Annotated in this window: 54 protein-coding genes and 1 riboswitch (2 of these 55 cut by a window edge); of the genes, 38 read left to right on the top strand and 16 right to left on the bottom strand. The window is 60.1% G+C overall.

Annotation, left to right across the window (positions count from 1 at the left end; translation table 11 throughout):
* The 10 genes from J1W56_RS13205 to J1W56_RS13160 form a co-directional block, all read left to right on the top strand.
* On the top strand, positions 1-433 hold the 3' portion of the coding sequence (locus J1W56_RS13205; RefSeq protein ID WP_223613740.1) for a 4-hydroxyproline epimerase. It extends 569 nt beyond the left edge of the window; only the last 433 of its 1,002 coding nucleotides appear in the window; its start codon lies beyond the left edge, outside the window; its stop codon occupies positions 431-433.
* A 269-nt stretch (positions 434-702) separates the two neighbouring features.
* Complete coding sequence (locus J1W56_RS13200) at positions 703-1,611, top strand: branched-chain amino acid ABC transporter permease (protein ID WP_105734358.1); 909 nt, start codon at positions 703-705, stop codon at positions 1,609-1,611.
* Between the two features lie 4 nt (positions 1,612-1,615).
* A complete protein-coding gene (gene livM / locus J1W56_RS13195; protein ID WP_223613739.1) occupies positions 1,616-3,040 on the top strand; it encodes a high-affinity branched-chain amino acid ABC transporter permease LivM in 1,425 nt (474 codons plus the stop codon).
* Positions 3,040-4,314, top strand: coding sequence for an ATP-binding cassette domain-containing protein (locus J1W56_RS13190; protein WP_223613738.1), 1,275 nt, complete (start codon positions 3,040-3,042; stop codon positions 4,312-4,314). Before livM ends, J1W56_RS13190 begins: the two co-directional genes overlap by 1 nt.
* Entirely contained in the window at positions 4,314-5,063 is a 750-nt protein-coding gene (locus J1W56_RS13185) for an ABC transporter ATP-binding protein (RefSeq protein WP_223613737.1), read from the top strand. Before J1W56_RS13190 ends, J1W56_RS13185 begins: the two co-directional genes overlap by 1 nt.
* 62 nt (positions 5,064-5,125) lie before the next feature.
* Positions 5,126-5,479, top strand: a complete 354-nt coding sequence (locus tag J1W56_RS13180) for a DUF6867 family protein (RefSeq protein WP_223613736.1) — start codon at positions 5,126-5,128, stop codon at positions 5,477-5,479.
* Between the two features lie 127 nt (positions 5,480-5,606).
* Positions 5,607-6,722 carry a branched-chain amino acid ABC transporter substrate-binding protein gene (locus J1W56_RS13175; RefSeq protein WP_223613735.1) on the top strand — a complete coding sequence of 372 codons (1,116 nt, stop codon included), beginning with the start codon at positions 5,607-5,609 and terminating at the stop codon, positions 6,720-6,722.
* A gap of 170 nt (positions 6,723-6,892) precedes the next feature.
* Positions 6,893-10,348 carry a pyruvate carboxylase gene (gene pyc, locus J1W56_RS13170; protein WP_223613734.1) on the top strand — a complete coding sequence of 1,152 codons (3,456 nt, stop codon included), beginning with the start codon at positions 6,893-6,895 and terminating at the stop codon, positions 10,346-10,348.
* 232 nt (positions 10,349-10,580) lie between these two features.
* On the top strand, positions 10,581-11,363 hold the full coding sequence (locus J1W56_RS13165; RefSeq protein ID WP_223613733.1) for a DeoR/GlpR family DNA-binding transcription regulator: 783 nt from the start codon (positions 10,581-10,583) through the stop codon (positions 11,361-11,363).
* Between the two features lie 38 nt (positions 11,364-11,401).
* Complete coding sequence (locus J1W56_RS13160) at positions 11,402-12,580, top strand: MFS transporter (RefSeq protein ID WP_223613732.1); 1,179 nt, start codon at positions 11,402-11,404, stop codon at positions 12,578-12,580.
* A 1-nt stretch (position 12,581) separates the two neighbouring features.
* Here the strand turns inward: J1W56_RS13160 and J1W56_RS13155 are convergent, their stop codons facing one another.
* Together J1W56_RS13155 and J1W56_RS13150 are read right to left on the bottom strand one after the other, a co-directional pair.
* Entirely contained in the window at positions 12,582-13,703 is a 1,122-nt protein-coding gene (locus J1W56_RS13155) for a patatin-like phospholipase family protein (protein ID WP_223613731.1), read from the bottom strand.
* Positions 13,703-14,482, bottom strand: coding sequence for a 3-hydroxybutyrate dehydrogenase (locus J1W56_RS13150; RefSeq protein ID WP_223613730.1), 780 nt, complete (start codon positions 14,480-14,482; stop codon positions 13,703-13,705). Before J1W56_RS13150 ends, J1W56_RS13155 begins: the two co-directional genes overlap by 1 nt.
* A 216-nt stretch (positions 14,483-14,698) precedes the next feature.
* Here J1W56_RS13150 and ispG point away from each other — a divergent pair, with 216 nt between their 5' ends.
* Positions 14,699-15,955: a flavodoxin-dependent (E)-4-hydroxy-3-methylbut-2-enyl-diphosphate synthase gene (gene ispG, locus J1W56_RS13145; protein WP_226904674.1), complete on the top strand. Its 1,257-nt coding sequence runs from the start codon at positions 14,699-14,701 to the stop codon at positions 15,953-15,955.
* Positions 15,956-15,957: 2 nt separating this feature from the next.
* Here ispG and J1W56_RS13140 read toward each other — a convergent pair whose 3' ends face one another.
* On the bottom strand, positions 15,958-16,875 hold the full coding sequence (locus J1W56_RS13140; protein ID WP_223613729.1) for a polyprenyl synthetase family protein: 918 nt from the start codon (positions 16,873-16,875) through the stop codon (positions 15,958-15,960).
* 170 nt (positions 16,876-17,045) lie between these two features.
* Between J1W56_RS13140 and mtgA the strand changes: the two genes are divergently transcribed.
* From mtgA to J1W56_RS13125, 3 genes are all read left to right on the top strand, one after another.
* Positions 17,046-17,783: a monofunctional biosynthetic peptidoglycan transglycosylase gene (gene mtgA, locus J1W56_RS13135; protein WP_223614126.1), complete on the top strand. Its 738-nt coding sequence runs from the start codon at positions 17,046-17,048 to the stop codon at positions 17,781-17,783.
* A 178-nt stretch (positions 17,784-17,961) separates the two neighbouring features.
* Positions 17,962-18,144, top strand: coding sequence for a 50S ribosomal protein L32 (gene rpmF, locus J1W56_RS13130; protein WP_008121851.1), 183 nt, complete (start codon positions 17,962-17,964; stop codon positions 18,142-18,144).
* 83 nt (positions 18,145-18,227) lie between these two features.
* On the top strand, positions 18,228-18,632 hold the full coding sequence (locus tag J1W56_RS13125; protein ID WP_105734368.1) for a hypothetical protein: 405 nt from the start codon (positions 18,228-18,230) through the stop codon (positions 18,630-18,632).
* 60 nt (positions 18,633-18,692) lie between these two features.
* Here the strand turns inward: J1W56_RS13125 and J1W56_RS13120 are convergent, their stop codons facing one another.
* Positions 18,693-20,153 carry an MFS transporter gene (locus tag J1W56_RS13120; protein ID WP_223613728.1) on the bottom strand — a complete coding sequence of 487 codons (1,461 nt, stop codon included), beginning with the start codon at positions 20,151-20,153 and terminating at the stop codon, positions 18,693-18,695.
* Between the two features lie 165 nt (positions 20,154-20,318).
* On the opposite strand from J1W56_RS13120, the gene J1W56_RS13115 reads away from it, so the two are divergent.
* The gene (locus J1W56_RS13115; RefSeq protein WP_223613727.1) at positions 20,319-21,218 is read left to right on the top strand and encodes a LysR family transcriptional regulator; all 900 of its coding nucleotides are present in this window, start codon (positions 20,319-20,321) and stop codon (positions 21,216-21,218) included.
* A gap of 33 nt (positions 21,219-21,251) precedes the next feature.
* Here J1W56_RS13115 and J1W56_RS13110 read toward each other — a convergent pair whose 3' ends face one another.
* A complete protein-coding gene (locus J1W56_RS13110) occupies positions 21,252-21,689 on the bottom strand; it encodes a GlcG/HbpS family heme-binding protein (RefSeq protein WP_223613726.1) in 438 nt (145 codons plus the stop codon).
* A gap of 90 nt (positions 21,690-21,779) precedes the next feature.
* Complete coding sequence (gene phaR / locus J1W56_RS13105; protein WP_105734372.1) at positions 21,780-22,391, bottom strand: polyhydroxyalkanoate synthesis repressor PhaR; 612 nt, start codon at positions 22,389-22,391, stop codon at positions 21,780-21,782.
* A 273-nt stretch (positions 22,392-22,664) separates the two neighbouring features.
* On the opposite strand from phaR, the gene J1W56_RS13100 reads away from it, so the two are divergent.
* From J1W56_RS13100 to J1W56_RS13075, 6 genes are all read left to right on the top strand, one after another.
* Positions 22,665-23,849 (top strand): acetyl-CoA C-acetyltransferase, encoded by a 1,185-nt coding sequence (locus J1W56_RS13100; protein ID WP_223613725.1) that lies wholly within the window; start codon positions 22,665-22,667, stop codon positions 23,847-23,849.
* A gap of 130 nt (positions 23,850-23,979) precedes the next feature.
* The gene (gene phbB / locus J1W56_RS13095; RefSeq protein WP_105734374.1) at positions 23,980-24,705 is read left to right on the top strand and encodes an acetoacetyl-CoA reductase; all 726 of its coding nucleotides are present in this window, start codon (positions 23,980-23,982) and stop codon (positions 24,703-24,705) included.
* Between the two features lie 682 nt (positions 24,706-25,387).
* Positions 25,388-28,444 (top strand): helicase-related protein, encoded by a 3,057-nt coding sequence (locus J1W56_RS13090; protein WP_223613724.1) that lies wholly within the window; start codon positions 25,388-25,390, stop codon positions 28,442-28,444.
* 14 nt (positions 28,445-28,458) lie between these two features.
* Positions 28,459-28,863: an RNA-binding S4 domain-containing protein gene (locus tag J1W56_RS13085; protein WP_223613723.1), complete on the top strand. Its 405-nt coding sequence runs from the start codon at positions 28,459-28,461 to the stop codon at positions 28,861-28,863.
* Between the two features lie 327 nt (positions 28,864-29,190).
* Positions 29,191-29,529: a ferredoxin FdxA gene (fdxA, locus tag J1W56_RS13080; protein ID WP_105734377.1), complete on the top strand. Its 339-nt coding sequence runs from the start codon at positions 29,191-29,193 to the stop codon at positions 29,527-29,529.
* A gap of 352 nt (positions 29,530-29,881) precedes the next feature.
* On the top strand, positions 29,882-30,490 hold the full coding sequence (locus J1W56_RS13075) for a CarD family transcriptional regulator (RefSeq protein ID WP_223613722.1): 609 nt from the start codon (positions 29,882-29,884) through the stop codon (positions 30,488-30,490).
* 50 nt (positions 30,491-30,540) lie between these two features.
* Here J1W56_RS13075 and J1W56_RS13070 read toward each other — a convergent pair whose 3' ends face one another.
* The 4 genes from J1W56_RS13070 to thiB form a co-directional block, all read right to left on the bottom strand.
* A complete protein-coding gene (locus tag J1W56_RS13070) occupies positions 30,541-31,968 on the bottom strand; it encodes a M48 family metalloprotease (protein ID WP_223614125.1) in 1,428 nt (475 codons plus the stop codon).
* A gap of 242 nt (positions 31,969-32,210) precedes the next feature.
* The gene (gene thiQ / locus J1W56_RS13065) at positions 32,211-32,963 is read right to left on the bottom strand and encodes a thiamine ABC transporter ATP-binding protein (RefSeq protein ID WP_223613721.1); all 753 of its coding nucleotides are present in this window, start codon (positions 32,961-32,963) and stop codon (positions 32,211-32,213) included.
* Positions 32,956-34,590 carry a thiamine/thiamine pyrophosphate ABC transporter permease gene (gene thiP, locus J1W56_RS13060; RefSeq protein WP_404928134.1) on the bottom strand — a complete coding sequence of 545 codons (1,635 nt, stop codon included), beginning with the start codon at positions 34,588-34,590 and terminating at the stop codon, positions 32,956-32,958. The genes thiQ and thiP overlap by 8 nt, the downstream gene beginning before the upstream one ends.
* A gap of 4 nt (positions 34,591-34,594) precedes the next feature.
* Positions 34,595-35,614 (bottom strand): thiamine ABC transporter substrate binding subunit, encoded by a 1,020-nt coding sequence (gene thiB / locus J1W56_RS13055; RefSeq protein WP_223613720.1) that lies wholly within the window; start codon positions 35,612-35,614, stop codon positions 34,595-34,597.
* 44 nt (positions 35,615-35,658) lie between these two features.
* A riboswitch (TPP riboswitch) is annotated at positions 35,659-35,775 on the bottom strand.
* A gap of 157 nt (positions 35,776-35,932) precedes the next feature.
* Between thiB and J1W56_RS13050 the strand changes: the two genes are divergently transcribed.
* The 5 genes from J1W56_RS13050 to J1W56_RS13030 all read left to right on the top strand — a co-directional run bounded on the left by J1W56_RS13050 (position 35,933) and on the right by J1W56_RS13030 (position 39,695).
* Entirely contained in the window at positions 35,933-36,130 is a 198-nt protein-coding gene (locus tag J1W56_RS13050) for a hypothetical protein (protein ID WP_223613719.1), read from the top strand.
* 54 nt (positions 36,131-36,184) lie between these two features.
* Positions 36,185-36,811, top strand: coding sequence for a thiamine diphosphokinase (locus tag J1W56_RS13045; protein WP_223613718.1), 627 nt, complete (start codon positions 36,185-36,187; stop codon positions 36,809-36,811).
* Positions 36,812-36,914: 103 nt separating this feature from the next.
* Complete coding sequence (locus J1W56_RS13040; protein WP_223613717.1) at positions 36,915-37,205, top strand: hypothetical protein; 291 nt, start codon at positions 36,915-36,917, stop codon at positions 37,203-37,205.
* Between the two features lie 144 nt (positions 37,206-37,349).
* The gene (locus J1W56_RS13035) at positions 37,350-37,721 is read left to right on the top strand and encodes a YMGG-like glycine zipper-containing protein (protein WP_223613716.1); all 372 of its coding nucleotides are present in this window, start codon (positions 37,350-37,352) and stop codon (positions 37,719-37,721) included.
* Between the two features lie 156 nt (positions 37,722-37,877).
* Positions 37,878-39,695: an ABC-F family ATP-binding cassette domain-containing protein gene (locus J1W56_RS13030; RefSeq protein ID WP_223613715.1), complete on the top strand. Its 1,818-nt coding sequence runs from the start codon at positions 37,878-37,880 to the stop codon at positions 39,693-39,695.
* Positions 39,696-39,725: 30 nt separating this feature from the next.
* On the opposite strand, the gene J1W56_RS13025 is transcribed toward J1W56_RS13030, so the two are convergent.
* Both J1W56_RS13025 and J1W56_RS13020 read right to left on the bottom strand, forming a co-directional pair.
* Entirely contained in the window at positions 39,726-40,091 is a 366-nt protein-coding gene (locus tag J1W56_RS13025; RefSeq protein WP_223613714.1) for a cell division protein ZapA, read from the bottom strand.
* A 27-nt stretch (positions 40,092-40,118) separates the two neighbouring features.
* Positions 40,119-40,391: a DUF4164 domain-containing protein gene (locus J1W56_RS13020; protein WP_223613713.1), complete on the bottom strand. Its 273-nt coding sequence runs from the start codon at positions 40,389-40,391 to the stop codon at positions 40,119-40,121.
* 296 nt (positions 40,392-40,687) lie between these two features.
* Between J1W56_RS13020 and tkt the strand changes: the two genes are divergently transcribed.
* The 5 genes from tkt (at position 40,688) to J1W56_RS12995 (ending at position 47,216) form a co-directional block, all read left to right on the top strand.
* Positions 40,688-42,673 carry a transketolase gene (gene tkt, locus J1W56_RS13015; protein WP_223613712.1) on the top strand — a complete coding sequence of 662 codons (1,986 nt, stop codon included), beginning with the start codon at positions 40,688-40,690 and terminating at the stop codon, positions 42,671-42,673.
* 67 nt (positions 42,674-42,740) lie between these two features.
* Entirely contained in the window at positions 42,741-43,748 is a 1,008-nt protein-coding gene (gene gap / locus J1W56_RS13010; protein ID WP_105734389.1) for a type I glyceraldehyde-3-phosphate dehydrogenase, read from the top strand.
* Positions 43,749-43,974: 226 nt separating this feature from the next.
* Positions 43,975-45,168, top strand: coding sequence for a phosphoglycerate kinase (locus tag J1W56_RS13005; RefSeq protein WP_223613711.1), 1,194 nt, complete (start codon positions 43,975-43,977; stop codon positions 45,166-45,168).
* Between the two features lie 178 nt (positions 45,169-45,346).
* A complete protein-coding gene (locus tag J1W56_RS13000; protein ID WP_223613710.1) occupies positions 45,347-46,372 on the top strand; it encodes a class I fructose-bisphosphate aldolase in 1,026 nt (341 codons plus the stop codon).
* A 79-nt stretch (positions 46,373-46,451) separates the two neighbouring features.
* Complete coding sequence (locus J1W56_RS12995; RefSeq protein WP_223613709.1) at positions 46,452-47,216, top strand: SGNH/GDSL hydrolase family protein; 765 nt, start codon at positions 46,452-46,454, stop codon at positions 47,214-47,216.
* Here J1W56_RS12995 and J1W56_RS12990 read toward each other — a convergent pair.
* A complete protein-coding gene (locus J1W56_RS12990) occupies positions 47,211-47,375 on the bottom strand; it encodes a hypothetical protein (RefSeq protein ID WP_223613708.1) in 165 nt (54 codons plus the stop codon). The two genes, J1W56_RS12995 and J1W56_RS12990, sit on opposite strands and share 6 nt — an antisense overlap.
* Positions 47,376-47,512: 137 nt before the next feature.
* Between J1W56_RS12990 and J1W56_RS12985 the strand changes: the two genes are divergently transcribed.
* From J1W56_RS12985 to J1W56_RS12970, 4 genes are all read left to right on the top strand, one after another.
* A complete protein-coding gene (locus tag J1W56_RS12985) occupies positions 47,513-49,423 on the top strand; it encodes a propionyl-CoA synthetase (RefSeq protein ID WP_223613707.1) in 1,911 nt (636 codons plus the stop codon).
* A 130-nt stretch (positions 49,424-49,553) separates the two neighbouring features.
* Complete coding sequence (locus J1W56_RS12980; protein ID WP_223613706.1) at positions 49,554-49,850, top strand: DUF1127 domain-containing protein; 297 nt, start codon at positions 49,554-49,556, stop codon at positions 49,848-49,850.
* 27 nt (positions 49,851-49,877) lie between these two features.
* Complete coding sequence (locus J1W56_RS12975) at positions 49,878-50,474, top strand: DJ-1/PfpI family protein (protein ID WP_223613705.1); 597 nt, start codon at positions 49,878-49,880, stop codon at positions 50,472-50,474.
* Positions 50,475-50,479: 5 nt separating this feature from the next.
* Complete coding sequence (locus J1W56_RS12970; RefSeq protein ID WP_223613704.1) at positions 50,480-51,187, top strand: helix-turn-helix transcriptional regulator; 708 nt, start codon at positions 50,480-50,482, stop codon at positions 51,185-51,187.
* Here the strand turns inward: J1W56_RS12970 and J1W56_RS12965 are convergent.
* Positions 51,184-51,720 (bottom strand): GNAT family N-acetyltransferase, encoded by a 537-nt coding sequence (locus J1W56_RS12965; RefSeq protein ID WP_223613703.1) that lies wholly within the window; start codon positions 51,718-51,720, stop codon positions 51,184-51,186. The two genes, J1W56_RS12970 and J1W56_RS12965, sit on opposite strands and share 4 nt — an antisense overlap.
* Before the next feature lie 86 nt (positions 51,721-51,806).
* Positions 51,807-52,502: a DUF1013 domain-containing protein gene (locus J1W56_RS12960; RefSeq protein WP_223613702.1), complete on the bottom strand. Its 696-nt coding sequence runs from the start codon at positions 52,500-52,502 to the stop codon at positions 51,807-51,809.
* A gap of 226 nt (positions 52,503-52,728) precedes the next feature.
* On the opposite strand from J1W56_RS12960, the gene J1W56_RS12955 reads away from it, so the two are divergent.
* The gene (locus J1W56_RS12955; RefSeq protein ID WP_223613701.1) at positions 52,729-54,930 is read left to right on the top strand and encodes an esterase-like activity of phytase family protein; all 2,202 of its coding nucleotides are present in this window, start codon (positions 52,729-52,731) and stop codon (positions 54,928-54,930) included.
* Positions 54,931-54,989: 59 nt separating this feature from the next.
* Here the strand turns inward: J1W56_RS12955 and J1W56_RS12950 are convergent, their stop codons facing one another.
* Complete coding sequence (locus tag J1W56_RS12950) at positions 54,990-55,994, bottom strand: NAD(P)H-quinone oxidoreductase (protein ID WP_223613700.1); 1,005 nt, start codon at positions 55,992-55,994, stop codon at positions 54,990-54,992.
* Positions 55,995-56,087: 93 nt separating this feature from the next.
* Between J1W56_RS12950 and J1W56_RS12945 the strand changes: the two genes are divergently transcribed.
* On the top strand, positions 56,088-56,273 hold the full coding sequence (locus J1W56_RS12945; protein WP_223613699.1) for a DUF1192 domain-containing protein: 186 nt from the start codon (positions 56,088-56,090) through the stop codon (positions 56,271-56,273).
* Between the two features lie 105 nt (positions 56,274-56,378).
* On the top strand, positions 56,379-56,885 hold the start of the coding sequence (locus J1W56_RS12940) for an MFS transporter (protein WP_223613698.1). The gene runs 735 nt beyond the window's last position; the window shows 507 of its 1,242 coding nt (coding positions 1-507); its start codon is at positions 56,379-56,381; the stop codon falls past the right edge of the window.

The following is a 56,885-nucleotide window of genomic DNA, read 5'->3' as shown; positions in this document are numbered from 1 at the left end:
GCTCGATCTTATCGGCTGGAGCCCGGTTTTGCGCGAGCGTCTGAACGAGCGATATACGTTCCAGCACCCGGAAAAGCCCGATATCAACACACTCAGCCACATCCTGTGGACCGGGGCGCCGACCAAGCCGGAAGCGCATGCGCGCAATGCCGTGTTCTACGGTGACAAGGCGATTGACCGCTCCCCCTGCGGCACGGGTACATCAGCCCGCATGGCGCAACTGACGGCAAAGGGAAAATTGAAGCCTGGAGACGACTTCGTGCATGAATCGATCATCGGCTCGCTGTTTCATGGCCGGGTGGAATCGGCCACCCATGTCGGCGATCGCGATGCAATAATACCCTCGGTCGCGGGGTGGGCGCGGATGACCGGTTACAGCACGATCTTTATCGATGATCGCGATCCCTTCGCTCACGGCTTTGTGGTCAAGTGAGCCTCACCAGGCTCGTTCCGACAATAAGGCGGGGATAGGTAATTCGGTTAAATCAGAGGCATTTGCTGTAAATTTCGTCAACAAATGACGAAAATTTGGTGAAAAATTTCGCACGGAGTATGCAAGCAAATGTGATGCCGCTGTTTGTGCTAAAAAAGCTGTTGCTTTCTTTAACGCAGACGTTACGTGTAAAGAGGTTGGGGTAAACGGGAACCGGATAAAAAAACCGGATAAGAAACTTCCCAATGAAAATGAGGGGTATCGTTGCGATGGAGTACTTCATCCAGCAATCGATCAACGGTCTGACACTCGGTTCAATCTACGGACTGATCGCAATCGGCTATACGATGGTCTACGGGATCATCGGCATGATCAACTTCGCCCATGGCGATGTTTTCATGCTTGGCGCGTTCATGGCGATGATCGTTTTTCTTGCTTTAACCACGTTTATCGGCGGTGTGCCTGTTGTGCTGGCGCTGCTCCTTATGATGCTTGTCGCCATGCTGCTGACAGGGTTGTGGAGCTGGACAATCGAGCGTCTTGCCTACCGGCCGCTACGCGGATCGTTCCGCCTCGCGCCGTTGATCACGGCGATCGGCATGTCGATCGCGCTGTCCAATTTCGTGCAGGTCACACAGGGCCCGCGCAACAAGCCGATCCCGCCGCTCGTCAATGGCGGTGTGACAATCTACGGCACGGGCATCACCATCGCCTACAAGCAGATGGTGATCGTTATCGTCACCGCGATCCTGCTTGCCGCATTCTGGTATCTGGTCAACCGGACCACGCTCGGGCGGGCCCAGCGTTCCTGCGAGCAGGACCGCAAGATGGCCGCACTCCTCGGTATCGACGTGGACAAGACGATTTCCATGACCTTCGTCATGGGCGCCATGCTCGCTGCGGTCGCCGGAACGCTCTACCTCATGTTCTACGGTGTCATCTCCTTCACCGATGGTTTCACACCCGGCGTCAAGGCGTTCACGGCCGCGGTGCTCGGCGGTATCGGCTCATTGCCCGGTGCGGTGGTCGGCGGCCTGCTGATCGGGCTGATCGAAGCGCTGTGGTCTGCCTATTTCTCCATCGATTACAAGGATGTGGCTGCATTTTCGATCCTCGCAATCGTCCTGATCTTCCTGCCCTCCGGCATTCTTGGTCGGCCCGAAGTCGAAAAGGTCTGAGCTTATGGCTGATATCCAATCTTCAGGACAGGATTCCGTCTACGTGAAAGCCGCCAGGGAAGCGGTGATTACCGGAATCATCGCGTTCGGCCTGTTCTTCCTTGTCATTGGTTTCCGCACCGACCAGAACATCAACAATGAACTGGTTCTCGCCCAGCGCTGGGGCTTGCTGGCGATCTTCGTGGCCGTGGCTGCCATTGGGCGCTTCATCTTCGCAGCGTTCATCACGCCCTCACGGGAGCAGGCGAAGCTGGCCAAAAGCAAGGTGCCAGCCGCTGCCAAGATCGACCGGCGGTCGCTGAAGGCAACGGTGTCGCGGTTTGGCCTTGCCCTGCTTTTCACCTACCCCTTCGTCGTCATCCTGATCCTGGCGCTGATCCAGTTCGCGGTGACCGGACAATGGTCGTTCCAGAGCGGCGTGCAGGGCTCGCTCAAATATGTCGACAATTTCGGTATCCAGATCCTGATCTACGTCATGCTGGCATGGGGTCTGAACATCGTCGTGGGTCTCGCTGGCCTGCTCGATCTTGGGTATGTCGCCTTCTATGCGGTTGGCGCCTACTCCTACGCCCTGCTCTCCGCGCATTTCGGCCTGTCCTTCTGGCTGCTCCTGCCGATGGCCGGTATCTTTGCCGCCACGTGGGGCATTGTGCTCGGCTTTCCGGTGCTGCGGCTGCGGGGTGACTATCTTGCCATCGTCACGCTGGCCTTTGGTGAGATCATCCGTCTTGTGCTGATCAACTGGACCGTTGTGACCAAGGGCACATTCGGTATCTCCGGCATTGCCAAGGCCACCCTGTTCGGCATTCCCTTCACGCCGGGCCCCACCGGTTTTGCTGCCATGTTCGGCCTGCCGAACTCCGGCGTCTACTACAAGATTTTCCTCTATTATCTCATTCTGTTCCTTGCTCTCCTGACCGCCTGGGTGACGATCCGCTTGCGCCGCATGCCGATTGGCCGTGCCTGGGAGGCGTTGCGCGAGGACGAGATCGCCTGCCGGTCCCTCGGCATCAACACGACGACCACCAAGCTGACGGCTTTTGCCACCGGCGCGATGTTCGGCGGGTTTGCCGGATCGTTCTTCGCTGCCCGCCAGGGGTTCGTCAGTCCTGAATCCTTCGTGTTCCTCGAATCGGCGATCATTCTTGCCATCGTCGTGCTCGGCGGCATGGGATCGCTCATCGGTATCGCCATCGCGGCGGCGGTGATGATCGGCGGCACGGAACTCCTGCGCGAACTGGAATTCCTCAAGCTGATCTTCGGCAACGATTTTACGCCGGAACTCTATCGTATGCTGCTGTTCGGTCTGGCCATGATTGTCGTCATGGTGTGGAAGCCGCGCGGATTTGTCGGTAACCGGGAACCGAGTGCCTTCCTGCACGAGCGCAAGATGATCTCCAGCGAGTTTACGAAAGAAGGGCACGGCTGATGGTTTCGGAAGTGCGTAACAATCCCAGCGCCGTGCTGCGCGTTGAACATCTCTCGATGAAGTTTGGCGGGCTTATCGCCATCAACGACCTGAACTTCGAAGCCAAGCGCGGGGACATCACCGCCCTGATCGGCCCGAACGGTGCAGGCAAGACCACGGTGTTCAATTGCATCACCGGATTTTACAAGCCGACCGAAGGCATGCTGACCATGACCCGGCAGAATGGCGAGGAATATCTTCTGGAGCGCATGGCCGACTTCGTCATCACCAAGAAGGCGAAAGTGGCACGCACGTTCCAGAACATCCGGCTGTTCTCGGGGCTGACCGTTCTGGAGAACCTGCTGGTCGCCCAGCATAATCCCCTGATGCTGTCGTCGGGTTATACGATCCTCGGTCTTCTCGGCTTTCCCACCTACAAGAAGGCTGCCGCCGACGCGATCGAGAAAGCCCGTTTCTGGCTGCAGAAGATCAACCTCATCGACCGCGCCGACGATCCGGCAGGCGATCTGCCCTATGGCGCGCAGCGGCGTCTCGAGATCGCCCGTGCCATGTGCACCGATCCGGAGCTTCTCTGCCTGGACGAACCCGCCGCTGGTCTCAACGCGCGTGAATCGGCGGAGCTGAACCAGCTGCTGCTCAGCATCCGCGATGAAACCGGGACCTCGATCATCCTGATCGAGCATGACATGTCCGTGGTGATGGAAATCTCGGATCACGTCGTTGTTCTGGAATACGGCACGAAGATTTCCGACGGAACGCCGGCGAGCGTGAAGAATGACCCGAAGGTCATTGCCGCCTATCTCGGTGTCGAGGACGAAGAGGTGGTCGAGCTGATCGAGCACGCAGCGGCGACCGGCGCTGATGATATCACGGCGGCCGTTGATCTCTTGTCCACGGAGGCCATCCAGGAAATCACGGAGACGCACCCGGAAGCGCCCGCTGCTGCAACCGCCGAAGCCGCGGCAAAGCCCGCCGGTCCGGCAATCAAGGCGGGAGCAACCGCCAATGCGCTCGCCGCACCGCGCGGCGGCACGCCCGACAATCTGACCCTGATCAAGGGGATTGGCCCGGTCAACGAGCGCAGGCTCAACGAACATGGCATTTTCCATTTCGACCAGATCGCGGCCTGGAAGAAGGCCGATGTGATCGCCGCCGAAGCCTATCTGGCGTTTGACGGGCGCATCGCGCGCGAAGACTGGATCGGCCAGGCCAAAAAGCTGGCGAAAGAGAGCCAGGGCAAGCCGGCTGCGAAGAAGACCGGAGGGGCTAAGTGATGTCGGAAACACAAACTCTTCCGAGGACAGGGGCCCTTCTCAGCGTCGAGAACGTTGAAACCTATTACGGCAATATCCGCGCGCTCAGCGGTGTCAGCGTCCATGCGGACGCCGGTGAAATCGTCACGCTGATCGGTGCCAACGGCGCCGGCAAGTCGACGCTGATGATGACCATTTTCGGCATGCCTCGGGCCCGCAAGGGCCGGGTGATGTTTGCCGGCCAGGACATCACGCAATTGCCGACCCATGAGATCGCGCGCCTGCGCATCGCCCAGTCGCCGGAAGGCCGCCGCATATTCCCGCGCATGACTGTGCAGGAAAACCTGCAGATGGGTGCCAGCCTCGACAATCTGGAGTTTTATGACGAGGACGTGCGCAAGGTTTTCGACCTGTTTCCGCGCCTGAAGGAACGCATCAACCAGCGCGGCGGTACCCTGTCGGGCGGTGAGCAGCAAATGCTGGCCATCGGCCGCGCATTGATGGCGCGTCCGCGCCTGCTGCTTCTGGACGAGCCGTCGCTGGGTCTTGCTCCGTTGATCATCAAGCACATTTTCGAGGCGATCAAGGAACTGAACAAGTCCACGGGCCTGACGGTGTTTCTGGTTGAACAGAATGCCTTTGGCGCGCTGAAACTGGCGGATCGCGGCTATGTGATGGTCAATGGTATCGTGACGATGAGCGGATCGAGCAAGGATCTTCTCGCCAATCCGGAAGTGCGCGCCGCCTATCTCGAGGGCGGGCGTCACTGACAAAAATAGGACCGGCTTTCCAGCGGGTCTGGAAAATCCGGTGCTGCAAGGGGAATACTGCCATGCAAGGCATTTTGTACGAAGAACCCTCATTCTGGCTGTTTGTGCTGGTAACCTGCGTCATGGGTGGCTGGGCCGCATGGATGGCGGGCCGCGCCTGCGCCAAGACATGGCGTTCCCATACAATCCTGATCTTCTACATGCTGCTTCTCGGCATCGGCGTCCGCTTCATCCACTTCGCCCTGTTTGAGGGAACGATGGTGACGCTGCACTACTACATCGTCGACACGATCGTGCTGATCATCATCGGTACATTGGGCTATCGCTACACCCGGACAAACCAGATGGTTCAGCAATATCACTGGCTCTATGAAAAAGTTTCCCCCTTCTCGTTCAAGGAAAGAAAAGGGGCCTAAGCAATCTCGCTGACGCGAAATGAATCAGCGTGACAACCGCCGGAAAATCGGCAAATGTGGTCTTCAAGCGATGGGAAGATTTCATCGTTAGGGGTTTCGTAAGTACCTAGAAAATGGGAGTTTTCAAATGAAGAAGTCACTGTTCTCGGGTGTTGCTGTTGCAGCAATGCTCGCTTTGGGCGGTCACGCCTATGCTGATCTTCTGGTCGGTATTGGTGCTCCGTTGACCGGCCCCAATGCCGCTTACGGCGCGCAGATCCAGAAGGGTGCCGAAGCGGCCGCAGAGGTGGTCAATGCGGCTGGCGGCGTGAATGGCGAAAAGATCAAATTCGTTCTGGGCGATGACGTTTCCGACGCCAAGCAGGGCGTTTCGGTTGCCAACAAGTTCGTTGCCGATGGCGTGAAGTTCGTTGTCGGTCACTTCAATTCCGGCGTATCCATTCCGGCATCCGAAGTCTATGCGGAAAACGGCATTGTTGAAGTAACACCAGCCGCGACAAACCCTGTGTTCACCGAACGCGGCCTGTGGAACACATTCCGCACATGCGGTCGCGATGACCAGCAGGGTGCCATTGCCGGTGCCTATATCGCCGAGCATTACAAGGATGCAAAGATCGCGGTCATCCATGACAAGACGCCTTATGGTCAGGGTCTTGCCGATGAAACCAAGAAGACGATCGAAGCAAAGGGCTTGAAGCCTGTTCTTTATGAAGGCGTCAACGTTGGCGACAAGGACTTCTCCGCACTGATCGCCAAGGCAAAGCAGGCCGGCGTTACCGTCCTTTATTGGGGTGGTCTGCATACCGAAGCTGGTCTGATCATCCGCCAGCTGGCTGATCAGGGCCTGAAGGTCAAGTTCATCTCCGGCGACGGCATCGTTACCAACGAGCTCGCAGCGATTGCCGGCGACGCCGTGGTCGGTACGCTCAACACGTTCGGTCCCGATCCGCGCAACAACCCGGCCAACAAGGAACTGGTCGAGAAGTTCCGCAAGGCCGGTTTTGAGCCGGAAGCCTACACCCTCTACGCCTATGCCGCCGTGCAGGCCATCGTCGAAGCAGCAACCGCTGCTAAGTCGAACGATCCTGAAACCGTTGCCAAGGCTCTGAAGGGAAAAGGCCCGTTCAAGTCGGTTCTCGGCGATATCTCCTTTGACGAAAAGGGCGATCCGAAGCTTCCAGGCTACGTCATGTACGAATGGAAGAAGGACAAGGACGGCAAGTACACCTACATCCAGCAGTAAGCCTTTCCGCTTGCTATCTCATGCGAAATGCCCGGCTCTCATGCCGGGCATTTTGCCGTTGGACATTTCACCGTCTTGTGATCAATATGCATTGTTTGCAGTGCAGCAATCACCCCGCCAATAGGGTTTTACCACTCATATTGCCTCTATGAGATTTCGGAGTTTTCGCCTTGCCTATCAAGAAGATCCTCGTCGCCAATCGATCAGAAATCGCCATCCGTGTTTTCCGCGCCGCCAACGAGCTTGGCATGAAAACCGTGGCGATATGGGCGGAGGAAGACAAGCTGGCGCTGCACCGTTTCAAGGCGGATGAGTCCTATCAGGTTGGGCGCGGGCCGCATCTGGCCAAAGACATGGGGCCGATCGAAAGCTATCTGTCGATCGAGGAAATCATCCGGGTGGCAAAGCTGTCGGGCGCTGACGCCATCCATCCGGGCTATGGCCTCTTGTCCGAAAGCCCGGAATTTGCCGAGGCCTGCGGTGAAGCCGGAATTATCTTCATCGGGCCGAAGCCGGAAACCATGCGCCGCCTCGGCAACAAGGTTGCTGCCCGCAATCTCGCCATTGAGATCGGCGTTCCGGTCGTGCCGGCAACCGACCCGCTGCCCGACGACATGGACGAGGTGAAGAAGCTCGCCGAGACGATCGGCTACCCCGTCATGCTGAAGGCATCCTGGGGTGGCGGCGGGCGCGGCATGCGCGCCATCTTCTCGCCGGATGATATTGCCCGTGAGGTCACCGAGGGCAAGCGCGAGGCCAAGGCCGCCTTCGGCAAGGATGAAGTCTACCTTGAAAAGCTGGTGCAGCGCGCGCGCCACGTCGAGGTGCAGATTCTTGGCGATACGCACGGCAATGCGGTGCATCTGTTCGAGCGCGATTGTTCGATCCAGCGCCGCAACCAGAAGGTTGTTGAGCGCGCGCCGGCACCTTACCTCAACGAGGCGCAGCGCAAGGAGATTGCCGATTACGGCCTGAAGATTGCCGCGAAAACAGCTTATATCGGTGCGGGCACCATCGAATTCCTGATGGATGCCGACACAAACCAGTTCTATTTCATCGAGGTCAATCCACGTATTCAGGTGGAACACACGGTGACCGAGGAAGTCACCGGCATCGATATCGTCAAGGCGCAGATCCGCATTCTGGAAGGCGCAACGATCGGAACGCCGGAATCCGGCGTTCCCGCGCAAAAGGACATCAGGCTGAACGGCCACGCGTTGCAGTGCCGCATCACCACGGAAGATCCCGAACAGAACTTCATTCCGGATTACGGCCGTATCACCGCCTATCGCGGCGCAACCGGTTTCGGCATCCGGCTGGACGGCGGTACCGCCTATTCGGGCGCTGTCATCACCCGCTATTACGATCCGCTTCTGGAAAAGATCACGGCGTGGTCGCCGACCGCCGACGAGACGATCCAGCGTATGCACCGCGCCTTGCGCGAGTTCCGCATCCGCGGTGTTGCCACCAACCTGACCTTCCTTGAAGCCATCATCACCCATCCGAAGTTCGCCGATAACAGCTACACGACGAAGTTCATCGACACGACGCCGGAGCTGTTCGCACAGGTGAAGCGCCAGGATCGCGCCACCAAGCTTCTGACCTATCTGGCCGATGTTACCGTCAATGGCCATCCGGAAACCAAGGGCCGTGCCACGCCACCGGCCGAAGCGGCGCTGCCGCGGGTGCCGTTCATTGAGACACCGATCCCGGATGGCACCAAGCAGCTGCTGGATCAGTTGGGGCCGAAGAAGTTTGCCGAATGGATGCGCAATGAAAAGCGCGCCCTGTTCACCGATACCACCATGCGCGACGGCCATCAGTCCCTGCTCGCAACGCGGATGCGCACCTTCGATATCGCCCGGGTCGCCGGTACCTATGCACGCGCCTTGCCGCAGCTGTTCTCGCTGGAGTGCTGGGGCGGCGCGACGTTCGACGTGGCCATGCGCTTCCTGACGGAAGATCCATGGGAGCGGCTTGCAGACGTGCGCGAAGCGGCACCGAACATCCTGTTGCAGATGCTGCTGCGCGGCGCCAACGGTGTGGGCTACAAGAGCTATCCTGACAATGTGGTCAAGTATTTCGTGCAGCAGGCCGCCCGCAACGGCGTCGATGTGTTCCGCGTGTTCGACAGTCTCAACTGGGTCGAGAACATGCGCGTCACCATGGATGCGGTGCTGGAGGAGGACAAGCTGTGTGAAGCCGCCATCTGCTACACCGGCGATATCCTGAATTCCGCCCGGCCGAAATACGACCTGAAATATTATGTCGATCTGGCGCAGGAAGTGGAAAAGGCCGGCGCGCATATCATCGCGGTCAAGGACATGGCCGGGCTGCTCAAGCCGGGCGCTGCCAAGGTGCTGTTCAAGGCACTGCGCGAGGCGACCGACCTGCCGCTGCATTTCCACACGCATGACACGTCGGGCATTTCAGCGGCAACCGTACTTGCCGCCGTGGATGCGGGAGTCGATGTGGTCGATGCCGCCATGGATGCCCTGTCCGGCAATACCTCGCAGCCCTGTCTCGGTTCGATCGTCGAAGCCCTCAAGGGCACGGAGCGCGATCCCGGGCTTGATCCGGAATGGATCCGCCGCATCTCGTTCTACTGGGAGGCGGTCCGCACCCAATATGCGGCATTCGAAAGCGATCTGAAGGGACCGGCATCGGAAGTCTATCTGCACGAAATGCCAGGCGGCCAGTTCACCAACCTGAAGGAACAGGCGCGCTCGCTCGGCCTTGAAACGCGCTGGCACGAAGTGGCGCAGGCCTATGCCGACGTCAACCAGATGTTCGGGGATATCGTCAAGGTCACCCCGTCATCCAAGGTCGTGGGCGATATGGCGCTGATGATGGTCAGTCAGGATTTGTCCGTCGCCGACGTGAAGAACCCGGACAAGGATATTTCCTTCCCGGATTCGGTGGTTTCGATGATGCGCGGCGATCTCGGCCAACCGCCGAAGGGCTGGCCCAAAGATATCCAGAAGAAGATCCTGAAAGCAGAAAAGCCATTCACCGAGCGGCCGGGCTCACTGCTGGCACCGGCCGATCTCGTGGCCGAGCGCAAGGACATTGAGGAAAAGCTGGAGCGCAAGGTCAGCGACCAGGAATTTGCGTCCTATCTGATGTATCCAAAAGTGTTCACCGATTTTGCCGTGACGCACGGCACTTACGGTCCGACCAGTGTCCTGCCGACGCATGTCTATTTCTACGGGCTGGCGCAGGAAGAGGAAGTCTTCCTCGATATCGAGCGTGGCAAAACCCTGGTTGTACGCAATCAGGCAGTGGGTGAACCGGATGAGAAGGGCATGGTCACCGTGTTCTTCGAAATGAACGGTCAGCCGCGCCGCGTGAAGGTGCCTGACCGCACCCGTGCGGGCAGCGTCGGCGTCCGCCGCAAGGCAGAGCTTGGCAATGACAAGCATGTCGGTGCGCCGATGCCGGGCATTGTGTCCACGGTCGGCGTCTCGGTTGGCCAGAAGGTCAATGCGGGTGACGTGCTCCTCTCCATCGAGGCGATGAAGATGGAAACGGCCCTGCGTGCCGAACGGGACGGGACGCTGGCTGAAATTCTGGTGCGCGCCGGTGACCAGATCGATGCCAAGGATCTGCTCGCCGTCTACGAGTAAGCGCCATCCGATCCGCATAGAGCCGGCCGCGTCGTGCCCCTGAGCTCAATCTTGGGGCACGACGAGATGGATGTGTGCTGCCGCCCATCACCCGATGTAACACATTTATGCCGATATGTGCGCATATCGGCATAAACAGGCATTGAATAGTGCGCATATGCGAAGTATGGTCGGGTCGTTGAGTTCCGCAGCCGATGCGGGATGTGAGCGCGCATGTGCAGGGTATTCCACAATGACCAAAGACCTGTCGCCGGAAGAGCGGAAGAGCATGATCCTCAAACGGGTCAATGAATCCGGCCGCGTCCTGGCGAATGCCGTTGCGACGGAATTCGGTGTTTCGGAAGATTCCATACGCCGGGATTTGCGCGAATTATCTGAAGCAGGGCTTGTCCAGCGCTTCCATGGCGGTGCAGCGCGCAGCAGTTCGAGCTTTCGCAGCTTTCAGCAGCGCGCCAAGGATGAAACGGCCGGGAAGAAGGCGGTTGCCGCAGTTGCCGCTGAACGAATTGCCCCGAATTCCACCATGCTTCTCGATTCGAGCACGACCGTGCTTGAGTTTGTGCGCGCCCTGCCGGTCAACATGCAGATGCGCATCATCACCAGCTCGCCGGATATTGCCTCGGCCGCTCTCGACCATCCCCTGTGCGAGGTTATCCTTCTTGGCGGCACGCTGAATCGTTTCACCCGCAGCGTCATCGGGCAGTCGCCGCTTGCCGAAGTGCAGCTCATGCATGTTGACTACTGTGTGCTCGGCGCCTGCGCTATCGACGAGAGCCTGACACTGCGCGCCGAGAACTACGAGGACGCGCATCTGAAACTGGCCATGAGCAAGGCGAGCAATGAAGTGATGCTGCTAGCCACGGCTGAAAAGCTGCTGAAGCAGGCGCCCTTTGCCATTGCGCCCATCTCGGCCATATCGACGCTGATTACTGACAGAACCGCCGACCCGTCGATTGTTGAGCGGATTCGCGGCGTGGGTGTCGAAGTCGTCATCGCCGACAGACGCGGTGCGTGATGTCCATCCTGTCCGAAATTCAAGCTGGTGATAAAACTATGGATGCCTCCCTCTACAGGAAGAAAGCCGTCTATGGCCGCTGGGCAGTTGCCAGCGCTTTCTTTTTCAATGGATTTCTGATCGGCAGCTGGGCGCCGCAGATCCCCGTCTTCATGACGCGCCTGCACATCAGCGAGTTCACGCTCGGCCTGATGATCCTGGTGTTTGGCCTTGGCGCCCTGGCGGCGATGCCGTGGTGCGGTTACCTCATCGGCCGGTACGGGTCGCGCGCGGTGGTCAAGGGCTTTGCCGTCTTCTGCAGCTTTTCCCTTTTGCTGGTGGCGCTGGCTCCGAATGTTTACATCGCGGCGCCCGCGCTTTTCCTCTTCGGTGCCGTCATCGGCGGCATGGATGTGGCCATGAACGCCAATGCCGTCGAGGTGGAGAAAAAACTGTCGCGCGCTGTCATGTCATCCTCACACGGGTTCTGGAGCCTTGGCGGCTTCGCCGGCGGCGCCCTTGGCGGCCTGCTGATCGAAGCACAGGGCCATCTGGTTCACGCGGCGGTGGTCACAGCCATTGCGGTTGTTCTGGGGCTGGCCGCGTTCCGCTACATGATCACTGAAGATGCGCCGGTGGTGCACGAGAAAAAGGGCAAGCTGGCTTTCCCGACCAACCCGCTGATTTACCTCATCGGCATCATGGCGCTTTTCTCCATGGTTCCGGAAGGGTCGGTTCTCGACTGGGCGGCTCTCTACCTCAAGCAGGAGCGCGGTGCCGATATTGCCACGGCCGGATTTGCCTTCGCCGCATTTTCGGGAACGATGTCCGTCATGCGCTTTCTCGGCGACGGCGTGCGCAACCGCTTCGGTGCGGTGAAGACATTGCGCATTTCCGCGCTCATTGGTGCATCGGGCATGCTGGTTGCAAGCCTTGCGCCAAGCCCCTGGATCGCCATTCTGGCCTTTGCGTTTGCGGGGCTGGGCATTGCCAATATGGTGCCCATCGCCTTCTCGGCTGCCGGCAACCAGAAGGGAACGTCTTCGGGCGTCGCCCTCAGCCTCGTCACGCTGATGGGCTATTCCGGCATTCTGGTCGCGCCATCGGCAATCGGCTTTGTCGGCGGGCGCACGGGGTTCGGCCCGGTCTATATGGTGCTGGCCTGCCTGCTCGTCGTGGTCTTCCTGATGGCCAATCTTGCAGCCAGCGCCGACCGCAACGAAAACCCGGGCACCTGATCTATGCCCGGCGGCTTGCCGCGACCGCCGGTTTCTTGCGCTGCAGCAGAAAGTCGGTCACCCTCCGTCCGGCCTTGTGGGCTTTCAATCCTACATTCATTTCGGGAGAAAGTTCACCGGAGAGATCGAGTGTCGCGTGCTCGCCCACCGCATCGAAATGCTCTTCCAGCCAGTCATCGGCTGCGGCCTGGCCGAGATCGCGCAGATATTCGAGAAAGGCCCATTCCGCGTTGATTTTTGACGAGGCCGCCAGGCCGGCCAGCGCCACATCGGCATCGATACGGTGCATGCGGATATGCTTGTATTCGCCGTGTTCGATCCGGCCTGCGTCGATCAGCGAATTGACGAAGGCAATCGAACGGAACTCACGCAGCAGCGCCGCATTGAAGGTGATCTCGTCGATACGGTCGGTGATTTCGCGGGCGGTCTTCGGCGCGCCGCGCCGTTCGATCGGGTTGATCTGGATAAGCAGCAGGTCTTCGCTCTTGGTCGAATAGAAGAAGGGATAGAGCGCCGGGTTGCCGCCATAGCCGCCATCCCAGTAGGGTTCACCTTCAATCTCCACCGCCTGGAAAATATAGGGCAGGCACGCGGATGCCATCACCACATCGGCATTGAGCTCCGACTGGGAAAAGACCCGCAGGCGGCCGCTTTCCACATTGGTTGCCGAGATGAACAGCTTGAGTGCCGAACAGGCTTTCACCCGGTCGAAATCAATCTCACGCTCGACCACATCCCGCAGGGGGTTAAGGTTGAACGGGTTGAACTCATAGGGCGAAAACATGCGCGAGAACTGCTCGAACAGATTGTACCCGACGCCGTTCTCGACGGACCAGTTGCCGAAAAAACGGTCCCAGGGCGTACGCTGAACCGGACTGAACTGCCCGGTGCGGCCCACCGCCCGCCAGAACTCATAGAGCTTTTCGCGGGCGCCATCGGGACCGTTGCGGCTCCAGCCATCAGCCAGCGCGACAGCATTCATGGCGCCGGCGCTGGTGCCGGATATGCCCTCGATGGTCAACCGGCCATCTTCCAGAATGCGGTCGAGAACACCCCAGGTGAAGGCGCCGTGCGAGCCGCCGCCCTGCAGCGCGATGTTGATGACTTTGGGTTTGTGGTTCATCACTGCGCCGTCCAGCCGCCATCGACGGAGATGGATGTACCGGTGATCTGCGCCGCCGCATCGCTGGCGAGAAACACCACCGTTGCGCCGATCTGGTCGACCGTGGCGAATTCCTTGGTTGCCTGCCTGTCCAGCATGACTTCGCGGATGACGGTTTCGCGGTCCATGTTGTGCGCTTTCATCTGGTCGGGGATCTGAGCCTCGACGAGCGGTGTCAGGACATAACCGGGGCAGATGGCGTTGCTGGTGATATGCTTTTCCGCCACTTCCAGCGCGACGGTTTTGGTCAGTCCGAGAATGCCGTGCTTGGCCGCCACATAGGCCGACTTGAACGGCGATGCGCGCAGGCCATGCGCCGAGGCGATATTGATGATGCGGCCCCATCCGGCCTTCTTCATATAGGGAAGCGCCGCAGCGGTGGTGTGGAACGCCGAGGTCAGGTTGATGGCGATGATCGCATCCCATTTTTCCGTCGGGAATTCATCGACAGGGGCGACAAACTGGATGCCGGCATTGTTAACCAGCACATCGACGCTGCCGAATGCGGCAGCAGCCTGGTCGATCAGGGCACGGCATTCGTCACCCTTGGACATGTCGGCCTTGATATAGGCGACGCCGGTGGAATGCTGTGCGGCGATCTCCTTGGCAAGATCGTGGTCTTCCGGGCGGTCCGTGAAGGAATTGATCACCACATTGTAACCCGCCGCTGCGAGGGCGTGGGCGGAACCCAGTCCGATGCCGGAGTTGGAACCTGTGACGACTGCGGTCTTCTTGGCCATGAGAAACTTCCTTTGGTTTAACAACCGTGTTGAAGGCGTCTGGAATATATTGCATTGCAGCAAAAATACCAGCTTTGGAACGTGAACACTTTGTCATACGGTTCACTGTGGCGTGATCGGGAAGGGCATTTGCTTTGAATTTGCCGCGTTCATGTCACATGGTGTTGACACAAGGCGTTCCCTGCGCCACGTGAAGGGAATATCTGGAGTTTGACAATGTCTGACTATTATTCGCAGCCCTTTGCCCGCCGCGCCTCCGTTGGCGTCGATGTGGGCGGGGTCATGGTTGGCGGAGGCGCACCCGTCGTCGTGCAGTCGATGACCAATACGGATACAGCCGATGTGGACGGCACCGTTGCACAGGTGGCAGCCCTTTCCCGCGCGGGATCGCAGATCGTCCGTATCACCGTTGACCGGGATGAATCCGCTGCCGCTGTGCCGAAAATCCGCGAAAGGCTGGACCGGCTTGGACTGAACGTGCCGCTGGTCGGTGATTTTCATTATATCGGTCACAAACTGCTGGCGGACCATCCGGCCTGCGCCGAAGCGCTGGCGAAATACCGCATCAATCCGGGCAATGTCGGCTTCAAGGACAAGAAGGATGCGCAGTTCGGCGCCATCATCGAAATGGCGATCCGCTATGACAAGCCGGTGCGCATCGGCGTCAACTGGGGTTCGCTCGATCAGGAACTGCTGACGGCACTGATGGACCAGAACCATGCGGCCGGCGCGCCCCTGACGGCGGAACAGGTCACTCGGGAAGCCATTGTCCAGTCGGCGCTGATTTCCGCGCAGCTGGCCGAAGAAATCGGCCTGCCGCGCTCCAGGATCATTCTTTCCGCCAAGGTCAGCCTGGTGCAGGACCTGATCGCGGTTTATGCGGAGCTGGCGCGGCGCTGCGATCATGCGCTGCATCTCGGCCTTACCGAAGCCGGCATGGGCTCCAAGGGCATTGTCGCTTCCTCTGCAGCCCTTGGCATTCTTTTGCAGCAGGGTATCGGCGACACGATCCGCATATCGCTCACACCGGAGCCGAACGGTGACCGGACACGTGAAGTGCAGGTGGCGCAGGAATTGCTGCAGACCATGGGCTTTCGCCAGTTCATCCCGATTGTCGCGGCCTGTCCCGGTTGCGGGCGGACCACATCCACCGTGTTTCAGGAACTGGCGCAATCGATCCAGAGCGATATTCGCGACAATATGCCGGTCTGGCGCGAGAAATATCCCGGTGTCGAAGCGCTCAATGTCGCGGTGATGGGCTGCATCGTCAACGGGCCGGGCGAATCCAAGATGGCGGATATCGGCATTTCACTGCCGGGAACCGGCGAAACGCCGACGGCCCCGGTCTTTGTTGACGGCAAGAAAGTGGCGACCCTGCGCGGTGCGGGTATCGCCAAGGAATTCCAGAAGATGGTTGCCGACTATATCGAAAACCGCTTCGGCCAGGGCGCAGGCTCGCACGCGGCCGAATAGATTCAGCTCTGCCGCTCGGCGATGAACCGTGCGGCCTGCTTGAGCAGGGCAGCCTTTTCGCCGAAGGGCGCAAGCAATTCCTCGGCCTGTGCCACCAGCCCGCTCAACTGGCGCTTGGTCCAGTCGATCCCGTGCAGTGAAACCAGCGTAGCCTTGCCCGCTGCCGCATCCTTGCCGGTGGCTTTGCCCATATGGGCAGCATCGGCGGTGACGTCGAGCAGGTCGTCGGCCAGCTGAAAGGCAAGGCCAATGGCCGAGCCGTATTCCGCCAGCCGTTCGCGATCCCGGGAATTGGCATTGCCGATCATGGCACCGGCCTCGCAGGCGAAACGGATCAGCGCGCCGGTCTTCATGGCCTGCAGGCGGATGATGCCTGCCTCGTCAGGTTTGACCTTTTCCGCCTCCAGATCGAGCGCCTGGCCGCCGGTCATGCCGCCGATGCCGGCCGCGCGTGCCAGAGCCGTCACCAATGCAACCTTGGCGCCGGGATCAAGTTCAGTCGCCTCGGCTGCGATCAGTTCGAACGCGTAGGTCAGGAGGCTGTCCCCTGCGAGGATTGCCGCTGCCTCGTCGAATTTGCGATGCACCGTCGGCTGGCCGCGGCGCATATCGTCATTGTCCATGGCCGGTAGATCGTCATGCACGAGCGAATAGCTATGGATGCATTCCAGCGCCGCCGCTACCCGCAAAGCCGCGGGGGTGTCGGCACCGAAGAGAGCGGCGCTTTCCAGAACGAGGAAGGGGCGCAGACGCTTGCCGCCGTTGAGAACGCCGTGCCGCATCGCTGCCATGAGGCGGGGCGGACGGCTGATCTCGCCGTCTTGCGGCTGATCCGAGAGCAGGTCGGCCAGCAGCGTTTCCACCGAGGCGGCGCGATGCAGCAATGTCATCTGAAACAGGGAAGTGTCTTGATCTGTCATCATGATCTGGCAATGAGCGAAAAATCGGCGCCCGGTCAATGATTAGATGCGCTGCTTTTGCATTTTTGCCTTGTTGTCATTGTGAACATGACTGGAATGGCATGGAAATGGTTCCCTTTGGCGGATGGTTGCTCTATGTCCATGGTGGGCTTTCAACGCAGGCGGCGGGTGTGACACGGGTTCTGGTCAGAAACAAAAGAGGCGGAGGCTATCTGGTCAGTCCGGGCGGCTCGCCTTTGGGGTGCATCGTGCGCTACCTGATTCTGGCGGGTATCCTCCTGATGATGATCCCCATCATCCTGCTCAGCCTGTACCGGCTGCCGTTCGTGCATCCGGTTTCCACCTTGATGGTGAAGGACCTCGTGACTTTTTCCGGTTATGACCGGCGCTGGGCGTCACTGGACGAGATTTCCCCGGTGCTGGTGCATTCCGTCATGATGTCGGAGGATGCGCGGTTCTGCTTTCATTCCGGCGTCGACTGGGATGCGATGAATCTGGTTGTGTCCGATGCCATGGATGGTGAGCAGACGCGCGGTGCGTCGACGATCACGATGCAGACCGCCAAGAACCTGTTCCTGTGGAACAGCCGGTCTTTCATCCGCAAGGGCCTGGAAATGCCGCTGGCGATGATGACCGATCTGATCCTGACCAAACGGCGGGTGATGGAAATCTACCTGAATATTGCCGAATGGGGCCCGGGCATCTATGGCATCGAGGCGGCGGCGCAGCATCATTTCAAGGTGAGTGCGGCAAGGCTGACACCGCGGCAGGCGGCCTTTCTCGCGGTGACCCTGCCCAACCCGATCGCGCGCAATCCGGCGCGGCCGGGGCAGGGGTTGCAAACGCTGGCAAGGCTCAATGAACGGCGTGCGCGGGGCGCCGGTGCGTATATTGGTTGTGTCAAATAGACCCTCTATCGGCGCAAATCCCGGCATATCGGCATTTGCGACAAAAAATATGCGACTCATGCTGGTCAAAAGCTCTCAAGCCGTGTATAGCCCCAGCCGAACTTTCCGGAATTTTGTCCATTGTGACAGGCTCGATCGGGCCAGCGCCGGATTTTGACTGATTACTGGAGCAGGAACAATGGCTGTACCTAAAAGAAAAACTTCTCCGTCGAAGCGCGGCATGCGCCGTTCCGCCGACGCGTTGAAGGCCCCGACTTACGTCGAAGACAAGAATTCAGGCGAACTGCGCCGTCCGCACCATGTCGATCTGAAGACCGGCATGTATCGCGGCCGTCAGGTTCTGACGCCGAAAGAAGGCTGATCCCTTCCTGGATTTCGTGATAAAGAGGACCGGCCTTGTGCCGGTCCTTTTTGTTTATGACATGCTGATGGGAGACAGATGCCGTGATTTCCAATATTCCATTGATGATCGTGCCGCTTGTTGTGTTCAATCTGGTGGTTGCCGGATTGACGGGTATTGGCGGCGCCGATCCGTGGGCGACGCAGCTCTATTCCATGCAGATGCTGTCGGGCGGCGTATGGCGGATGACACTGGGCGACCTGATGATCGTGCTGTCGCTGGCGTTGCTGTTCTTCGAGATCATGAAGTCAACGCGCACGAGCAATGCCTCGGTGGTTGACCATCTCCTGTCGACCTTCGTGTTCGTGGCATTTCTGGTGGAATTCCTGCTGGTTCCCAGCGCCTCGCATTCGCTGTTCTTCATTCTGATGGCGATGGCTTTTTTCGATATTCTGGCGGGATTCACCGTTTCGCTGCGCTCCGCCGGGCGCGACGTCAACTTCCGCTGACATCATGCAAAAACCCCGGCAGAGGAGACCATCTGCCGGGGCTTGATATCGCTGGGCCGGTCAGGCGGCGATGACTGCCTTGTCCGGTATGCGCATGACGATGAAGATGGCGAGTGCCGTCACAAGGGTGATCTCCGCCAGAATCTGCAGGAGCTGGCCGAAGGCTTCGCCATAGGTCTGCAGTACCGCTTGCGGGCTGACCGGACCCAATAGGCCCATGGCTGAGGCGATATTGCCGGTTGCCAGCTTCTGGGCCGCCTGCGCGGCATCAGGACCCGTACCCAATTTCCAGTTGAGAAGCGCGGTAAGCAGGGCGCTGACAATGGCAAGGGCAATGCCTTCACCGGCAATGCGCGTGGTGCTGAAAATACCCGTTGCCATGCCGGCCCGCTCCTTTGGGACGACGCTGACGGCGAGGCCATCCATCAATCCCCAGGGCAGACTGATGCCAAAGCCGATCAGGACCAATGCCGGGAGTGTCAGTTCCACCGGCTGGCCCGGCATGCACCGGCTGAGCCAGAACAGTCCGCCTGCCGAGAGGAGAAGACCGGCACTGCACAGGATCGCGGCGGAGAACCAGCGCGTGAGCAGTGCTGCCAGAAACGGCACGATGAGCAGCGGGCCCGACAGGGCAATCATCATCTGCCCGGTCTGAACCTCGCTGAAGCCCTCCACGCCGATATAGCGGATGGGCAGGAGAATCAGCAGGACGACAAAGGAATAGGCGGGAGCCGCGGCGAGGATCTGCACGCCGACAAAACGCGGATAACGAAACAGGCTGAGGTCCAGCATCGGCCGTGCCGCGCGCTGTTCGACGATTACGAAGAAGCCGAACACGAGCAGCGCGGCGGCGAGCATGCTGATGACGAGCGGGTGCCCCCAGCCGATATCCGGTGCCTGCAATATGCCGCACGTGAGCAGCGTCAGCGCCAGAGTGAAGCTGATAGCGCCCGGCCAGTCGATGCCCCTTGCGTCGGGGTCGCGCGATTCCCGCAGCCGGAAAACACCAAGGCTAAACGCGACAAGGGTGATCGGCAGGGTGACGAGGATTGCTGCCTGCCAGCCGAAATGACTGATCAGCGTTCCCGAAAGAATCGGCCCGAAAGACAGGCCAATGCCGAATGTGATGCCGATCATGCTGAAGGCGCGCGTGCGTTCCTGCCCGTCGAATTCCTGGGCGAGTGCGGCCATGCCGCCGGAAAAGGCGAGGGCACTCGAAAGGCCCTGTGCCGCGCGCATGATGTCAAACCAGACAAGGCTGGTGACAAGCGACAGTGCCAGCGAGAAAACGGCAAAAAGCACAAGGCCTGTCAGGAAGACGCGTTTGCGCCCGTAATTGTCGGCGAGCGCGCCCGCCGCCATCAGGCTGCTGCCGAAGGCCAGCATGAAGCCATTGGTAACCCAGTTGAGTTCGACCGGGCTGCCGCCAAGGGCGCGGGCAATGGCAGGAAGTGCGACGGCAGGGCCGGTAAAGCTGACGGGCATGGCGAGGGCCGCCAGGCAGACAGCGGTCAGAATCATCAGCTTCTCCGCTGTATTGTGCGGATGTGTTTGGGCAGTCATTTTTCACCTGCAGTATCAAAATGTGGAAGGGAATAGTTGTATTCATGATACACAGGCTTTAATCGTTGAAAATTACGGCATACATCCCGACATAGCGGACAATATTTCTCTAATAGAGTGGCCATGGATAATCTGAATGGTTTGTTTGCTTTCGTGCGGTCCGCGGAAACGCTGAGTTTCGTTGCGGCTGGCCGGTCGCTGGGTATTTCCGCTTCGGCGGTTGGAAAAACGATTGCCCGGCTGGAGCAGAACCTGGATGTGCGCCTGTTCCAGCGCAGCACGCGCCGCATCAGCCTCACCGAGGAGGGGCAGCTGTTTTATGAGCGCTGCCGCCGCATCATTGATGATCTCAATGATGCGGAATCCATGCTGTCGCGCACCAAGGAAGCCCCGCGCGGGCGCTTGCGTGTGAGCCTGCCGACGATCGGCTATCGTTTCCTGCTGCCGCACCTGCCCGAATTCGAACAGCTCTATCCGGAAATCGAGCTTGATCTCGATTTCAACGACCAGATCGTCAATGTGATCGAAGAAGGGTTCGACGCCGTCATTCGCAGTGGAGATTTGCCGGATTCGTCGCTGATGGCGCGCCGGCTTGGTCCGTTCCGGCAGGTGCTTGCCGCGTCGTCAGCCTATCTGCAGAGGCGCGGCAGACCGAGGGAATTGCGCGACCTGCAGCATCACGCCTGTCTGCGCTACCGCTTTCCCACAAGCGGCAAGCTGCAGGACTGGGTGATGGGAGGAGCAGCTTCGGACATTGACCTGCATCTGCCCTCGGCGCTGGTGTGCAACAATATGGAAGCGCTCTATGGCGCGACGGTCCGCGGCCTCGGCATTGCCTATATGCCGGACTTCCTGGTGGCCGATGCGGTGAAGGCGGGCGAACTGCACACGCTGCTTGACGAATGTCTGGTTCAGACAGGCCAGTTCTGGGTGCTCTGGCCTTCAAACCGGCATCTGTCGCCGAAGCTGCGGGTGTTCGTCGATTTCATTGCGCCCCGGCTGTTCGCCGGGACACGCCTGTAGCGCCGCTGCCCTGTTCCAGAACAGGGCCGGTGATCAGCTCTGGCCGCCGTCGGCGATGAAACCGGCCGCCTGAATACCGGCGATGGCAGCAATCTCGTCATTGTCGGAGGTGTCGCCGGTGATGCCTACCGCGCCGAGAAGCTCCCCCTTGGCATTCTTGATGAGAACGCCGCCCGCCACCGGGATGACGCGCCCGCCGGACGCTGCCACCAGCCCCTCGACGAAGTGCGGGCGTTCCTTGGCGAATTTTTCAACGGTGCGCGAGCCCGTGCCGATGGTCAGGCCGCCGAACGCCTTGCCGAAGGCGATCTCGAAGCGCAGCAGGGAAGCGCCGTCCTGCTTCTGGAAGGCCTTGAGGTGGCCGCCGGCATCGAGCACGGCGACGGAGAGCGGCCGCATGCCAGCCTCGGTGCCCTTGGCAAGCGCTGCCTTGATGATGGTGTTGGCTTTGGAAAGTGAGAGTTGGGCCATGGTGTCCTCTTGAGTTCGTATGGTCATGGAATGCAAAAGCCGATCCGCCGCGCGAGCCGGATATTCAGTCAAAAACGGATGTGACCTGGATTATTTGTCGAGGGAGTCCAGCTTGCGCTGCATGGCGGCGATCTGTTCTTTCAGTTCGTCCAGCCCGGTATCCTTCTTGGCGGTTTCGGCGGCGGGTGTTTCGTCGGCCTCGGCCGCTCCGGCCGTCTTGTTGAGCGGGAATGGCGTGAACATGCGCATGGCGTGCTGCAGCATCTCCGTGTTGCGGCGAACCTGCTCCTCGACGAGCTTGACCGGCGCACTGATGTTCATCATGTCGATCGGCGATTTGCCGAAGGCGGCCGAAAGCTGCTCGCGCATGCGCTCCTGTTCCTTGGCAAAGGCACTCATGGACTGTTCGAGGAATGTTGGCAGCACCACCTGCATCTGGTCGCCGTAATAGGCGATGAGCTGGCGCAGGAACGGAATCGGCAGCATGTTCTGCCCATCCTTGTTTTCCAGTTCGAAGATGATCTGGGTCAGGACGGAATGGGTGATGTCTTCTCCGGTCTTGGCGTCCTGAACGGTGAAATCCTCATTGCGCTTCACCATCTCGGCGAGATCTTCCAGCGTCACATAGGTGCTTGTGCCGGTATTGTAGAGGCGCCGGTTGGCATATTTTTTAATGACGACGTCGCCGGTTTTTGCTGCCATCAGAGAACTCCCCAACTCATGTCATCAGACTCAAATGGTCTGAATTTGCGTGCCCGCTTACTGATATATCCACGAGGATAGGGGGAAAGCGGCACAAATCAAAGTGATTTGTGCGCCGCATCCATCGCGCAGATCATTCTCGCCTTTCTCTGGCTTGCAGGCGATAAATTTGGCTTCGCGGCGAATGCCCCTTGTCAAACTGCCGCAGGGAGGGAATTCTGTTCGGGAAGCCAAGCTGAATGAATTCAGCATCTCAATGATAAGGAGACGTCTATGACCCAATCCATCGTTATCGCCAGTGCAGCGCGAACCCCCGTGGGGTCTTTCAACGGTGCTTTTGCCAACGTCCCGGCCCACGAACTCGGCGCTGCGGTGATCAAGGAAGTGCTGAGCCGCGCTGGTGTCGATGGTGCCGATGTCGATGAAGTGATCATGGGCCAGGTGCTCAGCGCCGGCGAAGGGCAGAACCCGGCCCGCCAGGCCGCCATGGAGGCAGGCATTCCGCAGGAGGCGACAGCCTGGGGGCTCAACCAGCTCTGCGGCTCCGGCCTGCGCGCCGTGGCCCTCGGCATGCAGCAGATCGCAACCGGCGATGCCGATATCATCGTGGCGGGCGGACAGGAATCCATGTCGATGGCGCCGCATTGCGCGCATCTGCGCAGCGGCGTGAAGATGGGCGATTTCAAGATGATCGATACGATGATCAAGGATGGCCTGACCGACGCTTTCCATGGCTACCACATGGGCAATACCGCCGAGAACATCGCCCGCAAGTGGCAGTTCACCCGCGAAGATCAGGACAAGTTCGCCCTTGGCTCCCAGAACAAGGCGGAAGCCGCGCAGAAGGCGGGCAAGTTCAAGGATGAAATCGTGCCGTTCACGGTCAAGACCCGCAAGGGCGACGTGATCGTTGCGGATGACGAGTATATCCGTCACGGCGCGACACTCGCCTCCCTTGCCAAGCTGAAGCCCGCTTTCGACAAGGAAGGCACCGTTACCGCAGGCAATGCCTCCGGCCTCAATGATGGTGCGGCTGCCGTGGTGCTCATGAGCGAGGACGAGGCCAAGCGCCGCAACGTCAAGCCGCTGGCCCGCATCGTTTCCTGGGCAACGGCCGGTGTCGACCCTGCCATCATGGGCACAGGTCCAATCCCTGCGTCACGCAAGGCCCTGGAGCGGGCCGGATGGAAGGTGGAGGACCTTGATCTGGTCGAAGCCAACGAAGCCTTCGCGGCGCAGGCGCTTTCCGTCAACAAGGATCTCGGGCTCAATCCCGACATCGTCAATGTCAATGGCGGTGCCATTGCCATCGGTCATCCCATCGGCGCATCCGGTGCCCGGGTGCTCAACACGCTGCTTTATGAATTGAAGCGCCGCAACGGCACAAAGGGCCTTGCCACGCTGTGCATTGGCGGCGGCATGGGCATTGCCCTGTGCGTTGAGCGCGTCAAGGACTGATCTGCAAGAATGAGCACGGGTTCGGCCTTTGTCGAACCCGTGTTCCGGCAGCACTAAATTTCCAGGCTGCTGCCACGTCTCTTTTTCAACAACACTAACTTTGATCCAACATGAATTAGGGAGGGGAAATATGACCAAAACGGCAATCGTTACGGGCGGAACACGTGGTATCGGCGCAGCCATATCCGTGGCCCTGAAAGCGGCAGGGTACAAGGTCGCGGCAAATTACGCCGGCAATGACGACGCGGCGAAGAAATTCACGGAAAAGACCGGTATTGCCACCTACAAGTGGGATGTTTCCAACTATGAAGAATGCGCTGCAGGTATTGCCAGGATCGAGGCCGATCACGGCCCCGTCGCCGTGCTGGTCAACAATGCGGGCATCACCCGTGACGCCATGTTCCACAAGATGACCCCTGGCCAATGGGGCGAAGTGATCAACACCAATCTGACCGGCCTGTTCAACATGACCCATCCGGTATGGACGGGCATGCGTGACCGCAAATTCGGCCGCGTGATCAATATTTCCTCGATCAACGGACAAAAGGGCCAGGCCGGGCAAGCCAATTATTCCGCGGCCAAGGCCGGGGATATCGGCTTTACCAAGGCGCTGGCGCAGGAGGGCGCGCGCGCCGGCATTACGGTCAATGCCATCTGTCCGGGTTATATCGGCACGGAAATGGTTCGGGCCATCGACGAGAAGGTGCTCAACGAGCGCATCATTCCGCAAATCCCGGTCGGACGTCTGGGCGAGCCGGAAGAAATCGCGCGCTGCGTGGTGTTCCTTGCCTCTGACGATGCCGGCTTCATCACCGGCTCGACGCTGACAGCCAATGGCGGGCAGTATTTCAGCTGATCGGAAGCAAAACAAAAGACGCCGCGGACTGGAAACGGTCGGCGGCGTTTTCGTTTTGTGCGGCGGCGATTCCCGATATTCGCGGCCAAAGGTTAACGGCGTTTCCTGAATCTTGTCCTATTTCCTTCCCGTGCGTTCGGGGATTGGTGCGACTCCCGCGCCTTCGGCACAAGATGTAGCCGTGAACAAAACAGGAAAATGGACAAGGCGCTGATTCGTCGCTGATTCGTTCTTCCTTTGATCGGAGTGTTAATGAAACGGGGCACCCGGGCCTTGGATTCCTTAACTAACTATAAGGAAATATTGCGATTTTCTTAACAGACCAAAAAATCGTTGACGGCGGACCGCCCGCTTTTGCGCGGAAAAGCCAAAGGTTAACGGCGGTGGACCGATTCGTTGAAATCCTGTTCCCGCTGATTCAGCATCTTGTGCGACTCGCACCCGGGAAAGCTAGATGTGGCCGTGAACAAAGCAGGAATCTGATCCTATAGCTGATTCGTCGCTGATTCGTTCTGCTCGCGTTCTGTTTCTTAATGGAACACTCCGTGAATCGGTTCGCAATTGTTTATCTTGAGGTCGCCGCATACTTTCTGTCTGATGCCGATAATGCTATCGGATAGTGCATGCCCGGCATGCCTTGCTGGTTCTGGTAAGGCCGTCGTGCCGGTGTTGGATATTTTTGATGAACCTTATGCCTACTCCCGAACTTCCCTTGATCCTGAGCGGTCGTGACGTCACCGCCGTTCTGGGGCCGACGAACACGGGGAAGACTCACCTCGCCATTGAGCGGATGCTGGCGCACCAGACGGGCATGATCGGCCTGCCGCTGCGCCTGCTGGCGCGCGAAGTCTACAACCGTGTTGCCGAACGGGTGGGGCTTGCCAATGTCGCGCTGATCACCGGTGAGGAAAAGATCATGCCGCCCGGCGCGCGCTATGCGGTGTGTACCGTCGAAGCGATGCCGCGCCAGACGGATATGGATTTCGTTGCCATCGACGAGGTCCAGCTTGCCAACGATCTGGAGCGTGGCCACATCTTTACTGACCGCATCCTGCATCTGCGGGGCCGTCAGGAAACCTTGCTGCTTGGTGCGGCCACCATGCGCGGCATACTGGAAAAGCTGCTGCGCGGCATCTCCGTCGTCACGCGTCCGCGCCTGTCCAATCTGACCTATGCCGGCTCGAAGAAGATCACGCGCCTGCCGCCGCGCACCGCCATCGTGGCCTTTGCCGCGGACGAGGTCTATTCCATCGCCGAACTGATCCGCCGCCAGAATGGCGGTGCCGCCGTGGTCATGGGGGCCTTGAGCCCGCGCACCCGCAATGCCCAGGTGGATCTCTATCAGTCGGGCGATGTGGATTATCTGGTCGCCACAGATGCCATCGGCATGGGGCTCAACCTCGATGTCGATCACGTGGCTTTTGCGCAGGACCGCAAGTTTGACGGCTATCAGTTCCGCGATCTGTCGCCGGGCGAAATCGGCCAGATCGCCGGGCGCGCCGGGCGGCACCTGCGCGACGGCACGTTTGGCGTTACAGGGCAGGTTTCCGGTTTTTCAGAAGAACTGGTGCAGCGCGTGGAATCGCATGCCTTCGATTCCGTCAAGATTTTGCAATGGCGCACCGCCCGGTTTGATTTTTCCAGCCTTGATGCGTTGAAACGGTCGATCGACACACCCGCACCGGTGGAGGGATTGACCCGGGCGCTGCCTGCGGTGGATCAGCAGGCGCTCGAATATCTGTCGAAAGATCCGGATATCGCGCCGCTGGCCAACACGCCGGAACGGGTGGCCCTCCTGTGGGATGCCTGCGCGTTGCCGGACTACCGCAAAATTGCGCCGGCGCAGCATGCGGATATTATTGCATCGATCTATACAGATCTCGTCGAACATGGTCATGTTAACGAAACATACATGGGCGAACAGGTGCACCGGGCTGATACGACCGACGGCGATATCGATGCTTTGTCGCGGCGGATTGCCCAGATCAGAACTTGGACTTTTGTGTCGCATCGGCCGGGATGGCTGGCAGATCAGGCACATTGGCAAGAAAAGACGCGTGAAATTGAGGACAGATTATCAGATGCACTGCATGAACGGTTGACGAAACGCTTCGTAGACCGCAGGACAAGCGTGCTTATGAGGCGCCTGAGAGAGAATACAATGCTAGAAGCCGAAATTAGCCCTGCCGGGGACGTTGTTGTCGAAGGGCACCATGTTGGACGTTTGGATGGATTCCGTTTCACCACGGACAGCCAGATCGATGGAACCGATGCAAAAGCCGTGAAGGCCGCTGCACAAAAAGCCTTGGCGACAGAGTTCGACAATCGCGCCGAGCGCTTTGCCGCTTCCGCGAACGGCGACTTTGCCCTGGGATCGGACGGGACGCTGCGCTGGATTGGCGCTCCGGTCGCCTCGGTCGTCTCGGGCGAGCAGCCATTGAAGCCTCGCGCGGTGCTGCTGGCCGACGAGCAGCTGACGGGACCGGCACGCGACAAGGTCGCCGCGCGGGTTGACCGTTTCCTCGCCCATCATGTGGATACGGTGCTCAAGCCGCTGGTTGATCTTGCCAACGCGGATGCGCTGGTCGGGATCACGCGGGGACTGGCGTTCCAGCTCGTCGAAAATTTTGGCGTGCTGCAGCGCCGCGATGTGGCTGAAGATGTCCGCGGCCTTGATCAGGATTCGCGCGCGGCCCTGCGCCGTCTGGGCGTGCGCTTCGGCGCCTACCACGTCTTCCTGCCTGCATTGCTCAAACCAGCGCCTGCGGGTCTGCTGACACTGCTGTGGGCACTCAAGGAAGATGCCAAGGATCGTCCCGGCTATGGCGATGTGGTGCAGGTGCTGTCCGCAGGCCGCACGTCGGTTGTCACCGATCCCGCCTTCGATCCGGCCTTCTACCGCCTCGCGGGCTACCGGCTGCTCGGACGCCGTGCCGTGCGCATCGATATTCTCGAGCGTCTGGCCGATCTCATCCGTCCGGCACTGGCATGGAAGCCGGGAAGCGGAACGCGGCCCGACGGTGCCTATGACGGCACGCGTTTCGTCGTCACCCCGGCCATGATGTCCATTCTCGGCGCAACAGCCGACGATATGGAAGAAATCCTGAAGAATCTCGGCTACCGCTCGGAAGCAACCGATGCAGCCGTTGTGTCGGCCAAGGTTGCCGAACTCGATGCGGTTGCCCAGTCGCCTGCCCCGCAGGAAACGGCTGCCGTTGCGCCGGAAGCCACCAAATCCGTGCCTGCCGCCGAACCGGTTGGTGATCCCATCGTCAAACCGGTTGTCGAGGCTGTGGCAGCCGCTGTGGTTGCAGAAGAAGCGCCTGCGGCTGTTGCAGAAACCGCAACCGCTCCAGCGGCGGAAGAAGCACCCAAGCCGGTGCTGCTCTGGCGCCAGGCTCCCCGCTTCGAAGGCCGCAACAACAACCGCCGTCCACAGGGCGGACGCGAGAATCAGCGTGAACCGCAGGCCCGCAATGGCAACAGCCAGGGCGAGGAGCGTCAAAGCCGTCCGAACCGCAGTGCCGGTCCGCAGGGCGAGCGCGGTGAGCGCAAGGATTTCCGCGGCAAGGGCGGCAAGCCTGGCGGCGGCGACCGCGCCCGGCAGGAAGGCGGCAAGCCCTCCGGCAAGCCGCAGAATCACGGCAAGCGTCCGGAGCGGGAAGAACGCCCGGTCAAGATCGACATGGACTCCCCCTTCGCCAAGTTGCTGGCGTTGAAGGAGCAGATGAAGAAGTGAGGGTTTGACCCTAAATGACGGGAACCGACAGGCAGCGCATCGACAAGTGGCTGTTTTTCGCGCGGGTGGTCAAATCCCGTTCCCTCGCTGCAAAGCTGGCATCGGGCGGCAATGTCCGGGTCAACAAGGACAAGATCGACCAGCCATCACACGGGGTCAAACCCGGTGATGTGCTGACGATCACGCTGGACCGGCGCATTCTCATTTACAAAGTCCTGTCCGGCGGTACCCGGCGCGGACCCGCCGAGGAGGCGCGGACGCTGTACGAGGACATTTCTCCGCCGCCACCGCCGAAGGATGCCATGAGCCGCTTCGACATGCTGCCCAGACGCGATGCGGGCAGCGGTCGTCCCACCAAGCGCGAACGGCGGGACGTCGACCGGCTGATGAAGGGCCGGGACAACGGCTCCGATGATTGACGCATCCGCGTTGTGGGTTGCGGGGCAAAACGCGGAAACATCGAAATTATCTCCAAATTCGTCGGTGGGACTAAAATATTATTTCCGCAACGCCTATATTAGAGGACAATGGTTGCTTGTCGGCAGGTCATCGCGATGCGATGAATGGCACGCTGCGGACTTGGACAATGGCTCGGTCCTGATGTGATGAAGACAATCCTTTTGCACGTCGAGATTTTTCGGGCCGCGTTCTGGTGCCGCAGTCCGTTTTCCCCTCTTGTCAGGCCGGTGCCAAATCGTTACCTCAACCGCTGACACGCTGACTATGGTGTCTTCAGGAGCCAGTAAATGACATATGTTGTGACCGACAATTGCATCCGCTGCAAATATATGGATTGCGTTGAGGTCTGTCCGGTCGATTGTTTTTACGAAGGTGAGAACATGCTCGTCATCCACCCGGATGAGTGCATCGATTGCGGCGTGTGCGAACCGGAATGCCCTGCGGAGGCCATCAAGCCGGACACCGAGCCGGGCCTCGACAGCTGGCTGCAGCTGAATTCGGAATATGCGGAAAAATGGCCGAATATTTCGGCGAAGAAAGATGCGCCCAGCGATGCCAAGGAAATGGACGGCGTCACCGGTAAACTCGAGAAATACTTCTCCCCGGAACCGGGCGAAGGCGACTAAGCTTATTCGGGGTACCGCAGTTGCCCGCAAGACTGATTTGCCCTGAAAATCAAGTCTTGCAATGCGTTTAGTTTGCGCTTGTGCAGCAAAAAGTTGATTCTGATCACTTTTCGTGTTATGGTGCTGCGATATGTTGATCATTGGACGTCAATTTCGTGGCGCTAAAGCATAAATCACCAATCGGCTAGATTTTTTCCGGACTTAACAGTTCAGGTTGAGGTTCTTTGATTGTGACCCGTCCTGCTGTTTGGTCCGGATTGCTTTGCGTGAAAATATTGGCGGCCGACAAACCGGGTTCCGGTTTCCAGTGATTGGTTTAACCGGTGCGTTTTGCCGGGCGCAGCAGGGAGTAATGAAGCGCATGACAGCAGTTCCGCAGAAAAAGACCGCCCAGCGTATCGGATTCAAGACGGGTGAGTTTATTGTATATCCGGCTCACGGCGTAGGCCAGATCGTCAATATCGAAGAACAGGAAGTTGCGGGCCACAAGCTCGAACTTTTCGTGATTGACTTTCAGAAGGACAAGATGCGCTTGAAGGTACCGGTTGCAAAGGCAACCGCCATTGGTATGCGCAAACTCTCAGAAACAGATTATGTCGACCGTGCGCTGAAGGTAGTTCAGGGACGGGCCCGTATCAAGCGCACCATGTGGTCCCGCCGGGCGCAGGAATATGATGCGAAGATCAACTCGGGCGATCTGATTTCCATTTCGGAAGTTGTCCGCGATCTTTTCCGTGCCGACAATCAGCCGGAACAGTCCTATTCCGAACGCCAGCTCTATGAAGCAGCGCTCGACCGCATGGCCCGTGAAATTTCCGCCGTCAACAAGATGTCGGAAACCGAAGCCGTCCGTCTGATCGAAGTCAATCTCGCCAAAGGTCCCAAGCGCGGCGCGAAGACTGAAGAAACCGAAGCTGATGCGGACATTTCCGTTGAAGACGAACAGGAAGAAGCCGCGTAACAGCGGGTACATCCCTTTCAACAAACGGCCCGGTTTTACCGGGCTTTTTGTTATTCGCTGATGATCTTCATCTTGTCGCCGACGGAAACCGTGCCGCCGGGCGGCAGGGCGTTGATCAGCCGGAAGAGATCCAGCTTGCGGTCCGTGCCCATGATCTGGCTGGAGAGGCTGGCAAGCGTATCGCCCGACTTGACCGTGACAACACGGATCCGCAGCGGCTTTATGTTGGCCTTTTCCTGCGCCGTCAGCAAATGGAAGCTCTGCGTCACCGTTTGTGCTGCCGGCATCAATGCCGTGCTGCCCGTGGGCGCTGCCGTCAGGAAGCGATAGATGCGGTCGCCGGAATTCACGACGAAAATATCGAATTCCCAGCGGTCCGCCTTGGCTTTTGCCGTGGCGGCGGGCATGCCGTTGAATGTCGTCGCCTTGACGCTGGCATTGTCCAGGCCGGTTACCCAGCCGCTGCGCATGTAGTCGACCATCGATGTTTTGCCGGAAACCTGGGTTCCATCAAAGCGGATCGCGACTTCGCCGGGTCCGGTTGCCATGACGGCGGCTGCGGAATTGTCGATGACAAAGCCGTCCGGCACGGTGAAGCTGACGCCGAGCAGCGGGTGCACGAAGGTGCGGCCGCGGACATAGCCTTCTTCCGGCGTGTCGCCATAGAGCAGCCCGTCGATCCCTTGCAGGAAGGAATCGCGATCCGTCGTGCCGACACCGGGCGCACCGATCTTGCGGGCATGGCCGCGCGCCAGCTCGATGCGCTGCGGTGCGGAGGGGTGGCTGGCAAGGAAGTCGAGGCTGGCATCGGTGGCGCCGGAGACGTTGCGGAAGTCCGCATAGGCGGCCATCGACTGCAGGAAGCGCGCAGCCGCAAAGGGATCATACCCGGCTTCGCCGATCATCTTGATGCCGATGGCATCCGCCTGCAATTCCTGATTGCGCGAGAACTGCGCCATGCGCAGCTTGCCGCGAATGAGCGCCTCGCGGCCCGCCTGGTCGTCCTGCAGCACTTCCGACACAACGCGGCCGGCGATGACGGCTTCCGCTTCGCGCTGCTGGCGTTCGATGCCGTGATTGGCGATCACATGGCCCATTTCATGGGCAATCACGGCGGCAAGTTCCGCGCTGTCATTGGCCAGCGCAAGCAGGCCGCGGGTCACATAGAGATAACCGCCCGGCAGTGCGAAGGCATTGATGTTGGGCGAATTGAGGATGGTGATGCGATAGGTATGGGTCGGATTGTCCGATACGGTGGTCAGATTGCCGACGACCTTGGCAACCATGCGTTCGAGCTTCGCGTCCTTGTACTCGCCGCCATAGGTGGCCAGGATGCGGGGATGCTGTTCGGCGCTCAGTTTGGCCAGCCGGTCATTCTTCGAGACATTGTCGACGATGACAGGGCTCGATGACGGGCCGAGCGCATCTTCCTTGGTGACGTTGAGCACCTGACAGCCCGACAGGAAGGCGAGCAGCAGCGTTGTCGAAACCACGGTCGTGCTTCGTACTGCCGGATGGAACCGTCGATTGCCGATGGGGAGAATGTGCGAGCCCAGAATCATGTCCTCATGTCGTGCGGCGCCAGTGCAAACGCTAAAGCCAAGTTCTCACTCGTCTTTTGCCTGCGGAATCGGTGTGCTTACTTTCTAGCTAGCCCGTTGAGCAGGCTGGGGCAAGAATTACATTGATTTCTTATGAGACCCATTGAGTACAAAATATGTCAAAGTGATAACTCTTGCGAGCCGAGATATTTTCGCAACAGGGAGGGGCCTTTGGCCGAGAGCAATTCGCCCGCGGGCCCCGATGCTGCCACATGGCCATTTTCGAGAAAGAACAGCGTTGATGGTAAACGCAAAGCATCGTCTGGATGGTGGGTGACCATCACCACAGTCATTCCAGTATCTTTTTGCAGTTGTCCGACCAGATCAAGCATTTCATGGCGCAATGCTGGACCAAGTGAAGCAAAGGCTTCATCGAGCAACAGTACAGGCCGGTTGCGCACCAGCGCCCGGGCGATGGCAACGCGCTGGCGTTCCCCGCCCGACAGTGCCGCCGGTTTGCGCGTCTCCTTGCCCGCAAGCCCGACCTTGGCGATGGCGTCGTGGACCGCCTGCCGATCCGCCGCGTCGAGGCGCAGGCCCGGCCTGCGGCCAAGGCCGACATTGGCGGCAACGTCGAGATGGGCAAAAAGATTGTTGTCCTGAAACACCATGGAAACCGGGCGCCGGGATGGTTCGACATGCGTGACATCGGCATCGCCGATCAGCACGCGGCCGGAGAGCGGTGCCTCGAAACCGGCAATCAGATTGAGAACCGTGGATTTGCCCGCGCCGCTCGGCCCGATGATGGCGGCAATGGACGACGCTGCGATGGCAAGGTCGAAACGCATGGCCATGTCGCCGTAATCGAAGCGAACGGCATCAAGCCGGATCGCGGCGCCGCCGGTTGTGATTTTTTCCGTTTGTTCAGCCATCTCTTGCATTGTCCTGTCGGGCGAGGCTGGCCGCACCGCGGTCGGCTGCGAACATCAAGAGCAGGCACAGGACCCCAAGGATCAGCGCCAGTCCCGCTGCATCCTGTGTGCGATAACTTCCCATGCGCTGCAAGAGCAGGAAAGGCAGGGTCTGGATGGAATCATTGCCGAACAGCGCGATGGTTCCAAGATCGCCCAGCGACAGGGCCATGGCAAAGGCGAAGGCAACACCCATGGGCAGGCGCAAAGCCGGCCAGTCGATCAGGCGCAGCCGGTCCCAGCCGGTGATGCCGAGCTGGAGGCAAAGCCGGTTGTGGCGGCTTGCGGCCGTATCCCAGGCCGGGCGCAGGATGCGGAAGGCGAAGGGCACGGCCATGGCGGCATTGACGCCGATGACCATGACGGGTGCAAGGCTGAACGGGTTGATGGCATGGCGCGAGAGGATGAACCAGCCGGCCCCGATGACAATGGGCGGCACCACCATGATCAGGCTCGCCCCCAGATCCAGTGACCGTTCGAACAGACCCGGCGAAACCGTTCGCCGCCGGCTCTGCTGATACTCCCGGGCGATGACAAGCGACAGCGACAGCGCGAGGGAGAGCAGGGCTGCAGCCGCGCCAAGCACGATGCTTGTGGCAATGGCGCGCCAGACGATGGATTCGCTCATCAGGCGCGCCAGGTCGGCGCCAAGCCCGGAGACAACGGTTCCGCCCATGGGCAGGCCGACAAAGAGCAGTCCGAGGAGAATGATCGCTGTATTGACGCATTGCGCTGCACGGCCCGGCCGCTCGAAGCGCCGCGTGGTCGTCTGGAGACTGAAGCCTTCGTCCGCCGGTTTGCCCGTCAGGCCGAGCAGCAGCAGCACGGCGATGGTCAGGCCCAGTTGCAGCAGTGTGAGCGAGACGGCGCGGGCAATATCGAAATCGAAATGCAGGGACTGGTAGATCGCCACTTCCAGCGTGGTGGCGCGCGGTCCGCCGCCCAGGGTCAGGACGATCGTGAACGAGGTTATGCAGAGCATGAAGATCAGCCCGGCAATACCGGACAGATTGCGGCGGATGACCGGCCATTCGATCAGGCTGAAGCGTGCCCAGCCGCCCATGCCGAGCTGCGCGGCGAGTTTCCAGTAATCCGAAGGAATGGAATCAAGGCTTGCAAGCACCAGCCGGGTCGCCAGCGGCAGGTTGAAAAAGACGTGGGCGAGAAGGATGCCGGGAAGCCCGTAAATATTGGGTATGGTGTCCATGCCGAGGCTGCTGAAAGCAAAGGCCAGCAGGCCGTTGCGGCCATAGATGCTGGTGATGCCCAGCACCGCAACAAGTGCGGGTAAGGCCAGAGGCAGGGCAAACAGGCGCAGAATCAGCGCGCGGCCGGGAAAGGCGGGATGTTCATGCAAGGCGCGCGCGAGCGGAATGGCAAAGGCAACCGCAAGCAGCATGGACAGGAGCGCCTGCACCAGCGTGAACCGCGCTACCCGCCACAGATAGCTGTCGAATGCGGCAAAACCTTCCGTGCCGCCGCGCAGCGCTTCGGATGCGAGACTGAGAAGTGCGCCACCCGCAAGTGCCGCCAGAAAGGCGAGGGCGCATGCCCCCACCCAAGGTCTGAAACTGCGGATGGCAATCACAATGCTACAGGCTCATGGCCGCGAGCCATTCATCGATCCAGGCTTTACGGTTCTTGGCGACTTCCTCGGACGGGAAGATCAAAGTTTTGACCGGCTGTACAAGCGTTTCAAAGGCCGGATTCAGCGCGTCGGTGGTTTTCGCAGCCGGATACATCCAGTTGTTTTCAGGGATCGCATCCTGAAACGCCGGGCTGGTCATGAAGGCAAGAAACTGCGCCGATAGCGGGTTTTTCGCCCCGTTGACGGTCTGGGCAGCGACTTCGACCTGCAGGTAATGGCCTTCGCTGAACGAAATGGCCTTGTAGCGGTCCACGCGCTCGGCGATCAGGTGATAGGCAGGCGATGTGGTGTAGGACAGCACCAGCGGTGCTTCGCCCTTGGTGAAGAGACCATAGGCTTCCGACCAGCCGGGCGTGACGGTCAACACCCGGTCTTTCAGCTTCGCCCAGGCTTCTCCCGCCTTGTCGCCATAGACCGACTTGACCCAGAGCAGCAGGCCGAGACCCGGCGTCGAGGTGCGGGGGTCTTCGATGACGATCTTCTGCTTCGGGTCGCCTTCGACCAGTTCCTTAAGGCTTTCCGGCGGGGTCTTCAGCTTCTCGGAATCATAGATGACGGCGAAATAGCCGTAATCGTAGGGAACGAAGGTATCATCCTTATAGCCGCCCGGGATGCTCACGGCTGTCGTGTCGATGCCATGGGGGGCAAACAGGCCGGTTTGCCTGGCCTCATAGGTCAGGTTGGTGTCGAGGCCGAGCACCACATCCGCCTTGGTTGACTCGCCTTCCAGCTTGACCCGGTTGAGCAAGGCAACGCCATCGGCAACCGCCACGAATTCGACCGTGCAGGCACATTGCTTTTCGAAGGCTTGCTTGACCTTCGGGCCGGGGCCCCATTCGGCGGTGAAGCTTTCATAGGTATAGACGGTGAGTTTGCCTTCGGCATGCGCGGTGCCAAGGGGAATGACGGCGAACAGAGCGGTCACAATGGCCGCTGTTTTTACAATAGTCTCGAATGGCCGCATCGGCGCCTCCTATCAGCAGTGTTCAAAAGGATTGGTGCGCCGGCAAATCTGCCGCGTCTAATCCCTCCGCCGGTACAAACCGGATCAGGTTCCGCGGGTTGGCAGGGTCTCCCCGTGCGCCTCTCAGCCGGTCCATGCGACCGGCACCCCGTTAGAGCGTGATAAGGATAGAGGTTCGGCCGGAGCCGTGCAAGCGGTCGATGCTTATGAAATCTTTATGTTTTGCCGGTTCTGCCAAATCGAAAGCTGATACTGGCGCGCCTATTGTCCCCAGCGAAAACATCCCGTGCGGCTGTTTTCCGATGGAAAGGGTCAATCATGTTTCGTGGTCACGGTTTTTATCATTCCCATGTCAGGGTGCAGCAGAACCCGGCTTCCCAAAACGCCCGCCGCAAGGCGATCCTCCTGCGTCCGCGCCGGCAGAAATTCATCCCGGAGCTTTATCCGAGCCTGTTTCTGGCCATCGGCGTGGCGATTGCCGGCATGGCCGCGATTGCGCTGGGGCGCTTCGTTTAAACGAGAATCACGGATGCCCTGTGCGACCGGCTTGTGCCATGCTATGGCCGGTGCATGAGCAAATTCGTCCTTCTTCTTGGTGGAACCGTTCACGTCACCGACCGTCTCCGGCATCTCATTGCCGGGGCGCGCGTTCTTGCCGCCGATGGTGGCATTGCCCATGCGCAGGCGCTGGGCGTTGAACCCGAGTTGTGGCTGGGTGATTTCGATTCGACATCGCCTGAACTTGCCGAACGCTATGCGCATGTGCCGCGTTCGGTTTTTCCAGCCGCCAAGGACATGACCGACGGCGAATTGGCACTCAACGAGGCCTTCCGGCTGGGCGCCACCGAAGTGATCCTGTGCGGCGCCTTTGGCGGTGAACGCACCGACCATACCCTGCTGCACCTGACCATGGCCACCCGCCATGCGGCGGAAGGCCGGAAGATCATTCTCTCCAGCGGAAGCGAGGAAGCGCATCCCCTGGTTGCAGGAGAATATGCGTTCGATTTTGCCGATGGAACGGTATTCAGCATTGTGGCCTTTACGTCCCTGCGCGGATTATTTATCCATGGTGCGCGATGGCCGCTGGAAAATATGGAACTTTCTTTCGGTTCATCGCTTACAGTGTCGAATGCCGTGTGTGGAAATCTCCACGTATCGCTTCGTTCAGGCAATGCAGTCCTGATTGCTGCGCCGTAAAATTGCGAAACGCTTGTAAAACAACGCGGAAAGTGCAATTCTTGCGGCACAGCATTGGGGACGCAAGCTGGTTATTTTAGTTTTGAAACGGGAGAGGTCTTCCATGTTGAAAAGTTTGTCGACAGTAGCAGTTGCCGCACTTCTGGCATTTTCGGTAGCCGGTTGCACAACAAGTGAGCAGCGCACGGCGGGTTATGGCGTTGGCGGTGCAGCACTTGGTGCTTTGGCTGGTGGTGCAATCGGTGGTGGCCGTGGCGCACTGGCTGGTGCTGCCATCGGTGGTGTTGGTGGTGTGGCTGTTGGTGCCGCAACGGCCAACAATGATGGCCGCCGTTACTGCACATATGAAAACCGTTACGGCGAGCGTTATCGCGCGCCTTGCCGCGGTTACTAATCCTTCCCCATCAGGGAAAGCGGAACAGGCCGGGAAACCGGCCTGTTTTTGTTTGAGGCTGCCGGGGTGCATGGGCTGATCTTTGTTCTGCCGCATTAAGCCCGCACGATATGGCCGCTATATTCATGTTGAGAGGATTGACTAATGAGTTTTCGTTTGACCGCCATTGCGGTTTCCGCGCTTCTGGCCATGTCATTGGCCGGTTGTGAAACGAGCGAACAGAACCAGCGGGCCGGGACGGGCGCGTTGATCGGCGGCGGTGTCGGCGCACTCGCCGGACAGGCACTCGGGCACAATACCAAAAGCACCGTGATCGGTGCGGCCGGCGGCGCGCTTCTCGGTGCTGCTGTCGGTACGGCAACGACGCCAAGCGGTGGCGGCAACGGCAATCAGAATCTTTGCCGTTATCAGCGGCCCGATGGCAGCATCTACAATGCCCCCTGCGAAGGCAATGGCGGCCGCGGCGCTGCCTATGGCGGATACAACAACAACGGTTACAACAACGGCGGCTACTGAGCGGCGCGTTGCTGAACGGATTCAGACAGGCCGGTTTTCCGGCCTGTTCTGTTTTATGCCATAAAGATATTTGACAGCGGCGCCAATCTCGCCGACAAGCGCCCGTCGGCACTGATGTCCGGCAATTGCGCTCCTTTTCCAGAACTGAAAAACGCCATGGCTCCACCCCTTCTTCGTCTTGACCGGATTGCATTGACGTTTGGCGGTACGCCGCTCCTCAGCGATGCGGCGATTTCCGTCAGCGAGGGCGATCGCATTGCCCTTGTCGGCCGCAACGGGTCCGGCAAGTCGACGCTGCTCAAGATCGCGGCGGGCTTCATCACGCCGACCGACGGTGAAGTGTTCCGCCATCCCGGTGTCACCGTCCGCTATCTCGCCCAGGCGCCCGATATGGAAGGTTTTGCCAATGTCCGCGACTACGTCGAGGCGGGTCTGGGACCGGCGGATGATCTCTACCGCGTCAGCTACATTCTTGAACATCTCGGCCTGACCGGCGAGGAAAAGCCGGACAATCTGTCGGGCGGCGAGGCGCGGCGTGCGGCGCTGGCCAAGGTTCTCGCCCCCCAGCCCGATATCCTGCTTCTCGACGAGCCGACCAACCATCTCGACCTGACGACGATCGAATGGCTCGAAGGTGAATTGCGGCAGATCCGCTCCAGCATCGTGGTCATCTCCCATGACCGGCGGTTTCTGGAAAACATCAGCCGCTCGACGGTCTGGCTTGACCGCGGCGTTACGAAACGGCTCGACCAGGGCTTTGGCGCCTTCGAGGAATGGCGCGACAAGGTGCTGGAGGAGGAAGAGCGCGATCTGCACAAGCTCGGCCGCCAGATCGTGCGCGAGGAACATTGGTTACGCTACGGCGTTACGGCACGGCGCAAACGCAACATGCGGCGTCTCGGCGAACTCCAGTCTATGCGCGGGGAATTCCGCAATCATCGCCGTGCGCAGGGAACCGCCGTCCTGAAGGCCAGCGATGCCAGGGAATCCGGCAAGCTGGTGATCGAGGCCGAGCATCTGGTCAAGGCCTATGGCGAGCGCCTGCTGGTCAAGGATTTCTCCACGCGCATCCAGCGCGGCAACTGCGTCGGCTTTGTCGGTCCGAACGGTGTCGGCAAGACCACGCTTCTCTCCATGCTGACGGGCCTGCTCGCACCGGACAGCGGTTTCGTGCGCCTTGGCACCAATCTTGAAATCGCCGTGCTGGACCAGAAGCGCGACAGTCTCAACCTTGACCAGACCCTGTCCGATTACCTGACCGACGGGCGCGGCGAGAATGTCATCGTCAACGGCGAACAGCGCCATGTGGCGTCCTACATGAAGGACTTCCTGTTCCAGCCGGAGCAGTTGCGCACGCCGATCCGTGAACTGTCGGGCGGCGAGCGGGCGCGGCTCATGCTGGCGCGCGTCCTGGCCCGCCCGGCCAATCTGCTGGTGCTCGACGAGCCGACCAACGATCTCGACATGGAAACGCTCGACCTTTTGCAGGAGCTGGTGTCCGGCTTTGCCGGAACCGTGCTCCTGGTCAGCCATGACCGCGATTTCCTCGACCGTACCGTAACATCGGTGATTGCGCCGGAAGGCGACGGGCGCTGGCTCGAATATGCCGGCGGCTATACGGACATGCTGGCGCAGCGCAAGGAAGTGCTGGCGACGCGCAAGGAGCTGAAGACGGCCAGGTCACCGGCCGCAACCGAAGCCGCCGGAGAGAAAGCCGCAGTGCAGCGCGAGGAAAAGCGCAAACTGTCGTACAAGCAGAAATTCGCGCTGGAAAACCTGCCGGGCAAGATGGAAGCGCTGCACGCCGACATCCACAAGCTCGAAGCAAAACTTGCCGATCCGAACCTCTTTGCCAAAAACCCGCAGGTCTTCAACAAGACCGTCGAGGAGATCGGCAAGAAGCGGCATGATCTCGAGCGCTTTGAGGAAGAGTGGCTGGAGCTGGAAATGCTGCGCGAGGAAATCGAGGGCTAGAGCCTCACCTGTTCAGCCAACACGGCAGGATCAGGTCGCCTTGGGCGCGATCTTGGCAGCAAGGTTTTCGATCCGCGTGGTGACTTCGGAAAGAACGCCGGTGATGGCCGTGTCGTTCTTGTCCGCCCTCTGCAAGGCTTCATCGCGGCTCTTGCGCAGGGCGTCCGCCTCGTTTTCAAGCCCTTTCACCCGCATCTGCAATTCATGCAGCTCGTCCGTGATCATGATGCCGGCCATGACGGTCAGGCGCAGGTCGCCGATCTCACCGAACGACGATTTGAGGTGCGTCACGTAACGGTCGAACCGCTCGGCCAGGCCGGTCAGATGCTGTTCCTGGCCTTCGTCACAGGCCATCCGGTAGGCTTTGCCGTCAATCGTAACTGTTACAGTGGCCATGGGCGTCTCTTTCAGCTGATAGCGGTATTACCGGTCCAGTACGGTGCGAATGGATTCCATCGCCGTTACGAGACGGCGGGAGACTTCCTTGTTGGCGGCTTCCAAACGTTCCGCACGTCCTTCCGATGCGTCCAGCTCCTGGGCCAGCCTGCGCCGGTCCATGTTCATGCGCTGGACCTCTTCCTCGGCTTCGGCAAAGTCACCCTCCTGCTCAAGGCGCATATCAACCGCGTCCTCGAGATGAGCCAAGGCTTTTGCCAATCGTTCCAGAACCTGCTTGAGGGTGGCTTCCGGTGCCATTTTCGCGTTTCCCCTGTGTGTCGCTCTTTTACGCGAATCGCAAAAAGAAGAACAGCTTATGCGCCGAAGTCTAGAGGGCACATCAACGTCGCGTCAATCAATCCGCGTTGTCACAGTCCAGTCATGCACCGATAATAAGCGTCTGCGACGAAAGAGCCTGCTTTTCGAACGCCTCAATTTGACTTAGGTTTTATTGACTCCCTGATGACACCTGCTATGTGTCGCGTGCCTTTTGGATCTTGTCTGAACCGGCGTCCAGAAACGGCATTTCCTATCCTCTTCGAAAGACGGTACACATGACCAATTCTGATAAATCCAACCAAATGGCCAATGCAATCCGCTTTCTGTCGGCAGATGCAGTGGAGAAGGCCAATTCCGGCCATCCCGGGCTTCCCATGGGCGCAGCTGATATTGCGACCGTTCTTTATACCCGTTTTCTCAAGCACGATCCGAAGGCGCCGCATTGGCCCGACCGCGATCGCTTTGTCCTTTCCGCCGGACATGGCTCGATGCTGCTCTATTCGGTGCTTTACCTCTCGGGTTACGAAGATATCACCATCGACCAGATCAAGAATTTCCGTCAGCTCGGCTCGCGCACGGCCGGTCATCCAGAATATGGCCACGCCGCCGGCATCGAAACCACCACGGGCCCGCTCGGCCAGGGCCTGGCCAATGCCGTGGGCATGGCACTGTCCGAACGTATCATGAATGCCCATTACGGCGACAAGCTCGTCGATCACCATACCTATGTGATCGCCGGTGACGGCTGCCTCATGGAAGGCATCAGCCAGGAAGCCCTCGCGCTTGCCGGTCATCTCAAGCTGAACAAGCTCATCGTTTTCTGGGACCACAACAACATTTCCATCGACGGCCCGGTGTCGCTCGCCGACAATACGGATCAGTGCGCCCGCTTCGAGGCTTCCGGCTGGAACTCGATCAATGTCGACGGTCATGACCAGGATGCGATTGCTGCCGCGATTGAAAAGGCCCACAAGTCCGACAAGCCGACCCTGATCGCCTGCAAGACGACCATCGGTTTCGGTGCGCCGACCAAGGCCGGCACCAACAAGGTGCACGGTTCGCCGCTCGGTGCGGAAGAACTCGCCGGTGCACGCAAGGCACTCGGCTGGACATCCGAGCCATTTGTCGTTCCTGCCGATATTCTCGATACCTGGCGCGCCTCCGGTCTGCGCTCCGCCAAGGAGCATGCGGCATGGGAACAGCGCCTTGCGGCGACCGATGCGGAAACCCGCTCGGAGTTCGAGCGCCGTATCCGCAGCGATCTGCCCGGCAATTTCGAAGCGACGATCACGGCCTACAAGAAGAAGCTTTCGGAAGACAAGCCGAAGGTCGCGACCCGCAAGTCATCGGAAATGGCGCTTGAGGTCATCAACGGTGTCGTTCCCGAAACCATCGGCGGTTCCGCCGATCTGACCGGTTCCAACAACACCAAGACCAGCCAGACCCAGAACATCAGCCCCGATGATTACGGCCAGCGTTATGTGCATTACGGCATCCGCGAGCATGGCATGGCCGCTGCGATGAACGGCATGGCGCTGCATGGCGGCCTCATTCCCTATTCCGGCACGTTCCTGACCTTCTCGGACTATGCCCGCGGCGCCATGCGCCTTTCCAGCCTCATGGGCATCCGCGTCATCTATGTGATGACGCACGATTCCATCGGTCTTGGTGAAGATGGCCCGACGCACCAGCCTGTCGAACATCTGGCAGCCCTGCGCGCCATTCCGAACAATTATGTGTTCCGTCCGGCGGATGCCGTGGAGACGGTGGAATGTTGGGAACTGGCGCTGAAATCCCGCAAGACGCCGTCGACATTGGCGCTGACACGCCAGAACCTGCCGACGGTTCGTACCGACCACGTCGACGAGAACAAGTGCGCCTACGGTGCCTATGAACTGGCTCCGGCCAGCGGCAAGGCTGCGGTGACGATTTTCGCGACCGGTTCGGAAGTCGAAATTGCTCTGGCCGCCCGTGCGCAGCTGGAAAAGGATGGTCATCCGGCCCGCGTCGTTTCCGTGCCCTGCTTTGAACTCTTCGAACAGCAGAGCGAAGACTACAAGCGCGCGCTGATCGGCGATGCTCCGGTCAAGGTTGCGGTGGAAGCTGCGATCCGTCTCGGCTGGGACCGTTTCATCGGCCTCGATGGTATCTTTGTCGGCATGACCGGTTTTGGTGCCAGCGGCCCGATCGAAGAGCTTTACAAGCATTTCGGCATCACCGCGGAAGCCATCGTCGCGGCGGCGGAAGGCAAGTTGAAATAATCGGCGGGTTTACCGCTTCACACCATTCATCAAGGGCTCCTCACTACCCCCAAGGAGAAACTAAAAAATGACAGTTCGCGTTGCAATCAACGGGTTTGGCCGCATTGGCCGCAATGTTCTTCGCGCCATTATCGAATCCGGCCGCACCGACATCAAGGTTGTCGGCATCAACGATCTGGGTCCGGTCGAGACCAATGCCCACCTGATGCGTTACGACTCCGTGCACGGCCGTTTCCCCGGCACTGTAACGGTTTCCGGCGATACCATCGACGTCGGCCAAGGCCCGATCAAGGTCACTGCCGTGCGCAACCCGGCAGAATTGCCGTGGAAAGAGCTCAACGTTGATATCGCGCTGGAATGCACCGGCATTTTCACGGCGCGTGACAAGGCGGCAGCCCATCTTGAAGCCGGCGCCAAGCGCGTCATCGTGTCGGCGCCTGCTGACGGTGCCGACCTGACGGTTGTGTTCGGTGTGAACCATCACAAGCTGACCAAGGAACACCTGGTCATTTCCAATGCGTCCTGCACCACCAACTGCCTTGCCCCGGTTGCGTTTGTGCTCAACGAAGCTGTCGGCATCGATCATGGTTTCATGACCACGATCCACAGCTACACCGGCGACCAGCCGACGCTCGACACCATGCACAAGGATCTCTATCGCGGCCGTGCGGCTGCGCTGTCGATGATCCCGACATCGACCGGTGCCGCCAAGGCTGTCGGTCTCGTCCTGCCGGAACTCAACGGCAAGCTCGACGGCAGCTCGATCCGCGTCCCGACGCCCAATGTCTCGGTTGTGGATTTCAAGTTCGTTGCCAAGCGTGCGACCACGGTTGCCGAGATCAACGACGCCATCAAGTCCGCCGCCAACGGCAAGCTGAAGGGTATCCTTGGCTATACCGATGCTCCGAATGTCTCGATCGACTTCAACCACGACCCGCATTCATCCGTGTTCCATCTCGACCAGACCAAGGTCATGGAAGGAACATTCGTGCGCGTCCTGTCGTGGTACGACAATGAATGGGGCTTCTCGAACCGCATGGCCGACACGGCCGTCGCGTTCAGCAAGGTCATCTGAGACGCTTGCTCCGATATGAGTTGAACGGCAGGCGTTTACACCCCCCTCTGTCCTGCCGGACATCTCCCCCACAAGGGGGGAGATCAGCTTTCAGATTTGTTGATGCACATCATCGAATGTGACGATGAGCGATAACACCAATGCCAATGTGATCTCCCCCCTTGTGGGGGAGATGGGCGGTAGCCCAGAGGGGGGTGCTGGCAAATTCAGAGGAGGGGTAATCACCATGCCAGCTTTCAAGACACTCGATGATGCCGATGTTGCGGGAAAACGCGTTCTTCTGCGCGTTGACCTCAATGTACCGGTTGCCAATGGCCACGTGACCGATGCCACCCGGATCGAGCGTGTCGCTCCCACCATCCTTGAATTGTCGAAAAAGGGCGCCAAGGTCATCCTGCTCGCGCATTTCGGCCGTCCGAAGGATGGGCCCACGCCGGAATTCAGCCTGAAGCCCATTGCGCATGCGGTTGCCAAGGTGATCGGCCAGAACGTGCATTTCGCCGAGGACAGCATCGGCCAAAAGGCGGCCGAAGCCGTCGCCAAGCTCGGGAACGGCGATATCCTGCTTCTGGAAAACACCCGTTTCCACAAGGGTGAGGAAAAGAACGATCCGGCCTATGTCAAGGCACTGGCCGCCAATGGCGATCTCTACGTCAACGACGCGTTTTCTGCCGCGCACCGCGCCCACGCCTCGACCGAAGGTCTGGCGCATGTGCTGCCGGCCTATGCGGGCCGTACCATGCAGGCGGAGCTCGAAGCGCTGGAAAGCGGTCTCGGCCATCCGAAGCGTCCGGTGGTTGCGGTTGTCGGCGGTGCCAAGGTGTCGTCCAAGCTCGATCTCCTCGGCAACCTCGTCGAGAAGGTCGATGCGCTGGTGATCGGCGGCGGCATGGCCAATACATTTCTGGCGGCGCAGGGCGTCAAGGTCGGCAAATCGCTGTGCGAGCATGACCTCGCCGACACGGCCCGCGAGATCATGGCCAAGGCGCAGGCGGCCAACTGCACCATCATCCTGCCGGTCGACGCCATCGTTGCCTGGCATTTCGAAGCCAATGCACCGTTCCATGCCTACGGTCTGGATGCCATCCCCGAGGATGGCATGATCCTCGATGTCGGGCCGCAGTCGATCGAGCGCATCAAGGGTGCCATCGACGACGCGGCAACGCTGGTGTGGAACGGTCCGCTGGGCGCGTTCGAGCTGACACCGTTCGACAAGGCAACCGTTGCAGCGGCGCGGCATGTGGCCGAGCGCACCAAGTCGGGCCATCTGGTTTCGGTTGCCGGCGGCGGCGACACGGTGGCGGCGCTCAACCATGCGGGCATTGCCGATGACCTGACCTATGTGTCGACCGCAGGCGGCGCCTTCCTCGAATGGATGGAAGGCAAGCCGCTTCCGGGCGTCGACGTCCTCAAGCGCTGATGGCCTGTTCAAGGCGTGATCCGGGGTCTTTGCGGGCTCCGGATTAACGAAGAACAGAAAATGTTATCCTGTTAAATCGGTTGAAAAAATTTCAATCGTTTCAAAGGCTTGAACTGCCATTCCGTTTGATATGAGCTTCTGGTATGGGCCAGACCACTAGAAACGGAGTGCATGATCTATGAGCGAACGTCTGGAAGATATCGCGATTGCAATGGTTGCCAGCGGCAAGGGCCTGCTTGCTGCGGATGAAAGTACCGCAACGATCAAGAAGCGGTTCGATACGATTGGGCTGGAATCGACAGCCGATAGCCGCCGCGACTATCGCGAAATGCTGTTCCGCTCGGACGATGCCATGAAGAACTACATCTCCGGCGTCATTCTCTATGATGAAACCCTGCGTCAGAACGCCAAGGACGGCACGCCTTTCGTGCAGATCCTGAAAGCGGCCGGCAGCATTCCGGGCATCAAGGTCGATGCCGGCGCCAAGAACCTCGCCGGTTTTGCCGACGAGACCATCACGGAAGGCCTTGATGGCCTGCGTGAGCGGCTGGCCGAATATTACAAGCTGGGCGCGCGCTTTGCCAAATGGCGCGGCGTCATCAATATTTCCGATGCCCTGCCGAGCTGGGGTGCGGTCAAGCAGAATGCACAGGCCCTGGCCCGCTATGCCGCCCTTTGCCAGGAAGCCGGCATCGTGCCGATCGTCGAACCGGAAGTGCTGATGGACGGCAAGCCGGGCACCCACACGATCGAGCGCTGCTACGACGTGACCGAATGGGTATTGAAGACCGTTTTCACCGAACTCTACGATGCCCGCGTCGTGCTGGAAGGCATGATCCTCAAGCCGAACATGGTCATCGACGGCAAGAATGCCCGCAAGGCGTCGGTTGAACAGGTTGCCGAGCAGACCCTGCGTGTCTTGAAGTCGACGGTTCCATCCGCCGTGCCCGGCATTGCCTTCCTCTCCGGCGGCCAGTCGGATGAAGAAGCAACGGCGCATCTCTCGGCCATGAATGCCGCCCATGGCCTGCCGTGGAAGCTGACATTCTCCTATGGCCGTGCCCTGCAGGCTGCTGCTTTGAGCGCCTGGAACGGCAAGTCGGAAAATGTTGCAGCCGGTCAGCGTGCCTTCACGCACCGCGCCAAAATGAACAGCCTTGCCGCAACCGGCGGCTGGAAAAAGGACCTGGAAAAGGCCGCTTAAGCGTTTTTTATACAAAAACAGCTCTCATAGAGCCCGGGCCGGAATCAGGTCCGGGTTTTTTGTGTGCTGTGAGGACCGTTTGACCAAACCATCGGCTTTCCATCCGCTAGTCAGCTGGCTGCTGTTTCCGGTCTATGCGTGGCAGGGCATTGCCGTGCGGCTGAAGACCGAACGCATGCTGCCGCCGCCAGCCTTTCCCGTGGGCGAGATCGCGGGCAAGGAGCCGGCCATCCGCCTGCTGGTGCTCGGCGATTCCTCCGCGGCCGGTGTCGGGGTGAGCGACGTCTGGCAAAGTCTCTGCGTGCGGCTTGCCGTGCACCTGCAGGGACGGACGGGACGCAAGATCATCTGGCGCGCCGCCGGGTTCAATTCCGCCACGTCAGGCCAGCTGCGCGATCATGTGGTGCCCAATATCGAGCGGGGCATGTGGACCCATATCGTTCTGACAACCGGCACCAACGACACCAAGAATTTCCATTCGGTCGCCCGTTTCAAAGGGGAATTCGGCGGGCTGCTCTATGCACTGAAGGCAAAGTGGCCGGAGACCTCGGTCGTCTGGTCGCCGGTCATCGATTTCCGCGACGTGCCGGCCATGCCGCCGCTGCTCGGGCGCATTCTGGAGGGGCGGGCCGGTGCCATCAACGCCATGGGCGAGCGGCTCTGCCGTGAACGTTCGGCAATAGCGGCGCCGCGCCTGCCGGTCGAGGGGCCGGAAGGTTTTTCCAGCGACGGTTTCCATGCCTCCGCCCATGGCTACGATGCCTGGGCGAAACATCTCGTGCCCTATGTGCTTAATCTCACCGTGAGGGAAGCTACCGCGCGCGAAGGCGAAGAAAACTCATAACCCGCTGTGGCTCAGCACCACGACAACCAACATCGCAAATATCGCTCCGGCGGCGATTTTCCAGAAATCCCCGCGCTTCTTCATACCGGGCCAGCCCAATGGCTTGATCAGATGCAACGCCATCAGGAGGATCAACAGCAGCGGCAGAATCTTGAGCATCGTCGTTACAAAGCCTGCCGCCTGAGGGGAACGGGTGAGTGGGGATTCGACAAGTGTGTGATCCCGCGCCAATTGTCAAATCGGCCTTTGACTCCGGGGCGCACATTGGGGAAGGTACGCCATCTGGGAGGATATTCATGACATCACGCTATGCACAGGTCTACCGGGATTGGCAGTCCGATCCGGAGGGATTTTGGGCCAGGGCCGCCGAGGCCATCGACTGGTCGCGGCCGTGGGAACAGGTCTTTGACGCCACGCATCAGCCCTATGGCCGCTGGTATCCTGGGGCGGAGTGCAACACCTGCTACAACGCCGTCGACCGTCACGTGGAGCGCGGCCGGGGTGATCAGGTCGCCCTGATCTATGACAGCGCGGTGACCGGCACGGGACGCAAGATCACCTATGCCGCCTTGCTCGACGAGGTGAATGCGCTGGCGGCGGTGCTGACCGACAGGGGCGTCGCCAGGGGTGACCGCGTCATCATCTATATGGCGATGGTGCCGGAAGCCGTGGTGGCGATGCTGGCCTGCGCGCGCATCGGCGCGGTGCATTCCGTTGTATTCGGCGGGTTTGCCGCCCACGAGCTGGCCACGCGCATCGACGATGCCAAGCCGGTGATGATCATTGCCACCTCCTGCGGCCTCGAACCGGGCCGGGTGGTGGCCTACAAGCCGATGCTGGACAAGGCCATCGAGCAGGCGGCGCACAAGGTTACCTCCTGCCTCATTCTCGTGCGTCCGCAACAGCCGCACGAGCTGGTGGCCGGGCGCGATGTCGACTACGCCGCAGCTGTTGCGGCCGCCAGCGGGCGGAAAGTCCCCTGCGCGCGCGTCAAGGCAACGGACCCGCTCTACATCCTCTATACCTCGGGCACCACGGGCCAACCCAAGGGCGTGGTGCGCGACAATGGCGGCCATCTCGTTGCGCTGGCATGGTCGATGGGCGCGGTCTACGACACGGCTGCGGGCGAGGTGTTCTGGGCTGCTTCCGATATCGGCTGGGCGGTCGGTCACTCCTACATCGCCTATGCCCCGCTGTTCATCGGCGCGACAAGCGTCCTGTTCGAAGGCAAGCCGGTGGGAACACCCGATGCCGGCACATTCTGGCGGGTGATTGCCGACCACAAGGTCAAGGTGCTGTTCACCGCGCCGACAGCGTTCCGCGCCATCAAGAAGGAAGATCCGAAGGGCGAGTTCATCGGCAAATATGATTTGTCCTCGCTGCAATATCTGTTTCTGGCCGGCGAGCGGGCGGATACGGACACGATCAAATGGGCCGAGGAAAAGCTTGGCGTTCCCGTCATCGACCATTGGTGGCAGACGGAGAGCGGCTGGCCCATGGCGGCCAATCCTGCGGGTCTCGGCATGCTGCCGGTCAAATACGGGTCGCCGACCGTGCCCATGCCCGGCTATGACGTGCAGGTGCTGGATGACGCCGGGCACCCGGTCAAGCGCGGCGAGCTGGGCAATATCGTGGTCAAGCTGCCTTTGCCGCCCGCATGCCTGCCGACGCTGTGGAACGCCGACCAGCGGTTCCGCGAGGCCTATATGGCGGAATTCCCCGGCTATTACAAAACCGCCGATGCGGGGATCATCGATGAAGACGGCTATATCTACATCATGAGCCGGACCGACGACATCATCAATGTCGCCGGACACCGCCTGTCGACTGGGTCGATGGAGGAGGTGCTGTCAAGCCATCCGGATGTGGCGGAATGCGCGGTTATCGGCATTGCCGATCATCTGAAGGGCCAGGTTCCCTGCGGGTTCATCGTGCTCAAATCGGGCGTCACCCGTGCGGCGGCGGATATCGAGCAGGAATGCGTCGCCCTGATCCGTGACCGGATCGGCCCGGTTGCGGCCTTCAAGATCGCGGTGACGGCCAAGCGGCTGCCGAAAACCCGGTCCGGCAAGATCCTGCGCGGGACGATGCAGAAGATTGCCGATCAGGAGCCGTGGAACATGCCGGCCACCATCGACGACCCCGCCATCCTCGACGAGATCAAGGCCGTACTCAACGCCAGGGGTATCGGCATTCCCGCCGGTTGACCGCCCCCCAACGATCCTGTTCCGGTCAAATCCGGGCCCGCATCTTTCTCGCCCCTGCTGACAGGCTCCTGACAGAAGGTTGTCAGGAGGGGTGTGCGATAGTGTCTTCGTAAGCAAAGGAGACAGGGTCATGAATATGGTTGATTTTGGAATCGTCGGAACGGTCAGGCGCCTGTGGTCGCGGTATGCACATCTGCGTGACGAAATGCGGACTGAACGCTCCGTCAGCGCACTCCCGGACTATCTGCTGAAGGACATCGGCTGGCCCGATGCCTATGCGGAACGTCTGGCACGGCGCAATTCAATGAAGGACGCCGCCGGCAGCGAAAATGCCGGCGCCGTTCGCCAATCCGGCCGTTCGCGGCGTCCGGCCCATGCGGTAACCGGAAAAACAAGCCAAAACGGACATTTCAAGCTAGAATACTGATCAGTGACGCCGAAAGGGAGCATCGCGATGGACCAGAAAAAGATGATCGGCCTCGTATTCATCGATGAGTTTGCCGATTGGGAGTTCGGTCTGCTTTCCGGATCAGCTGTCGAATGGTTTGGTGCGCGGGCGGTTGCTCTGGCCCCGACGGCGGGTCCCCTCAGGTCCATTGGCGGATTGCATCTCGTGCCGGATCGCGGACTTGATCCGCAGGAGAACGCGGATCTGGATGCGGTTGCGGTGATCGGCGCCAACACCTGGCCGTCGGAAGATGCTCCTGACATTGCACCCCTGCTGCATTCGGTATTGTCACGCGGCGGCATTGTCGGCGGCATCTGCGGCGGGACGCTGGCTCTTGCCCGGGCGGGTGTCTTCGAAGGGCGCAGACACACCAGCAACGGTGCGGGCTGGATACAGTCCCAGATCGGCGACTATGCCGGTTCCTCGCTGTATCAGGACGTGCCCCATGCAGTGCGCGACGCGCAGATTGTCAGCGCGGCCGGATCAGCGCCGGGCACTTTTGCCACGGAATTTCTCGAAGCGTTCCTGCCGGAGCAGGCGGAGCAGATTGCCGGGATGCGCAGCTTTATTGCGCGCGAGTACCAGGCAGGCTTGAAGGATTAAGCAGCATGCGACGTGCAGATCGTCTCTTTCAGATCGTACAGAAACTCCGGGGCGGGCGGCTGGTTACCGCGCGCCAGCTGGCGGAAAAGCTCGAAGTGTCCGAGCGCACCATCTATCGCGATATTGCCGACCTCCAGTCCACCGGCGTGCCGATCGATGGCGAGGCGGGGGTGGGCTATATCCTGCGGGAAGGCTTTGACCTGCCGCCGCTGATGTTCACGCGCGACGAGGTGGTCGCGCTGGTTGCCGGCGCCCGGCTGATAACGGCCTGGGGCGGTGCCTCCATGGCGCGTGCAGCGGAAGAAGCCATCATCAAGATCGGGGCTGTTCTGCCCAAGGATGATCGCCCGCGCATTGCCAACACGCATATTCATTCGTCCGGAACCAATATCAGCAGCCATGACCGGGCGATGATCGATCTTGCCGAGAATGCGGCGGACCAGTGCCAGGTGCTGTCGGTGGCCTACAAGGACATGGACGGCAAGGAAAGCATGCGGGACATCAGGCCGCTCGGACTGTGGTTCTGGGGCAAGGTCTGGACCGTCATCAGCTGGTGCGAATTGCGCAATGATTTCCGCACGTTCCGCATCGACCGGATCACCAGGGCCGAGAAGGCCCAGCGCATCTTCCGGCAGGAGCGCGGCAAGACGCTGGCCGATTTCTACCGGCGGATGGAACTCAGCGAAGCGCCCGATGCCAAGAAGGCGTCTTAAACAGCTGTCTGGCCCGTCATGAGCGAGGCGGCAAAATCCTCCCGGTTCAAGGCAAAGTATCTGTATGGGGCGCCGTCGTGCGTGGCTGTGAGGCCGATCTTTTGCGCCACGCGAATGGACGCCGCATTGTCCGGATGGATTGCGGCAACGATGCGCTTGATGCCAGCCTGCCCGAAGGCGTGCACGACGAGCGGCCGGGCAGCCTCCGTCGCATAGCCCTTGCCCCAGGCGTGGCGATTGAGCCGCCAGCCGATTTCAATGTCCGGCCCCACCGCATCGTCCGGGATCAGCAGGACCCAGCCGAGAAACCGTTGCGGCCGGTCGCGCGCAAAGATCGACCAATAACCGAGATCCGGGCCGAAATCCGCCTCCATGCGCGCGGTGATGAAACGGCGATGCGCATCGGGATTCGTCCAGGGCCCCGGTATGAACCGGGTCACCTCCGGATCGCGGTCCATGGCCATGCAGTCTTCCAGATCAGCCACGGTGCGCGGGCGCAGGAAAAGCCGTTCCGTCTCGAATGTCGGCAGCAAGGCTGTATCTCCCGTAAAAGAAAAAAGCTCCACCGGAGGGGGAGCTTTCTCGATTCAGGGACTACCCGTCAAGGCAATCAAATGGCTTATTCTTCCTCGTCTTCGTCCGTATTGCGGCCCTTGAGCGAGGAAAGCTTGGCGAAAACCTTGTCCGCATCGAGCTCTTCGTCCTCTTCGCGGACGGCTGGCTGGATATCCAGGTTTTCCGTGGCCGATGCCGGCAGCAATGTATCGCCGCCTTCGCCGGGCTGGACCGGGCGGTTGCGGGAAGAACGCTCGACCTCGAGGTCAAGGTCGATCTGCGAGCACAGGCCGAGGGTGACAGGGTCCATCGGCTGGAGATTGTTGGAATTCCAGTGGGTGCGGTTGCGGATCTGCTCGATGGTCGACTTCGTCGTGCCGATGAGGCGCGAAACCTGCGCATCCTTCAGTTCCGGATGGTTGCGCACCAGCCACAGGATGGCGTTGGGACGATCTTGGCGCTTGGACAGCGGCGTGTAGCGCGGTCCCTTGCGCTTGGCTTCGGGCACGCGCACCTTCGGCTCGAGAATCTTCAATTTGTGATTGATGTCGGCTTCGCCCCTGGCGATTTCCTCACGCGACAGCTGGCCGGTCATCAGCGGATCCAGTCCCTTGATGCCCTGGGCGGATTCACCGTCGGCAATCGCTTTCACCTCAAGCGGGTGCAGTTTGCAGAAGGCGGCAATCTGGTCAAAAGACAGAGCGGTATTGTCGACAAGCCAGACGGCCGTTGCCTTTGGCATGAGAAGCTGGGTGGCCATTGAATATAGTCCTCTCGTTCGTCCGCTCCGGTGAGGCGGGACGTGGGTTCAACCACAATTTCCGGGAATTCGAGGCGTTATATAGCGGTAAATTCTCGATTGGGCAAGAATCGGTTTTCGTAGCAACCGAATGCAATTACCGGTTTCACCAAACTGTCATGAAATTGTCATGCCGCTGCAACGCCCGCGGGCAACTGATCCCTTGTAAACAAGAGGAGATTCAACAATGCCGCGCAAAACCCTTTGCATCGGACTGTGGACCGCCCTGGTCGCTTCCGTCGCCCTGCCAGCCGCTGCCGAACCGGTTTTCAACCGGATCGCCAGCTTCCCGGTTGCTGACAATCTGCCCAAGGATGCAGACACGTCAAAGCCGACATCGTCGGAAATCATCACGGCCTCGGAAGATGGCAAGACGCTGGTCTATTCCGACAGCCCCTACGGCGCCATCGGCTTCATCGATATCAGCGATGCCGCCAGGCCCAAGGCCGCCGGCCTGCTGAAGGTCGAAGGTGAGCCGACCTCCGTTGCGGTTGCCGGCGCCATGGTGCTGGCTGCGGTCAACACCTCCAAGGATCACAAGAATCCCTCCGGCCGGCTTGACGTGATCGACCTTGCATCGCGCACGGTGCTGACGAGCTGCGATCTCGGCGGTCAGCCGGACTCGGTCGCCGTCTCGCCCGACAGGACCTTTGCCGCCGTTGCCATCGAAAACGAGCGCGACGAAAAACTCAATGATGGCGAGCTGCCGCAGCTTCCCTCCGGCGATCTCAAGATTTTCTCGTTGAAGAACGGCGCGCCCGATTGCACAAGCATGAAGACCGTCGTTCTGACCGGCCTCGCCGACATCGCCCCGGAGGATGCCGAGCCGGAATTCGTGTCGATCAACGCGAACAACCAGATCGCCGTCACCCTGCAGGAAAACAACCATATCGCGATCATCGATGCGGCCAGCGGCAAGATCACCTCGCATTTCTCCGCCGGCACGGTCGATCTCGACAAGATCGACGTCAAGAACGACGGCGCGCTGAAGTTCGACGGCAGCATGAAGGGTGTCCTGCGCGAGCCGGATACCGTGAAATGGCTGGGCAATGACCGCATTCTCACAGCCAATGAAGGTGACTACAAGGGCGGTTCGCGCAGCTTCACGATCTTCTCCACGGACGGCAAGGTTCTCTATGAATCCGGCCCCTCGCTGGAACACAGGATTGCGGCAGCCGGTCACTATCCCGACAAGCGCAACAAGAAGGGCGTGGAACTCGAAGGCGCCGAAGTCGCGCAGTACGGCGACACCAACTACATCTTCGTTGCCAGCGAGCGCGGTTCCGTCGTCGGCGTCTACAAGGATACCGGCAAGGACCCGGAATTCGTGCAGCTGCTGCCATCGGGCATCGCCCCGGAAGGCATTCTTGCCATTCCCTCGCGCAACCTGTTCGTCACCGCCAATGAATCCGATCTGGTTGCGGATGGCGGCGCGCGCTCCCATGTCATGATCTATGAGCTGAAGGACCAGGAACCGGCCTATCCGAAGATCGTGTCGGTGTCGAAGGATGATGGCACGCCGCTGGGCTGGGGTGCCCTGTCGGGCCTGGTCGCAGACCTGAAGGAGCCGGGCAAGCTCTATGCGGTCTCGGACTCGTTCTATTCCGCCGCGCCCACCATCTTCACCATCGATGCCAAGCAGACACCGGCAAAGATCACGCGGGCGCTGGTGGTCACGCGCGGCGGCCAGCCGGCCCAGAAGCTCGATCTCGAGGGCATCACCACCGATGGCGCGGGCGGCTTCTGGCTCGCCAATGAGGGCGACCAGTTCAAGCTGGTGCCGCATGCGATCTTCAACGTCAACGAGAAGGGCGAGATCAAGAAGGAAATCGCGCTTCCCGAGGAGCTGCTGCCGCATCAGACCCGTTTCGGGCTGGAAGGGATCACCCGCGTCGGCGAAGGCGATGCCACCGTTCTGTGGATGGCCGTGCAGCGGGAATGGAAGGATGACGAAAAAGGCTTCGTCAAGCTGCTGAGCTACAACGTCAAGGACAAGAGCTGGGGTGCCGTCTCCTATCCGCTGGACAAGAAGAGCGGTGACGGCTGGGTCGGTCTTTCCGAAATCACCGCCCATGACGGCCAGCTCTACATTGTCGAACGCGACAATCTGATCGGTGACAAGGCGGTCAACAAGAAGCTCTATCGCGTGGCGCTGGACGGCCTGAAACCGGCAAAGCTCGGCGAAAAGCTGCCGGTAGTCGAGAAGACGCTCGCACGCGACTTCATCGCCGACCTGAAGAGCACCAATGGTTATGTCGTCGACAAGCTGGAAGGCTTTACCGTCGACGTCGCCGGCAATGGCTTTGCGGTCACCGATAATGACGGCGTCGACGGCTCATCCGGCGAAACGCTGTTCTTCGGCATCGGCAAGGTCAGCGCGGCAAACTGAGCCGTTCGCAACGTTTGCAGGAGGCCGCGCTTGCCGCGCGGCCTTTTGCTTGAGGCATGTCAGCTGACGTCGAGAACGATCTTGCCGACATGCTTGCCTTCTTCCATGCGCTCATGCGCCCGCCACGCCTCGTGGAACGGATAGACCATGTCGATGACCGGGGCGACGCGGCGCTGCACCAAGAGAGGCCAGACTTTCAGCTCCAGTTCCCGGGCAATACCAGCCTTGAACTCGACCGGCCGTGCCCGCAGGGTCGATCCCGTATGGGTCAGCCGCTTGATCATGATTTTGGATATGTCGACCGTGACCTTCGCGCCATTGAGATGGGCGATCTGCACGATCCGCCCGTCGATGGCGGCAGCATCGTAATTGCGCCCGGTATAATCGCCGCCGACCATATCGAGCGTCAGGTTGACGCCCTTGCCGCCGGTGGCCTCCTTCACCGCATCGACAAAATCATGCGTGCGGTAGTTGATCGCCCGGTCGGCACCAAGTTTCAGGCAGGCTTCGCATTTGTCGTCGGAACCGGCCGTGGTGATGACATAGGCGCCGAACGCGCTGGCAAGCTGGATCGCCGTGGTGCCGATGCCGGATGTGCCGCCATGCACGAGGAATGTCTCGCCGCTCTTCAGGCCGCCCCGTTCGAACACATTGTGCCAGACGGTGAAAAAGGTCTCGGGCAGGGCGGCGGCTTCGATGAACCCGTATCCCGCCGGGATCGGCAGGGCCGTGGTCTCGTGCACGGTGCAATACTGCGCATAGCCGCCGCCTGCCACCAGTGCCGTCACCCGGTCGCCCACACGGAAGCGCGTTACGCCGCTGCCCACGGCAACGACGTCGCCGGCAATTTCAAGGCCGGGAATGTCCGATGCGCCGGGTGGCGGCGGATAATGACCCTGGCGCTGCAGCACGTCAGGCCGGTTGACGCCGGCCGCATGCACCTGAACCAGAAGTTCATTCGGCCCTGCTTCCGGAACGCCGCGCTTTCCCGGCTTGAGGACCAGCGGACCGCCCGGCTGGGTGATCTCGACCGCGGTCATCGTCGTCGGAATTTTACTGGCCATGGGTAGCTCCTTCAGTTGATTCGCTTGAATGATTTGCAATTCGAAGCGGGGGGACTGTATCCTTTCAGGATAAAGCGGCAAGTGGAGGACATGATGTCACTTTTCGACGAGGAACCGAAACGCAGGGTTGCCCACGAGATCGGGCAGGAACTTTCTCTGCTTTCCGTCGCCGAGCTGGACGAGCGCATCGGCATCCTGCGGGCAGAAATCACCCGGCTTGAGGAAGAACGCACGCGCAAGAGCAGCAGCAAGCTGGCGGCGGAAGCACTTTTTCGCTGAAACGGAACGTAAATGATGCGGATGTCATGATGTCTCCGCATTGCTGATCGAGACGGGCCTGTACCGGCTTGTTGCCGGCATCCGTCCAAGCATTGGGGTATCGCTGTGTTCCGTTCGTTCGTACAGGTCTTTGCCCTCTTGTGTGGCACGTCATTCCTGGTCATGGCCTCGGGCCTGCACGGGCTCCTGCTGCCGCTGCGCGGCGGGGCGGAGGGTTTTTCCACCACGTCCCTCGGTCTTCTCGGTACTGCCTGGGCCGGCGGGTTCATAACAGCCTGCCTGCTGGCGCCGCGCCTGGTGCGCCGCGTCGGCCACGTCCGGGCATTCAGCGCCTTTGCCGCCATTGCCGCCATTGTTGCGCTGATGACCGGTATTCTGGTGCATGCCACGGCCTGGATTGCGCTGCGGGCGCTGACCGGCTTTGCCATGGCCGGCGCCTACATGGTGATCGAAAGCTGGCTGAACGAGCGGGCGACCAATGCCAATCGCGGTCAGATCTTCGGTCTCTACATGGTGGTGAACTTTGCCTCCATCACGGCGGGCCAGATGATGATCGGCTTCGGCGACGTGCACAACGGCACGTTTTTCATGCTGACCGGCATCCTGTTCTGC

Origin of the sequence: Phyllobacterium calauticae (genome assembly GCF_019991125.1) — a bacterium.
GTDB lineage: Bacteria > Pseudomonadota > Alphaproteobacteria > Rhizobiales > Rhizobiaceae > Phyllobacterium > Phyllobacterium calauticae.
The sequence above is the reverse complement of the archived record's forward strand: the minus strand, read 5'-3'. Positions and strand labels throughout refer to the sequence as shown.

Bases quoted from the DNA above. Each gene is read 5' to 3' on its own strand.
- J1W56_RS13200 (WP_105734358.1), top strand. From the start codon at position 703: ATGGAGTACTTCATCCAGCAATCGATCAACGGTCTGACACTCGGTTCA.
- livM (WP_223613739.1), top strand. From the start codon at position 1,616: ATGGCTGATATCCAATCTTCAGGACAGGATTCCGTCTACGTGAAAGCC.
- J1W56_RS13190 (WP_223613738.1), top strand. From the start codon at position 3,040: ATGGTTTCGGAAGTGCGTAACAATCCCAGCGCCGTGCTGCGCGTTGAA.
- J1W56_RS13185 (WP_223613737.1), top strand. From the start codon at position 4,314: ATGTCGGAAACACAAACTCTTCCGAGGACAGGGGCCCTTCTCAGCGTC.
- J1W56_RS13180 (WP_223613736.1), top strand. From the start codon at position 5,126: ATGCAAGGCATTTTGTACGAAGAACCCTCATTCTGGCTGTTTGTGCTG.
- J1W56_RS13175 (WP_223613735.1), top strand. From the start codon at position 5,607: ATGAAGAAGTCACTGTTCTCGGGTGTTGCTGTTGCAGCAATGCTCGCT.
- J1W56_RS13165 (WP_223613733.1), top strand. From the start codon at position 10,581: ATGACCAAAGACCTGTCGCCGGAAGAGCGGAAGAGCATGATCCTCAAA.
- J1W56_RS13160 (WP_223613732.1), top strand. From the start codon at position 11,402: ATGGATGCCTCCCTCTACAGGAAGAAAGCCGTCTATGGCCGCTGGGCA.
- J1W56_RS13155 (WP_223613731.1), bottom strand. From the start codon at position 13,703: ATGAACCACAAACCCAAAGTCATCAACATCGCGCTGCAGGGCGGCGGC.
- J1W56_RS13150 (WP_223613730.1), bottom strand. From the start codon at position 14,482: ATGGCCAAGAAGACCGCAGTCGTCACAGGTTCCAACTCCGGCATCGGA.
- ispG (WP_226904674.1), top strand. From the start codon at position 14,699: ATGTCTGACTATTATTCGCAGCCCTTTGCCCGCCGCGCCTCCGTTGGC.
- J1W56_RS13140 (WP_223613729.1), bottom strand. From the start codon at position 16,875: ATGACAGATCAAGACACTTCCCTGTTTCAGATGACATTGCTGCATCGC.
- rpmF (WP_008121851.1), top strand. From the start codon at position 17,962: ATGGCTGTACCTAAAAGAAAAACTTCTCCGTCGAAGCGCGGCATGCGC.
- J1W56_RS13120 (WP_223613728.1), bottom strand. From the start codon at position 20,153: ATGATTCTGACCGCTGTCTGCCTGGCGGCCCTCGCCATGCCCGTCAGC.
- J1W56_RS13115 (WP_223613727.1), top strand. From the start codon at position 20,319: ATGGATAATCTGAATGGTTTGTTTGCTTTCGTGCGGTCCGCGGAAACG.
- J1W56_RS13110 (WP_223613726.1), bottom strand. From the start codon at position 21,689: ATGGCCCAACTCTCACTTTCCAAAGCCAACACCATCATCAAGGCAGCG.
- phaR (WP_105734372.1), bottom strand. From the start codon at position 22,391: ATGGCAGCAAAAACCGGCGACGTCGTCATTAAAAAATATGCCAACCGG.
- J1W56_RS13100 (WP_223613725.1), top strand. From the start codon at position 22,665: ATGACCCAATCCATCGTTATCGCCAGTGCAGCGCGAACCCCCGTGGGG.
- phbB (WP_105734374.1), top strand. From the start codon at position 23,980: ATGACCAAAACGGCAATCGTTACGGGCGGAACACGTGGTATCGGCGCA.
- J1W56_RS13090 (WP_223613724.1), top strand. From the start codon at position 25,388: ATGAACCTTATGCCTACTCCCGAACTTCCCTTGATCCTGAGCGGTCGT.
- J1W56_RS13085 (WP_223613723.1), top strand. From the start codon at position 28,459: ATGACGGGAACCGACAGGCAGCGCATCGACAAGTGGCTGTTTTTCGCG.
- fdxA (WP_105734377.1), top strand. From the start codon at position 29,191: ATGACATATGTTGTGACCGACAATTGCATCCGCTGCAAATATATGGAT.
- J1W56_RS13075 (WP_223613722.1), top strand. From the start codon at position 29,882: ATGAAGCGCATGACAGCAGTTCCGCAGAAAAAGACCGCCCAGCGTATC.
- thiQ (WP_223613721.1), bottom strand. From the start codon at position 32,963: ATGGCTGAACAAACGGAAAAAATCACAACCGGCGGCGCCGCGATCCGG.
- thiB (WP_223613720.1), bottom strand. From the start codon at position 35,614: ATGCGGCCATTCGAGACTATTGTAAAAACAGCGGCCATTGTGACCGCT.
- J1W56_RS13050 (WP_223613719.1), top strand. From the start codon at position 35,933: ATGTTTCGTGGTCACGGTTTTTATCATTCCCATGTCAGGGTGCAGCAG.
- J1W56_RS13045 (WP_223613718.1), top strand. From the start codon at position 36,185: ATGAGCAAATTCGTCCTTCTTCTTGGTGGAACCGTTCACGTCACCGAC.
- J1W56_RS13040 (WP_223613717.1), top strand. From the start codon at position 36,915: ATGTTGAAAAGTTTGTCGACAGTAGCAGTTGCCGCACTTCTGGCATTT.
- J1W56_RS13035 (WP_223613716.1), top strand. From the start codon at position 37,350: ATGAGTTTTCGTTTGACCGCCATTGCGGTTTCCGCGCTTCTGGCCATG.
- J1W56_RS13030 (WP_223613715.1), top strand. From the start codon at position 37,878: ATGGCTCCACCCCTTCTTCGTCTTGACCGGATTGCATTGACGTTTGGC.
- J1W56_RS13025 (WP_223613714.1), bottom strand. From the start codon at position 40,091: ATGGCCACTGTAACAGTTACGATTGACGGCAAAGCCTACCGGATGGCC.
- J1W56_RS13020 (WP_223613713.1), bottom strand. From the start codon at position 40,391: ATGGCACCGGAAGCCACCCTCAAGCAGGTTCTGGAACGATTGGCAAAA.
- tkt (WP_223613712.1), top strand. From the start codon at position 40,688: ATGACCAATTCTGATAAATCCAACCAAATGGCCAATGCAATCCGCTTT.
- gap (WP_105734389.1), top strand. From the start codon at position 42,741: ATGACAGTTCGCGTTGCAATCAACGGGTTTGGCCGCATTGGCCGCAAT.
- J1W56_RS13005 (WP_223613711.1), top strand. From the start codon at position 43,975: ATGCCAGCTTTCAAGACACTCGATGATGCCGATGTTGCGGGAAAACGC.
- J1W56_RS13000 (WP_223613710.1), top strand. From the start codon at position 45,347: ATGAGCGAACGTCTGGAAGATATCGCGATTGCAATGGTTGCCAGCGGC.
- J1W56_RS12990 (WP_223613708.1), bottom strand. From the start codon at position 47,375: ATGCTCAAGATTCTGCCGCTGCTGTTGATCCTCCTGATGGCGTTGCAT.
- J1W56_RS12985 (WP_223613707.1), top strand. From the start codon at position 47,513: ATGACATCACGCTATGCACAGGTCTACCGGGATTGGCAGTCCGATCCG.
- J1W56_RS12980 (WP_223613706.1), top strand. From the start codon at position 49,554: ATGAATATGGTTGATTTTGGAATCGTCGGAACGGTCAGGCGCCTGTGG.
- J1W56_RS12975 (WP_223613705.1), top strand. From the start codon at position 49,878: ATGGACCAGAAAAAGATGATCGGCCTCGTATTCATCGATGAGTTTGCC.
- J1W56_RS12970 (WP_223613704.1), top strand. From the start codon at position 50,480: ATGCGACGTGCAGATCGTCTCTTTCAGATCGTACAGAAACTCCGGGGC.
- J1W56_RS12960 (WP_223613702.1), bottom strand. From the start codon at position 52,502: ATGGCCACCCAGCTTCTCATGCCAAAGGCAACGGCCGTCTGGCTTGTC.
- J1W56_RS12955 (WP_223613701.1), top strand. From the start codon at position 52,729: ATGCCGCGCAAAACCCTTTGCATCGGACTGTGGACCGCCCTGGTCGCT.
- J1W56_RS12950 (WP_223613700.1), bottom strand. From the start codon at position 55,994: ATGGCCAGTAAAATTCCGACGACGATGACCGCGGTCGAGATCACCCAG.
- J1W56_RS12945 (WP_223613699.1), top strand. From the start codon at position 56,088: ATGTCACTTTTCGACGAGGAACCGAAACGCAGGGTTGCCCACGAGATC.